Genomic DNA, 56,722 nt, shown 5'->3' with positions numbered 1-56,722 from the left:
CCGGCCGAGCCCGATCACCCGGTGCCGGCCGGAGCGCAGCCCGTCCAGGATCACGCTGGTGCCGTCGACCCAGTCGCGCGGCAACCCCAGCGCGCGGGCGAAGACGTTGGTGGAGCCGCCCGGGACGACGGCGAGGGCCGGCAGCCGGAAGGCCGGTGCGGTGCCCCGGGCCGCGAGCCCGGGGTCGGCGGTCATCAGCCCGTTCACGGCCTCGTTCACCGTGCCGTCCCCGCCGAGCGTCACCACCACATCGACGCCGCTCTCGGCGGCCGCCCGCGCCAGACCCGCGGCGTGACCGCGTTTCATGGTGTATTCGACGGTCAGGTCGACCTCGCTGCGCAGGGCCCGGACCAGGACGTCGCGGCTGCGCTCATTCGTCGTGGTGGCTTTGGGATTAACCACCAGTAACGCTCGCATGGGCGGCACTGTACCTCTCAGGAACGCTCTGAGCTGGCCGGTATCGTACAGCGGTGACCCCCCGAGAACTCGATTCCCCGGCGACGCTGGTCTGGGCGGTACGCCTGCTCTTCGCGGAGGCCGTCGCGCTCGTGGTGCTGACCGCGTACCTGCTGGTGCTGGACTTCACCGCCGAGGCCGGCAGCATCGCGGTCGCCGTCGCACTCACCGGTTTCGCGGCCGTCGCGGCCGTCGCTGTGGTCTTCGTCGCACGCGCGCTGGCGCGGCGCTCGACGCATGCCCGCGGCCCGGCCATCGTCGTGCAGCTCTTCGTGATCGCCTCCGGCGGCTTCCTGCTCCAGACCGGTACGGCGTGGATCGGCGCGCTGCTGATGGTGCTCGGCGCCGGAGTCGGACTGCTCTGTGTGCTGCCGCCGACCACGCGCGCTCTCGGACTCGACTGAAGCCCCCTTCCCACCCGCGTCCGACGGCCTACTCTGAGTGGGCGGATCACAAGGGGGTGAGGGCAGTGGCCGGACCGACGGTGCGCCCGCCGGCGTACCAGCTCCTGGCGGACGAACTGCGCGACGAGATCACGTCGGGCCGGTTGCAGCCCGGGGAGCGGCTGCCACCGGAGCCTGAGCTGTGCGTCCGTTCGGGCGTGAGCCGCAGCACCGTCCGCGAGGCGTTACGTCTGCTGGCCAGCCAGCACCTGATCGTCACCACCCGGGGTGTCACGGGCGGCAGCTTCGTCGCGCACCCCGACGCCGAGCAGCTCTCCGAGGCGCTCTCCACCGGGCTCACTCTGCTGAGCAACTCCGCCGAGGTGGGCATGGCCGATCTGCTGGAGCTGCGCCGCGCCCTGGAGGTGCCCGCCGCCGGGCTCGCCGCGCAACGCCGTACGGATGCGAACCTGATCGAGATGCGCGGCGCGATGTTCGATCCCGACCTGGACGAGCTGCAGACCATGCTGGCCGCGCACGCGGCCTTTCACGCGGCGGTCGCCTCGGCGACCGGCAATCCGCTGTTCGAGCTGGTCACCCGCCCGCTCTACCACGTCACCTACGGCGAGGAGATCGTCGAGAACCTGCCCGGCGACTACTGGGCGCGCATCGACGCCGACCACCGCGAGCTGCTGATGTGTGTGAAGGCCGGCGACGCGGCGGCCGCCATGGAGGTCGGCCGGCGGCACCTGGACTACATCATGGTGGCGACCGCGCGCTGACTCTGGAAAGGAGCGGGTCAGATCTCGGTGCGGCGGGTCAGCAACCGGATCGTGGCGTGCCGGCCGGTCGCCTCGGCGGACGCCGACGTGGTCAGCGCGGTCAGCACCTTCCACGCGAAAGAGGACTCCGACGGGAGCCGGGCGCCGCGCACTGTCGACACCGTCACCTCGACGGTGAGCGCGTCGTCGGTGACCGCGAAGCGGCATTCCAGCTCGGCGCCGCGGGTGGCGATGGCCAGCAGCATGGCGCAGGCCTCGTCGACCGCGATGCGCAGGTCCTCGATCTCGTCGAGCGCGAAGTGCAGGCGGGCAGCGAGGCCGGCCGTGGCTGTACGGAGCACGCCGAGGTACCCGCCGTCGGCGGGCACGGTCAGCAGCACGACGTCGTCACCGAACGCCGGCTCCGGATGCGTTGTCTGCAGCTGAGTCACCGAACCCATCCTCCCAATGGAGGAGAACTCTAGCCCCTGACGGGGGAGGCGCGCTCGGCGAGTTGGTTCAGCGCGGCGCCGGACAGCCGGTACGGCAGCCAGTCGGCCACGACCTCGGCCCCGATCGCGGCGTAGAACTCCGCGGCCGGATTCCAGTCCAGCATCACCCACTCGAGGCGCTGGTAACCCCGTTCCACGCAGATCTGGGCCAGCGTGGCGAGCAGCGCGGCCCCCGCGCCGGTGCCCCGGGCATGCGGGCGGACGTACAGGTCCTCCAGGTGGACGCCGTGCGTTCCCTCCCACGTGGAGAAATTCAGGAACCAGAGCGTGAAACCGTACGGGGTGTCGTCGGCGTCGACCGCGACGTGGCCGAACACCGCCGGGTGCTCACCGAACAGGGCTGTGCGCAACTGCTCTTCGGTGAGGTGGCAGGAGTCCGCGGCGCGCTCGAACTCGGCGAGCTCGTGCACCATCGCGACAACGGCCGGCACGTCGTCGTGACGCACCGGCCGGATCGTTGCGGGACTCACGCCTGCTTGGTCTCCCAGAAGATCTTGGAGATCTCCTCGATCTTGGCCAGCAGCTGCTCGCCGACCGCGGGGTCCATCGAGCCCTTGGCGCCGGACGCGCCGGCGAGCTTGGTGGCCTCGTTGAACAGCTGGTTCAGGTTCGGGTACTTCTCGAAGTGCGGCGCCTTGAAGTAGTCGGTCCAGAGCACCCACAGGTGGTGCTTGACCAGCTCGGCGCGCTGCTCCTTGATGAGGATGGCGCGGGTGCGGAACTCGGGGTCGGTGTTCGCCTGGTACTTCTCAGCGATGGCCTTCACCGACTCCGCCTCGATGCGTGCCTGCGCCGGGTCGTACACCCCGCAGGGCAGGTCGCAGTGCGCGCTGACCACAGTGCGCGGCGTGAAAATACGCGGAAGTCGCATCAGGACCCCTCCATACGTTTGCGATGATCCGAGTCGACACTACCCCTTACCGGAACACCGAACCTCGACCCCGGGATTGATGCCATGACTTGGCAATTGCCGCTCTTCGCCGTACTGGTGCGAGGGCCGTCCATGGCACCCACCCTGCACGGCGGAGATGCCCTGCTCGTGCGCCGTGTCCGGCGGGTCCGGCCGCAGTCGGTCGTGGTGGCGCGCTTCCGGGCCCGGCCGGAACTGCTCGTCGTCAAACGGGCGATCCGCCCGCACGACGGTGGCTGGTGGGTCGAGGGGGACAACGAGTTCGTCACCGACGACTCCCGCGCCCACGGGGTGGCGGATGTCATCGGACAAGTGGTGTTTCGCTACTGGCCGCGTCCGGGTCGGCTAAGTTAACCTGCGTTAACCGCAGCACACCTGAATCTTGCGGTTGCTTGTCCCGGGTGACCCCCGCATCGCACGTCGGACCGCGCAGACTCGCGCGAGTCCGGCTGGCACACCGACGTTCCGATGCGTGTCCTGGAGTCCCTGTGTCCTTTTTCAGTTTTGAACTCGACCCTGCCCTGGCGGCCGACCCCGTCTTCGACCTGCACAAGCAGGGCAAGATGGCGATCACCTGCACCGTCCCGCTGTCCAGCCGCGACGATCTGTCCCGGGCCTACACCCCGGGCGTGGCCCGGGTCTGCGAAGCGATCGCGGCCGACCCCGAGCTCGCCGCCGACTACACCTGGACGGCCAACACGGTGGCCGTCGTCACCGACGGCTCCGCCGTGCTGGGGCTGGGCAACATCGGCCCGAAGGCCGCGATGCCGGTCATGGAGGGCAAGGCCGTGCTGTTCAAGCAGTTCGGCGGCGTCGACGCCATCCCGATCTGCCTCGACACCCAGGACATCGAGGGGATCATCGCCGTGGTCAAGGCGCTCGGCCCCTCGTTCGGCGGGATCAACCTCGAGGACATCAGCGCGCCGCGCTGCTTCGAGATCGAACGCCGCCTCGACGAGGCGCTGGACATCCCGGTCTTCCACGACGACCAGCACGGCACCGCGATCGTCGTGCTCGCCGCGCTGCGCAACGCGGTCGCCCTGCTCGGCCGGCGCTTCGCCGACCTGCGAGTGGTGATCAGCGGCGCGGGCGCGGCCGGGGTGGCCATCACGAACACCCTGATCGCGGCCGGCATCCAGGGCGCGAACGTCATCGTCTGCGACTCCCAGGGCATCATCCACGGGGAGCGGCCGGGCCTGACCGGGACGAAGGCGGCGCTGGCGCAGGGCACGAACTACTCCGGGCGTACCGGTGGCATCAAGGAGGCGCTGATCGGCGCCGACGTGCTGATCGGCGTCTCCGGCGGCCAGATCGAGGAGAACGCGCTGGCCGGCATGGCGCCGGGCGGCATCATCTTCGCCCTGGCCAACCCCACACCGGAGGTCCCGCCGGCGCTGGCCCACAAGTACGCGGCGATCGTCGCGACCGGCCGCAGCGACTTCCCCAACCAGATCAACAACGTGCTCGCCTTCCCCGGCATCTTCCGTGGTGCGCTGGATGCGCGAGCCACCCGGATCACCGAGCGGATGAAGGTGGCGGCGGCCGACGCGATCGCGGAGGTCGTGGCGGACGAGCTGCGGGCGGACGCGATCGTGCCGTCGGCGCTGGATCCGCGGGTTGCTCCGGCGGTGGCCGAGGCGGTCGCCCGGGCGGCTGAGCGGGACGGGGTGGCGCGGTTCGTCGCCCGGCCGGCTGCGCCGGTGGCGCTGGTCTGAGCTTTCGCGGGCCGCGGGGCTGGGCGGTCATCCGCCCTGCTCCGCGGATCGTTGACCGCCGGCCTGGACGGCAGGGTGATCCCGGCCGGGCCCGGATCGGGTGCCCGACGGTCGCCCGGCCGGGTCCGGCCTTGCCGGCGTTCGCTTGGCCGTGCCCGGGCCGGCTCCGGCTTTGTCTGGCGTTCATCTGGCCGGGTTCGGCCTTGCCGGCGTTCGCTTGGCCGTGCCCGGGCCGGCTCCGGCTTTGTCTGGCGTTCCCCTGGCCGTGCCCGGACCGCGCCCGGCGCTCGCTTGGCCGTGCCCGGACCGCCTCCGGGCGTTGTCCGGCCTTCGCTTGGCCGGGCCCGGCATGCGCCTGGCTCTGCCCGGCCGGGTCAGGCCGGCGACAGGATCGGCGGGTCCGGCCTAAGCTGCGAAGTATGCGAGCCGCCTACGCCAGTGCGACGAAGCCCGACGAGCCGCTGGCCGGACTGACCGTCGGTGACCAACCCGAGCCGTCCCTGCCGGACGGCTGGGTGACCGTCGATGTGCGGGCCAGCTCGCTCAACCATCATGAGATCTGGTCGCTGCGGGGCGTCGGCCTGCCCGCCGACCGGCTGCCGATGATCCTCGGGTGTGACGCGTCCGGTGTGGACTCCGACGGCAATGAGGTCGTCGTCTATCCGGTGATCAAAGATCCGGGGGACCCGCGGGGCTTCTCGTTGTTGTCCGAGCGCTTTCCGGGCACGCTGGCCGAGCGGGTCGCCGTACCGGCGGAGAACCTGGTGCCCAAGCCCGCCGGCATCTCGTTCCTGGATGCGGCCTGCCTGCCCACGGCGTGGCTGACCGCGTACCACATGCTCACCGCGCGCGGCCGCGTCGCCGACGCCGGGTCGGTCCTGGTGCAGGGCGCGGGCGGCGGGGTGGCCACTGCCGCGGTCGCGCTCGCGACCGCGCTCGGCAAACGGGTGTACGCGACCAGCCGCGACGCCGCCAAGCGGGAGCGGATCACCGAACTGGGCGCCACCGCGGTCGAGCCGGGCGCCCGCCTGCCCGAACGCGTGGACGTGGTGATCGAGTCGGTGGGCGCCCCGACCTTCGAGCACTCGCTGAAGTGCTCGGCCCCCGGCGCCCGCATCGTGGTCTGCGGCGCGACCGGCGGCCCGTTCCCCAAGGTCGACCTGCGCCGCGTCTTCATGATGCAGCTGGAGATCCTCGGCAGCACGATGGGCACGGCCGAGGAACTGGCCGCCCTGCTGGACCTCTGCGTCGAACGCGACATCCGCCCGGTGATCGACTCGACCTACGGTTTCTCCGCGGTGAGCGACGCCTTCGCCCGGCTCAACTCGGGCGAGATCTTCGGCAAGGTCGCCGTCGACCACCTGCACTAGAGGTCGCTGTCGAGGTTGTCACGCCGTTCGAGCCGCCGTCCGGCGCCGGCATCGCCGTAGAGGCTCCACCGCCAGAAGTCGGTGGTGGCGTCGGACACCAGGTCGAACTGCGCGCCGCTGGTGACGACGTGGCCGGCGTCGGGCAGGGTGAGCAGGGCTTTCGGCCACGGCACGGCTTTGAAGGCGGCGAGCCCGTCGGCGTACCGTACGGTCCGGTCCTGCCGGCCGTGCACGAAGAGCACGGGGATCGGCGGGCCGGTGAAGGCCGCGGGCAGCACCTGCCGCCCGGCCAGGACCACCGCGGCGGCGAGCCGGTCGTCCCGGGCGCCGGTGAGCATCCCCAGCGTGGTGATGCCGCCGCCGGAATGCCCGGCGGCGGCGACGTGGTCCGGGTCGAGGCGCCCGCGCAGCGGATCGCCGGCCTGGCCGCCGAGCGCGAGGACCCGGGTGAGCACGTACGAGGCGTCGGCCGGCTGGTTGAGCAGGTCGATGACGTCGAAGTCGGCCACGCCGGCGGAGGTGTGCGGGTAGGCCGGCGCGGCGACGACAAAACCGGCCCGGGCCCAGCGGGTGAGGATGTCGGCGTAGTCGCCCGGGCGGGCGGTGAGGCCGTGGCTGAAGACGATGACCGGGAACGGGCCGTCGCCGGTGGCCGGGTACCAGACGGTGGTGGGCAGCGGGCGGTCCTGGCCGCGGCTGAGCTTCAGCTTGCGGGTCTCGACCGGGAACGCGCGGCTCGGTGCCCGGCCGAGGGTGGGCGCGGGGCTGCTCTCCAGGCTGGGTCCGACGCTCGCGGCGGGCGACGGCGGCGCTGGGCGGGCCGGCTCGGCGGAGCACGAGGTGAGTGCGCCGGTCGCGCCGACGGCAACGAGCAGAAGCGCGACGGTACGGCGTCCCATCCGCCAAGTGTGCCCGGGTGTCCCGGCGGCGGGCGTCGGCGCGGACACACCCACGAACGGGTGATATCTCGACGGACGGGACGAACGCCCTGCTAGGAGGCCGGGACGCACTGTCGCGGGGGTGCCCGGCTTCGCTATGGTCGTGCGCATGCCTGACAACACCGTCGACCCGAGCGGCAACACCGAGGCGTTCCGCGCCTTCACGCAGAGCACGCCGCAGGAGCCGCCAGCCGCCTCCAAGACCCCGCTGATCATCGGCGCCGTCGCGGTCGCGATCGTTCTGATCGCCGTGATCGCCTGGTTGGCCCTGGGCTGACCAGGACCGCGCCGACCTACCCGGGCTGAGCGCGGGCCGGGCCGCGAGCGGGTCACCGCCCGCCGCACCCGGCCCCGCCCGGCCTCCAACAACCACCGCCCAATGCGCCGGGTCTCCAAGGCGACCGCTCGCCGCGCCGGGCCTGCAATGCGACCGCTTGTCGCGCCGGGTCTGCAATGCGACCGCTCGTCGCGTCCGGTCTCCAAGGCGACCGCTCGCCGCGCCGGGTCTCCAAGGCGACCGCTCTCCGCGCCAAGCTTGCAACGCGACCGCCCGCCGCGCCGGGCCTGCAAGGCGACCGGACCGCGCGCCGGGCCTGCAACGTGACCGCCCGCCGCGCCGGGCCTGCAAGGCGACCGCCCGCCGCGTCCGGCCTGCAATGCGACCGCCGCCGGCAGCATCGGCCCGCGCGGCCTCAGCCGTCCCGGTCAGCGCCCGGCTCAGCTCTGCAGCGCGGCCGTGACCTGCTGAGCTATCTCCAGCTCTTCGTCCGTCGGGACCACGCAGACGCGCACCCGCGCCCCTTCCGGCGAGATGATGCGCTCGCCGCGTTCGTTGCGGGACGGGTCGATCGTGATGCCCAGCTCCGTCAGCCCGGCCAGCGAGGCGGCGCGAACCTGCGGGGAATTCTCGCCGACGCCCGCGGTGAACGTGATCGCGTCCGCGCCGCCCAGGACCGCCAGGTACATCCCCACGTACTCCTTGATCCGCCGGCAGTAGACGTCGAAGGCCAGCGTCGCCGCCGGGTCGCCCGCTGCCCGGCGCTGCTGCACCGCTCGCATGTCGTTCTCGCCCGCGAGGCCCTGGAGGCCGGCGAAGCGGGTCAGGGAGCGTTCGATCTCCTCGATCGGGAGCCCGGCGACCCGGTGCAGATGGAAGATCACCGTCGGGTCGACGTCGCCGCTGCGGGTGCCCATGACCAGCCCGGACTGCGGGGACATGCCCATCGACGTCGCCACGCTGCGGCCGCCGGAGACCGCGCAGGCGCTCGCGCCGTTGCCCAGGTGCAGGGTGATCACCCGGGCCCGGTCCGCGGGCAGGTCGAGCAGCTCAGCGGTCTTGCGGGCCACGTACGCGTGCGAGGTGCCGTGGAAGCCGTAGCGGCGGATCTGCCAGCGCTCCGCCAGGGACGCGTCGATCGCGTAGGCCACGCCGTCCGGGGAGATCGTCTGGTGGAACGCGGTGTCGAAGACGGCGACCTGCGGGACGTCGGGCAACAGCTTCCGGGCCACCGCGATGCCGCTGAGCGCCGCCGGGTTGTGCAGGGGCGCGAGCGGGACCAGCCGCTCGATGACGGCGAAGAGCTCGTCGTCGATGACCGTGGCCCGGCCGAACTCGCTGCCGCCGTGCACGACCCGGTGCCCGACCGCGCCGAGGCCCTCGACGTCGACCGCGGCCATCACCTGCTGGAGGGCGGCCTCGTGGTCGTCGGCGTCGCCGTCGGCCTCGCCGATGCGTTCGATCAGGCCCTTGGCCAGGGTCTCGGTGCCGTCGAAGAGGCGGTACTTGACCGAGGACGAGCCCGAGTTGAGTACGAGGATCTTCATGAGCGGGCCTGGATCGCGGTGATGGCCACGGTGTTGACGATGTCCTTGACCGTCGCACCGCGGGACAGGTCGTTGACCGGGCGGCGCAGGCCCTGCATGACCGGGCCGACCGCCACCGCGTTGGCCGAGCGCTGCACGGCCTTGTAGGTGTTGTTGCCCGAGCTGAGGTCGGGGAAGACGAAGACGGTCGCCTTGCCGGCCACCACGCTCTCCGGCAGCTTGGTCGCCGCCACCTGAGGATCGATCGCCGCGTCGTACTGGATGGGTCCCTCCACGGGCAGGTCGGGGCGGCGCTCACGGACCAGCTTGGTCGCGGCGGCCACCTTTTCCACGTCGGCGCCCGCGCCCGAACTGCCGGTCGAGTACGACAGCATGGCGACCCGCGGCTCGATGCCGAACGCCGCCGCTGTCTGCGCCGACGACAGGGCGATGTCGGCGAGCTGGGCCGCGTCGGGGTCCGGGTTGACCGCACAGTCGCCGTAGACGAGCACGCGGTCGGCGAGCAGCATGAAGAAGACGCTGGAGGCGACGGACACCTCGGGCACCGTCTTGATGATCTCGAAGGCGGGCCGGATGGTGGCGGCGGTGGTGTGGTTGGCCCCGGACACCATGCCGTCGGCCCGCCCGGTGGCCACCATCATCGTGCCGAAGTAGTTGACGTCGCGGACCACGTCGTACGCCAGGTCGAGGGTCACGGCCCGGTGTTTTCGCAGCTCCGCGTACTGCTTGGCGAAGTCGTCGCGCCACTCGCTGGTGGCCGGGTCGATCAGCCGGGCCGCGCCGATCTCGACGCCCAGCTCGCGGGCCCGGCGGCCGATCTCGGCCGGGTCGCCGAGCAGGGTCAGGTCGGCGACGCCGCGGCGCAGCAGCGTCTCAGTGGCCCGCAGGATCCGTTCGTCGGTGCCCTCCGGCAGCACCAGGTGCCGGCGGTCGGCGCGGGCCTGCTCGATCAGGTCGTTCTCGAACATCAGCGGGGTCACCCGGCTGGACCGGGTCACGTCGAGCAGCCGGGTCAGCTCGGCGGTGTCCACGTGCTTCTCGAAGGCGCCCAGGGCCGCCTCGACCTTGCGCGGGGTCGCCGGGCTGAGCTTGGCCTCGATCCGGCCGGCCGCGCTGATCGTGTGGTAGCTGTCGGACTGCACCACGAGCATGGCCAGCCCGGTGTTGAGCCGCTCGATGACCCGCACGGCGCGCGGATCGGGGAACTCACCGATGGTCAGTACCAGGCCGGCGAGCGTCACGTTGCCGGCGGCGTGCGCGGCGCTCGCGGCGACGAGCAGGTCGGCCCGGTCGCCCGGCGTGATGATCAGCGCCCCGTCGGTGAGGTGATCGAGCACGGCCGGCACGTGGGCCGCGCCGACCACGTAGTCGAGCACGTCCCGGTCGAGGGCGGCCTCGCCCCCGGTCACCACGGTGGCGTCGAGGGCAGCGGCGACCTCCGCGACGGTGGGCGCGGCGATCATCGGGATCTCCGGGATGGCCCAGACCGGCACGGGCAGCCCGGTGGGCGGCGTCACCCCCTCGGGCACCCGGTTGGCGATCACGGCCAGCACGGTCGCGCTCAGATCCACAAGCGAGTGGTACGCCGAGCCGACCGCGGCCTGCAGATCGGAACGCCGGCCCTGCCCACCCACGACCGGCAGGACCACGCTGCCGAACTCGTTGGCCAGCCGCGCGTTGAAGGCCAGCTCGCGGGGCAGCTCGTCGTGCCCCTCCTCCTGGCCGTCGGAGAAGTCGCTGCCGATCACCACCACGGAGGCGCACTGCCGCTCGACCTCGCGGTAGCGCTCGACGATCCGGGAGATGAGCTCCTCGCGCCGGCCGCCGGCGACCAGGGCGGCGGCCTCGGCCACCGTGACCCCGAAGGAGTCCGCGTACGGAGCGACGGCCGGGTAGCGGGTGGTGAGCAGGGTCAGCAGCGGATCCTCACCGTGGCCCGGGACGACCGGCCGGAAGACGCCGATCCGGGCGACCCGCCGGGACAGCACCTCGACCAGCCCCAGGGCGACTGTGCCCTTACCGACACCGGGGCCCACCCCGGCCACGTACACGCTGCTCGCCACGCCTTTCAACCTACCGGCCGGGCCGCGATCGCGCCCGGGGTCGACCGACCCTGTGGACAAGGCCGTCCGGCCCGCGGGCGGCCGGTCCGCCGAGAGCGAACGGCGGGAAAACGGGGCGACGCCCGCGGGGACATCTCGGTAGGTTCACCGTGATCAATCGCTGCGGGGGTGGAGTTGATGGCCGGCCAGGACATGGGCGCCGAGGTCGACCGGTCGGTGTGGAGCGAGTTCACCGCGGGCATGAGCGGCCGCTGGGCCCAGCGCCGAGCCATGCTGCGGATCCTGCCCGGCGGCGGCCCGGCCGTCGTCACGAGCGCGATCCTGCTCCAGGTCGTCGCCGGCCTGCTGCCGGTCGGCTTCGTGCTGGCCACCGCCGGGGTCATCGCCGGGGTCCCGGCCGCGGTCGACGGTGGCGTCGACTCGACGGCGTGGCTCGACCTGCGCGATCACCTGATCACGGCCGCCGCGCTCTTCTTCGCCATCCAGCTGTCGCTGCCGGTGCAGGCGTTCCTCGGCGAGCTGATGCGCCGGCGCATCGACGACCGGGTCCGCGACCAGCTGATGGCCGACTCCTTCACCGGGTCCGGCATCGCCGTGCTGGAGGACCCCGAGGTGCTGGACCAGGCCGCCGACGGCATCTCCCTGCTGCGGTTCGCCGACTGGACGCCGGGTGCCGCCTGCGCCGGCTTCATCGCCCTGCTGTCGCGCTATCTGCAGACCGTCGCCGCCGTGATCGTCGTCGGCGTCGTGTGGCAGTGGTGGGCGGCGGTCGCGGTGCTGGCCGCCGGCTTGATCATCCGGTTCGGCTACCGCGTGGGCCTGTCCGTCTTCGGGCGCATCTACATGTCGCACCAGCGCACCCGGCGGCGGCGCTTCTACTTCCGGGACCTGCTGTTCACCGCCGTCGCGGCCAAGGAGATCCGGGTCTTCGGCCTGCTCGACTGGGTCGGCGACCGCTACGCGGACGCCTTCATGGCCAGCTCGGTCCCGGTCTGGCAGCAACGCCGCCGGATCTTCTACGGACCGTACGTGCTCTACACGCTCGTGGCGTTCGTCCTGCTCGGCGGGACGCTGGCGCTGGCGGCCCGGGACGCGGCGGCCGGCGTGCTGGGCATCGGCGCGTTCCTGATCGTGATGCAGGCGGCACTGTCCTCGGTCCGGATCGGCGCCTTCATCGCGGAGTCCGACGTGCAGACCGAGTACGGCCTCAACGCCCAGCAGGCGTTGCGCCGCCTCGGCGAGCTGACCACCGCGGCCGCCGGCCCGGGCGGCGGCGACCTTCCCCCGCCCGACCTGCCGATCCGTGAGATCCGCTTCGAGCAGGTCACCTTCCGCTACTCGCCCGGGTCGCCGGCCGTGCTCGACCGGCTCGACCTGGTCATCCCGGCCGGTGCTTCGCTGGCCATCGTGGGACTCAACGGCGCCGGCAAGACCACGCTGGTCAAGCTGCTCGCCCGCCTCTACGAGCCGGAGTCCGGCCGGATCACCGCCGACGGCGTGGACATCCGCACCTTCGAGGGCGCCGCCTGGCAGCGCCGGGTCGCGGCGATCTTCCAGGACTTCGTGCACTTCGAGCTGCCGGTCCGCGACAACGTCGGCTTCGGCGCCGGCGAGCTGAACGACGACGCGGCGATCGAGGACGCGTTACGCCGGGCCGGTGCCCTGGACTTCGTCCGGCGGCTGCCGATCGGGCTCGACACTCCGCTGTCCCGGCAGTACACGGACGGTGCCGACCTCTCCGGTGGGCAGTGGCAGCGCATCGCGATCGCCCGCGCGTTGATCGCGGTGCAGGGCGGCGCCCGCGTGCTGGTGCTGGACGAGCCGACGGCGAGCCTGGACGCCCGGGCCGAGGTGGCGTTCTTCTCCCACTTCCTGGATCTGACCCGGGGCGCGACCAGCCTGGTGATCTCGCACCGCTTCTCCACGGTGCGCCGGGCCGACCGGATCGCGGTGCTGGAGCACGGCCGGGTGCTGGAGTCGGGCACCCACGACGAGCTGCTCGCGAGCGGCGGTCGCTATGCGGAGTTGTTCACCCTGCAGGCGGCCCGCTTCGCCGAGGACCGAGAGCCGGGGGCAACGGCCGACGGTGACGAGCTGATCGAGGAGCCCGCTGATGCGTGACCTGTGGCTGGGCATCACCGGCGTGCTCGGCTCCTCCTGGCGGGCGAGCCGCGGCCGGCTGCTCATCTCCGCCTTCCTGATGCTGCTGGGCAACGTGAGCGCGCCCCTGATCGCCGTCTTCCTCGCGCTCACCACGGACGCGGCGCTGGGCCGGGACACCTCCGCGGCGGTCTGGGCGGCGGCGGCCGTGGCGGTGGTCGCGCTGCTCAGCCTCACCATGGAGCATTTCGCGCACATCTTCTTCTTCGAGCTCGCCGACCTGCATCACCTGCGCATCGAGCGGGAGATCGGTGACCTCGCGCACGGCACGGCCGGGCTGGACCAGCACGAACGGCAGGACTACGCCGACCGGATGGAGCTGCTGCGCAAGGAGAGCTGGGAGGTGGCCGCGGGCGTGCAGACCGTGCTCACCGCGCTCACCTTGAGCGTGCAGATCGTGCTGACCGGGGTGCTGCTCGCGCGGCTGGAGCCGTGGTTGTTGTTGTTGCCGCTTTTCGCCGTACCGCCGCTTGTCGCCGGCCGGATCGGTGAGGCCCGCCTGGAGCGGGCCGAGCTCGCCACCGCCGAATCCCGCCGGCTCGGGTGGCACCTGCTGGAGCTGGCCGTGAGCCCGGCCGCCGCCAAGGAGATCCGGTTGTTCGGGCTGCAGCGCACGCTGCGGCAGCGCCAGGCCGCGGCCCGCCGCCGGGAGGAGATCCCGCTGCGCCGCGCCGAGCTGGCCGGACTCGGCCTGCGGCTGGCCGGCCAGCTGATCTTCGCCTTCGGGTACGTGGCCGCGGTCGTGCTCGTGGTCCGGTCCGCGATCGCGGGGGAGCGGTCCGTCGGCGACGTCGTCCTCGTCATCACGCTGGCCGTGCAGACCAACGCCCAGGCGGCCGGTGCGGTCGCTGTCGCGGGGTCGCTGCAACGCAACGCCCGCGCGCTGGCCCGGGTGCGCTGGCTGCGCCGGGAGTCGGCCGGCTCGGCGGATCCGATTGTGCCGGACCGCCCGGTGCCGGCGACCCTGCGCGACGGCATCGCGCTCGACGGGGTCGCGTTCCGCTATCCCGGCACCGACACGGACGTGCTGCGGGACGTGACGGTCCGCATCCCGGCCGGCGCCACCGTGGCCGTTGTCGGCGACAACGGCGCCGGCAAGTCCACGCTGGTCAAGCTGCTGTGCCGGTTCTACCGCCCGACCGCGGGCATGATCACCGTCGACGGCGTGGACCTGCGCCGGATCGACCCGGCCGGCTGGCGGGAGCGAATAGCGGCCGGCTTCCAGGATTTCGTGAAGCTCGACGCGCCGGCCCGGGAGAGCATCGGGGTGGGCGATCTGCCCCGCATCGCCGACCCTGAGGCGGTGCCCGCGGCCGTGCACCGGGCGGACGCGCAGGTGGTCGTCGACCGTCTCCCGAACGGGCTGGACTCACACCTCGGCAAGTCCTACGAGGACGGTGCCGAGCTGTCCGGCGGCCAGTGGCAGCGGGTGGCCCTGAGCCGGGCGATGATGCGCGACGAGCCGCTTCTGCTGCTGCTGGACGAGCCGACCGCGGCGCTGGACCCGCTGACCGAGCACGCCCTCTTCGAGCGCTACGCGCGCTCGGCCCGTGAGGTCGGCGGCCGCACCGGGGGCATCACGGTCCTGGTCTCGCACCGTTTCTCCACCGTACGAATGGCCGACCTGATCCTGGTCGTGGCGGACGGCCGGATCGCCGAGGCCGGCAGCCACCAGGAGCTGATGGCCCGCGACGGCCTCTACGCCGAGCTGTTCACCCTTCAAGCGGCGGCGTACCGGTGAACAGGGCGCGCAGATAACCCTCCGGCCGGTCCAGGAAACGCTTCCAGTGCGCCACGATCTCCAGCTCGTCCCAGGTCACCTTGCGGATCCCCTGCCCGCTCAGCTCGAGGATCGTCGCCCCGGGCAGGGCGGTCAGCAGCGGCGAATGGGTCGCCACGACAACCTGGGCGCCGTCGGCGCGCAGCGTGTCCAGCCGGGACAGCAGGCCCAGCGTGGACGTGAACGACAGCGGTGCCTCGGGCTCGTCCATCAGATAGAAGCCGTAGCCGTGGAACTTGCGGTCGAGCAGCTCCAGGAAGCCTTCACCATGGCTGCGCTCGTGCAGGTCGGCGTCCGGCCCACCGGACAGCCCCTCCAGGTACGTGTACAGCCCGTGCATCGTCTCGGCGCGCAGAAAGTACGAGTTCACCATCCGACCCGGCGTACGGATGACCCGAAGCGCCGACCCCAGCGCCGACTCGGTGGCCCGGGTGCTGTGCCGCGCGGACCGCGAACCACCCTCCGGGTTGAGCCCGTGCACGGCGGCCAGCGCCTCGATGAGGGTCGACTTGCCCGAGCCGTTCTCGCCGACCACGAAGGTCACGCCGGCCGGGATGTTGAGGCCATGATCGAGGATGGCTCTGATCGCCGGGATCCGCGCCCACCAGGCGTCACGGTCGACCTCGGCGCCGGGATCGGCCTCGACCCGCCGGATCGGCCGGCCCGCTTCCCTGCCCACCGCGACCACACCTCAACCTAGCCTGCTCCATGCGACGACAGGAGCCCATGGTGGCCAAGCCGCTTCCAGCCTAGGAAGGCGACGGGACCGCCCGGTCCGCCGTTCACGCCAGACCCGCTGAGCGCTACTCGTCGTCGTCCTCGTCGTCTCGGGCCAGCCAGGTGGCGAAGCGCTCGATGGCCGTCTCGAACTCCGGGTGGGCGTCGACGAAGTTCTTCAGCTGGTCGCCGACCCACTCCAGGGTCACGGACTCCTCGCCGCGCCGCTCGACGAGTTCCTCGATGCCACGATCGGTGAAGTACATGTCCGGATAGTAAGCGGGGGCGTTCCGCCGCAGCGAAACGCCCCCGACTGCTCCATGCGTCAGGGCCGGGGCAGGGCCGCCTCGACCAGGGCCGACTGCTCGGCGTCGTGCAGCTTCGCCGAGCCGACCGCCGGGGCGGCCGCGGCGGGCCGCGAGATGCGGCGCAGGCGTACGCCTTCCAGGTGCTCCAGCAGGTTGAGCGCCACGAACGACCAGGCGCCCTGGTTGGCCGGCTCCTCCTGCACCCACGCGAAGTCCTCCGCGTTGGGGTACTGGTTGAGGACCGCCTTGAGCTCCTCGACGGGCAGCGGGTAGATCTGCTCCATCCGGATGATCGCCGTGTCGGTGCTGCCGCGCTCGGCCCGGGCCTGGAACAGGTCGTAGTAGACCTTGCCCGAGCAGAGCAGGACCCGCTTGACCGCACCGGCGTCCAGCGGCGTGCCGTTGATCCCGGCGTCGGCGATGATCGGCTGGAACCGGCCGTTGGTGAAGTCGGCGACCGGCGACACCGCCAGCTTGTGCCGCAGCAGCGACTTCGGCGAGAAGACGATCAGCGGCTTGCGCTTGGGCGACAGGGCCTGGCGGCGCAGCAGGTGGAAGTAGTTCGCCGGGGTGGTCGGATTGGCCACACGCATGTTGTCCTGCGCGCACAGCTGCAGGAAACGCTCCGGGCGGCCGGACGAGTGGTCCGGGCCCTGGCCCTCCTGGCCGTGCGGGAGCAGCAGCACCAGCGACGACTGCTGACCCCACTTGACCTCGCCGGACGAGATGAACTCGTCGACGATCGACTGGGCGCCGTTGACGAAGTCGCCGAACTGGGCCTCCCACAGCACCAGCGCCTCGGGGTTCTCGACCGAGTAGCCGTACTCGAAGCCCATCGCCGCGTACTCGCTGAGCAGCGAGTCGTGGGCGAAGAAACGGGCGTTGCCGGTCGCCAGCGTGGACAGCGGCAGGAAGTCGTTGCCCGTCTTCGAGTCGACGATCGCGGCGTGCCGGGACGTGAACGTGCCGCGGCGCGAGTCCTGGCCGGCCAGGCGCACGGTGACGCCCTGGTTCAGCAGCGAGCCGAAGGCGATCAGCTCACCCATGCCCCAGTCGATGCCGCCGTCGGTGGCCATCGTGGCCCGCCGGTCCAGCAGCTGCTGGACCCGCTTGTGCGGGGTGAAGCCCTCGGGCAGGTCGAGGTGGGCCTGGCCCACCGCCTGCACGCCGGCCGCGTCGATCGCGGTGTCGACCTGAGGCTCCGGCTCGTCGGTGGCCGAGCGCTGCGCCCGCGGCGGAGAGCCGGCGGTGTCCCGGGTGTCCTTGAAGACCTTCTCCAGCTGCGCCTGGTAGTCGCGCAGCTGCTCCTGGGCGTCGTCCACGGTCAGGTCACCGCGGCCGATGAGCTCCTCGGTGTAGAGCTTGCGGACCGAACGCTTGGTGTCGATGATCTGGTACATCCGCGGGTTGGTCATCGACGGGTCGTCGCCCTCGTTGTGCCCGCGGCGGCGGTAGCAGACCAGGTCGATGACGACGTCCTTGTTGAACGCCTGGCGGTACTCGAACGCCAGCCGGGCCACCCGGACGACGGCCTCGGGGTCGTCGCCGTTCACGTGGAAGATCGGTGCCTGGATCATGCGAGCCACGTCGGTCGAGTAGAGCGACGAGCGGCTGTACTCCGGGGCGGTGGTGAAGCCGACCTGGTTGTTGACGACCACGTGCACCGTGCCGCCGGTGCGGTACCCGCGCAGCTGGGAGAGGTTGAGCGTCTCGGCGACCACACCCTGGCCGGCGAACGCGGCGTCGCCGTGGATCAGCACCGGCAGCACCGTGTAGCCGTGCAGGCCCAGGTCGAGGCGGTCCTGCTTGGCCCGGACGATGCCCTCCAGCACCGGGTCCACGGCCTCCAGGTGGGACGGGTTGGCCACCACGCTGACGGTCGTCGCGCTCTCGCCGTCCGGCGTCGTGTACTTGCCCGTCTGGCCCAGGTGGTACTTGACGTCACCGGAGCCGTGGGCCGACTTCGGGTCCATCTGACCCTCGAACTCGTTGAAGATCTTCCCGTACGGCTTGCCGACGATGTTCGCGAGCACGTTGAGCCGGCCGCGGTGCGCCATGCCGATGACCATCTCGTCCAGGCCACCCTCGGCGGACGCCTGCAGCACCTCGTCCAGCAGCGGGATCAGCGACTCGCCGCCCTCGAGCGAGAAGCGCTTCTGCCCGACGTACTTGGTCTGCAGGAACGTCTCGAACGCCTCGGCCGCGTTCAGCCGGTTGAGGACGTGCTTCTGCTCCTCCGGCGACGGCTTGGTGTACTTGATCTCGATCCGGTCCTGGATCCAGCGCCGTTCCTCCGGGCCCTGGATGTGCATGTACTCGATGCCGACCCGGCGGCAGTAGGTGTCGCGCAGGACGCCGAGCACGTCGCGCAGCTTCATCTTCTGCTTGCCGGCGAAGCCGCCGACCGGGAACGTCCGGTCCAGGTCCCACAGGGTCAGCCCGTGCTGGAGCACGTCCAGGTCGGGGTGCCGGCGGATCTCGAACTCGAGCGGGTCGGTGTCGGCCATCAGGTGACCGCGCACCCGGTACGCGTGGATCAGCTCGACCACCCGCGCGGCCTTGTCGATCTGCCCCTCGGAGGTCCGGGCCACGTCGCGCACCCAGCGCACCGGCTCGTACGGGATCCGCAGCGAGGTGAAGATGTCGTCGTAGAAGGCGTGCTCGCCGAGCAGGAACTCGTGGATCGCCTTGAGGAACTCGCCGGACTGCGCACCCTGGATGACCCGGTGGTCGTAGGTGCTGGTCAGCGTGGTGACCTTGCTGACGCCGTGCTCGGTGAGCGTCTCGTCGGACATGCCGGAGTACGGCGCCGGATACTCCATCGCGCCGACGCCGATGATGGCGCTCTGCCCGGCCATCAGCCGGGGGATGGAGTGCACGGTGCCGATGCCGCCGGGGTTGGTCAGCGAGATCGTGGTGCCGGAGTAGTCGTCCATGGTCAGCTCGTTGCGGCGGGCCCGGCGGACCACGTCCTCGTACGCCTGCCAGAACTTGCGGAAGTCCATCGTCTCGCAGTTCTTGATGGACGGCACGACCAGCGTGCGGGTGCCGTCCTTCTTGGCGAGGTCGATGGCGATGCCCAGGTTGATGTGCTCGGGCTGGACCATGGCCGGCTTGCCGTCCACCTCGGCGAAGGAGTTGTTCATCTCCGGGTGCGCCATGACCGAGCGGACCAGCGCCCAGCCGATGAGGTGGGTGAAGCTGACCTTGCCACCGCGGCCCCGGGCCAGGTGGTTGTTGATCACGATGCGGTTGTCGACCAGGAGCTTGGCCGGGACGGCGCGCACCGAGGTCGCGGTGGGCACCTCCAGCGAGGCGTCCATGTTCTGCACGATCCGGGCGGCGACCCCGCGCAGCGTGGTGACCTTGGCGCCGGCCGCGGGGGCCGGCGCCGGTGCCTGCTTGGCGGGGGCGGGCTTGGCCGCCGCGGGCTTCGCCGGGGCCGCCTCGGCCGCCGGGGCCGGCTTGGCCGGGGCCGGCTTGGCGGGCACGGTGGGCTTCTCGGGCGCGATGGTCGACGCGGCGGGAGCGTCGGTGCCGGCCTTGGCGGCGGTGGCCTTCGCGTTGGCGGCGGTGGCCTCGTCGGGCGTCGCGATCGAGCCCGAGGCCATCGCCGGCTTGTAGTCGGCGAAGAAGTCGTGCCAGGCGGGGTCGACGCTGGACGGGTCGGCCAGATAGCGCTGGTACATCTCGTCGACGATCCACTCGTTGGGACCGAAGTCCGCGAGTGGATTTTCATGCGAAGTCTGCTGGGTCGACACTTCCGTGTTCGCCTCTTTCACCAAGTTGTCAGCACGCGACGTTCGTCACACGGGACGGAAAGGAAATCGCCGTCAAGGCTACGCCGTGAGATTTCCGTGACCATCCGGACGTCCGGTCTGTGACCAACTTCCTGAGGGCGAGAAGGACACTCAGGCGATGTCCCGCCGCTTCATGAGCCAGGTGCCGAGTCCGCCGGCGAGCACCGCGTAGCCGATCAGCACCACGGCGCCGACCCAGCGGGGCGGGTTGCCGGGCAGCTCGGTGCCGGAGACCATCAGCTGCGAGGCCAGCGGTGGGACCAGCACCTGGAGCTTGCCGAACCAGTCGCCGATGCGCGGGGTGAGCAGGAAGAAGATCGTGGTGGCGCCGAAGTAGCCGATCACGTACGTGGTGCTCAGCGCGATGGTGGCGCCGATCTGGCTACGGATCAGCACCCCCGCGCCCACGCCGAGGATCGCCCACAGGGCGTACGCCAGCGCGTTGAGCCCGACCGCCCGCCAGATGGCCGGCTCGCCGAGCTGGGAGCCGACGTTGAGCGCGTCCAGGATGAACGGCACGAACACCAGGTTGAGCAGGGTGGTGACGAGCCAGAAGACCAGCCCGAGCAGGGTCGAGGCGATCAGCTTGGCGAGCACCACGGACTCGCGGCGCGGGGTCACCAGGAAGGTGGTGGTGGCCGTCTGGTGGAAGAACTCGTTGGTCACCACGATCGCGGCCAGCAGCATCACCATCAGCACGCCGAAGAACTGGCCGCTGGTGTAGAGGTTCGACGCCACGTTGACGGCCTCGTTGGCCACCCGGACCTGCTCGGCCTGGTCCGCGGTCAGGCCCTCGGTGGACTCCGCGCTCGCGTTGACGGTGCTGCCGGCCCAGTTGATCAGCAGGGTCAGCGCCCACAGCACGAAGGTGACCAGGCCGAGGATCCACCACGTCGAGGTGGACCGGATCTTGAAGAGTTCGGCTTTCACCAGGTTCATCGGATGCCCGCCTTTCCGGCCGTCAGCTGCAGGAAGACCTGTTCCAGATCGGCGCGCTCGCCGGCCAGCTCGTGCAACTCCACCGAGCTGGTGAAGGCGGTGTGCCCCACGGCGGCCGCGTCCAGGCCGGAGACCAGCAGGGCGCCGTCGGGCAGCGGGGTCACGGTGGCGTTGCGCTCGGAGAGTGCGGCGGTCAGCGCCTCGACCTGCGGGGTGCGCACGCGCACCTGGGTCATCCCGGCCATCGAGCCGAGCACCTCGCCGACCGGGCCCTGCCGGACCAGCTTGCCGGCGGCGATGATCACCACGTCGTCGGCGAGCTGCTGCATCTCACCGAGCAGGTGGCTGGAGACCAGCACCGTACGGCCCTCGGCGGCCAGCGCCTTGAGCAGGTCGCGCATCCAGCGGATGCCCTCGGGGTCGAGCCCGTTGGCCGGCTCGTCGAGGATCAGCACCCGCGGGTTGCCCAGCAGCGCCGCGGCGATGCCGAGCCGCTGTTTCATGCCCAGCGAGTAGCCCTTGAACTTGCGCTTGGCCGCCGGGGTCAGCCCGACCTTGGCCAGCGCCTCGTCGGCGGCCTGCCAGGGCAGCCCCGCCGCGGTGCAGATCATCCGCAGGTGGTTGAGCCCGGTGCGGCCCTTGTGCGCGCTGGAGGCCTCGAGCACGGCGCCGACGTGCCGGATCGGCTGATCGAGGTCGTTGTAGCGCACACCGCCGAAGGTCGCCGTGCCGGCGCTCGGCGTGACCAGGCCCAGCAGCATGCGCAGGGTGGTGGTCTTGCCCGCGCCGTTGGGACCCAGGAACCCGGTGACCCGCCCGGAGTGCACGGTGAACGACAGGTCGTCCACGGCTCGCAGCGTCTTGTAGTGCTTGGTGAGGTGGGAGACGACGATCTCCTCGGACCCGGCCGTCACGTTTGCTCCTCACTGATCGACTGAGCGCTCAACCTACCGGTTCACGGCAATCCCGGTGGTCCCTACGGCGACCTCGGACAGAGTCGTTCATGTGAGCGTCATCCGGGGCCACCTGGCGCGACACGCCGTCGGCAGACGCGAGCCCTACACAGATCTCATGACGGTACTCATGACCGCTGCCGCACCCACGGGGACCAGCGGCTACTCACTGCTCATCGCCGACGACGCCAGTCAGGTCGCGGCCGCGCAGCGCCTGCGCCACGACGTCTTCGCCGCCGAGCTCGGTGCCACGCTGCGCGGCGCCACCCCCGACGGCCGCGACGTCGACGAGTTCGACGACTTCTGCGACCACCTGATTGTCCGGGACGACGCGACCGGCCTGGTCGTCGGCACGTACCGGATGATGACCCCGAAGGCCGCCCAGCGCGCCGGGCGCCGCTACGGCGACGGCGAGTTCGACCTCAGCGGGCTGAGCCCGCTGCGGGACCAGCTCGTCGAGACCGGCCGCTCCTGCGTGCACCCGGACCATCGCTCCGGCGCCGTGGTCAACCTGATGTGGGCTGGCCTCGCCCGCTACCTGCACCTGAACAACCTGCGCTGGCTGGGCGGCTGCGCCTCGGTCGGCCTCGAGGACGGCGGCGCTACGGCCGCCGGCGTGTGGGCCCGGGTCTCGGCCAGGCACCTCTCGCCGCCGGCCCTGCGGGTGCGGCCGCGCCACCCGTGGCTGGCCCGCACCGATCAGGTCGGTGACCCCAGGACGCAGGCTCCTCCGCTGCTCAAGGGCTATCTGCGGCTGGGTAGCTGGGTGTGCGGCGAGCCGGCCTACGACCCGGATTTCCACTGCGCCGACTTCTACGTGCTGTTCTCGATGGACCGGATGGACCCGCGCTACCGGCGCCACTTCCTGGGCGCGACGAGATGAGTTCAGCGGTGTGGCAGCCGGCGTCGGCGTGCGGGGCGCAATGTCGTCCGGCCGGTGCGCAGGCTGTGCGAGCCGGGACCGCGGTCGTGCGGTTGATGGCGCTTCTCGGCGTACTGCTCAGTGCTCTGGTCCTGGTGCCGCTGCTGCGGCACGCCGCCGCGCGGATGATCTCCCGCGGCATCCTTGCGGCCCTCGGGGTCGAGCTGGTGTGGCGTGGACCGGCGCCGCGGCCCGGCAGCCTGCTGGTGGCCAACCACGTCTCCTGGCTGGACGTCGTCGCGCTGCTCGCGGTGACGCCGGTCCGGCTGGTCGCCAAGCACGACGTGCGGGCCTGGCCCGCGGTGGGCGCGCTGGCCGCCCGGACCGGGACGATCTTCGTCGACCGGACCCGGCCGAAGCGGCTGCCGGCGACGGTGGCCGAGGTCACGGCGGCGCTGCGGGCCGGCCGGTCGGTCGCGGTCTTCCCGGAGGGTACGACGTTCTGCGGCGCCGAACGCGGGCGCTTCCGGCCGGCGGTCTTCCAGGCGGCGGTGGACGCGGGCGCCCCGGTCGTGCCGATCGCGATCCGGTACGGCTCCCCGCAGGCGTCCTTCGTCGGCGACGACACCCTCTGGTCCTCGGTCCGCCGGGTGGCCGGTCTGCGCGGCCTGACCGTGACACTGGTCGGCTCGCCCGCGCTGCGCCCGGAGCCCGGCGCCGACCGCAGGGCGCTCGCGCGAGCGGCGCAGGCTTCGGCCGGACTGCGGGCCACGACGTTCGATCTTGCCGCTTAGCGGGCTCACAGAAAACTTTCAGGCACTGTGCAGCGCAGGCGCAGCGACCTGGACGAAGATGGTGGGCATGGCCGCTACCCAGACCCAGGGAAAGCAGAGCGAGGCGAAGCTCCTCGTCGTCGAGGACGACGCGAACATCCTCGAGCTGCTCTCCGCCAGCCTGCGTTTCGCGGGGTTCGACGTCAGCACCGCCACCAGCGGCAGCGCCGCCGTCAGCGCGGCCAAGAACGCCACCCCTGACCTCGTCGTCCTCGACGTGATGCTGCCCGACCTCGACGGTTTCGAGGTCATCCGGCTCATGCGCGAGGGCGGCGCCCGTACGCCGGTGGTCTTCCTGACCGCCCGCGACGGCACCGACGACAAGATCCGGGGCCTCACCCTGGGCGGCGACGACTACGTGACCAAGCCGTTCAGCCTCGAGGAGCTCACCGCCCGGATCCGCGCCGTGCTGCGCCGCACCACCGCCGGTGACGAGGAGCCCTCGCGCCTGGTCTTCGCCGACCTCGAGCTCGACGAGGAGACGCACGAGGTCTACCGGGCCGGTCAGCGCGTGCAGCTCTCGCCCACCGAGTTCAAGCTGCTGCGTTACCTGATGCTCAACGCCAACCGGGTGCTCTCCAAGGCGCAGATCCTCGACCACGTGTGGAAGTACGACTTCCGGGGTGACGACAACATCGTGGAGTCGTACATCTCGTACCTGCGCCGCAAGGTGGACAACGTCCAGCCGCGACTGATCCACACGCTCCGCGGCGTCGGCTACGTGCTGCGCAAACCCGCGGCATGAGCCGACCGTGTCCCTGACCATCACCGACCGGGTCCGCAGCCACGTCCCCGAGACCAATCTGCGGCGGGTGCCGCTGCGCACCAAGCTCGTAGCCGCCGTGCTGGCGCTGGTCTTCGCGGCGCTGTCCCTGATCAGCGCCGCGAGCACCTACGCGCTGCACAGCTACATGATCAATCGGCTGGACGTGGGCCTGGTCCGGTTCACCGACACCCTGGAGAACCTCAAGGGCAACGAGACGCTGATCCTGCCGGCCGACTACTACGTCAACGTCACCACGGTGGACGGCATCGGCGACCCGGACTACCCGAAGTACGACCCCGCGCTGAAGCCGAGCCAGCTGCCGCCGGTGCTCAAGGGCGTCAACGAGGTCAACAAGCACATCGGCAAGCAGTACACGGTCAAGTCCGCCGACGGCACGGTGATCTGGCGGATGCTGGTCACCTACGTCAACGGCGGCACCGTGCTGCACGCCGGGCAGCGGCTGCGCGGCATCGACGAGGCCATCGCCCGGCTCATCTGGGTTGACGTCCTGGTCGGCGCCGGGGTGCTGTTCGCCCTGGCCGCGGTGGGTGCGGCCATAGTGCGGCAGAGCCTGATCCCGCTGGGGCAGATCGAGCGGACCGCCGCCGCCATCGCGGCCGGCGACCTCACCCAGCGGGTGCCCGATCCGGAGCCCGACGAGGGCGAACCCAGGACCGAGCTGGGCCGGCTGTCCCGGGCCCTGAACGCGATGCTGGCCCAGATCGAGGCGGCCTTCACCGCCCGGGCGCTGTCCGAGACCGCCGCCCGGGCCGCGGAGTCGCAGGCCCGCGACGCCGCCGAGGCCGCGCAGATCTCCGAGGCCCGCGCGGTGCGCTCGGAGCAGAAGATGCGCCAGTTCGTCGCGGACGCCTCGCACGAGCTGCGCACCCCGCTGACCTCCATTCGCGGTTTCGCCGAGCTGTACCGCCAGGGCGCGGTCGCCAACCCGGAGGACACCGCCAAGCTGGTACGCCGCATCGAGGACGAGGCCGCCCGGATGGGGCTGCTGGTCGAGGACCTGCTGCTGCTGGCCCGGCTGGACCGCGAGCGCCCGGTCGAGCTGGCCCCGGTGGAGCTGCCGGTGCTGGCCATGGACGCGGTGCAGGCCGCCCGGGCCACCGCCCCGGACCGCAAGATCGAGCTGGACGTGCGGGAGTCGCCGGAGCAGCTGGTCGCGTACGGCGACGACGCCCGGCTGCGGCAGGTCATCGGAAACCTGATGACCAACGCCCTGGTGCACACGCCGGCCGACGCCGCGGTGACGCTCTCCCTCTATCCGGAGTCCGGCAACCGTGCGGTCATCGAGATCGCCGACACCGGGCCCGGTCTGTCGCCCGAGCAGCGCGAGCACGTCTTCGAACGCTTCTACCGCGCCGACGAGGCCCGGACCCGGCACACGGACCGCGCGGCCACCGGCACCGGGCTGGGACTGGCCATCGTGGCCGCGATCGTACGGGCCCATCACGGCACTGTGGAGGTGCTGAGCGAGCCGGGCAAGGGTGCGACCTTCCGGGTCACTTTGCCCGCTCTGGAACCGGACGACTCCTGATTTTCCCGGCACTTCCATTCACAGAAAACGTCCAGGGCCAACACAGGTGAGTCGGAGCGGACAGGGGCAATGTAGTCCGCATGAACGAGTACGAGACCAACCCGCAGCGGCACGAAAGCTCACCGTCCGAGGAGCTGTCGCACCGGCCCGCGGACGCCTCTCCCGCGACCGGCCCGGAGCGGGGACAGTCCGACACCACGGCCCAGCAGCCCACGCTGAGCCAGCCGGCCGCCCCCCAGTCCGGCGTTCCGCAGTCCGGCGTTTCCCAGTCGGGTGCGCCCCTGTCCGGAGCGCCCCTGTCCGGAGCTCCGCAGTCCGGCGCTCCGCACTCCGGCATCCCGCAGTCCGGCGCTCCGCAGTCGGGTGCGCCTCAGCAGCAGGGCGCCTGGGTCGCGTCGCCGTGGCAGCGCGGTGGCCAGCACCCGGCCCAGCAGCACCACACTCAGCAGCTGCCTTACGGCCAGCAGCCTTACGGCGCGGGCCAGCAGCAGTACCCCGGCCAGCCGCAGCCGCCCTACGCGGGCGCCTACGCCGGCCAGCCCCACCCGCAGTACGCGGCCCAGGGAGCGCCCGGCCAGCCCGGTCAGTGGACGCCCGGGGGCGGCGTACCCCCGCAGTCGGATGCCCCGGCGTGGGCCCAGGCCGTCGGGACCGAGCAGCGCGACCCCGCGCGGGCCGGCCGGGGCCGCAAGATCTTCGTGGCCGGCGCGGCCGCGGTGCTGATCGCCCTGGGTGCCGGCGGGGTCGGCGCGGCCACCGCGCTCGCCTTCGACGACGACAGCAACCCCAGGACCGTGCAGACCGCCGACGCCTCGGTGAACAGGGTGGTCGACCGTTCGTCGCTCGCCCAGATCGTCGCGGCGGTCAAGGACAGCGTCGTCTCGATCACCACCCAGACCGGTGAGGGCTCGGGCGTGGTGATCAGCGCCGACGGCTACATCGTGACCAACAACCACGTGGTCGCCACCGCCACCGGCGACGCGGTCACCGTCATCTTCGCCAACGGCAAGAAGGCCCAGGCCAAGATCGTCGGCACCGACCCGCGGACCGACCTCGCGGTGATCAAGGCGGACGGCGTCTCCGACCTGGCCGCGGCGAAGTTCGGGGACAGCTCGAAGATGCAGGTCGGCGACACCGTGCTGGCGCTCGGCAGCCCGCTGGGCCTGGAGGGTTCGGTGACCGAGGGCATCATCAGCGCCAAGGACCGCACCATCCGGTCCGGCGGTGAGGACGACCAGACCCCGCAGAACCCGTTCGGCGGCCAGCAGCAGCAACAGCAGCAGAGCGCCGGGGCGACCTCGATGTCCGGCCTGCTGCAGACCGACGCCCCGATCAACCCCGGCAACTCGGGCGGCGCGCTGGTCAACACCAACGGTGAGGTGATCGGCATCAACTCCGCCATCGCCACCTCCGGGCAGGGCTCGGGCAACATCGGCCTGGGCTTCGCGATCCCGAGCAACAAGGTCAAGGACGTCGCCGACGCCCTGATGGCGGGCAAGAAGGTCAGCCACCCGGCGCTGGGCGTCAGCGTCACCGAGGCCGAGGGCGGCGGCGCCCTGGTCAGCACGGTCACCGAGGGCAGCGCGGCGGCCAAGGCCGGCCTGGAGCGCGGCGACGTCATCAACTCGGTGAACGGCAAGGCCGTCAACGACTCCGACGACCTGATCGGGATCATCCAGTCCGCCAAGGTCGGCGACAAGGTGACCGTCGTCTTCACCCGCAACGGCCAGCAGCAGACGGTCAGCGCGGCGCTGACCGAGGCCTCTTAAACCAACCTGGCGCCGCTCGGGCCATCGGGCGGCGTCACCTCCCCACGGCGGTGGGTGGTCGCGATCAAGGGGGTTGATCGCGACCACCCACCGCACCTTTATGTCCGCTGTGTGGAGTTTCGGCGGGCGATCGGCTTATCGGGGGCTCGCCTTTCGCCGCGCTGACCGCCTACTCTCCATCCGTCCGACCACCCCACCACCACCCCTGAACGGACTGAAGGCGTGACTTACGTCGAGACCCGGATGAGTGTCTGGGAAGCCCTGGCCGGACGTGCGCCGGGTGAGCCGCTCGGACCCGCCGACCCCGGTCTCTGGGGTGCGGTGGTCGACCGGCTCAACCCCGCGCGGGCCCGGCCGGTGCTGCGCGCCGGGATCGAGGCCGTCGAGCTGACCAGCGTGCGCGGCTCGGCGTACGTGATGCTCCGCTCGCCCGACGACGGTGGCCGGGCCTGCTATCTGCGGCTGACCCCGGACGAGTGGCAGCTCGCGCAGATGATGGACGGCACCCACACGGTGGCCCGCCTCGTCGCCGAGTTCGCCCGCCTGGCCGGCCGGCTCGCCCCCGACCAGGTCCGCCGGGTGGTGGCCGACCTCGCCGGCAACCGGATGCTCGACGAGCTGCCGGTGGACGCGTTCCGCCCGTTGCAGGAGCTCGAGCGCCAGCCGCTGCCCCGGCGCGTCGGCAGCGGGGTGCTGGCGGCGGCGCGGGGCCGCCGGATGCTGGTCTTCGACATCGACCGGGTGATCACCGCGCTCTACCGCGCCGGCGGCCGGTTCCTGTTCACCAAGGTCGCGGCGATCGTCATGGCCGTCTTCGCGGTGGCCGGGCTCGGCCTGTTCGTCACCACCTGGTGGCGGGGCAGCCAGGCGGTCTTCCTGTCCGGCGGCTCCTACCTGCTCGGCGCGGTCGTCCTGCTGCTGCTCAACCTGGTGGCGCTGGCCAGCCACGAGCTGGGGCACGCGCTGGCCACCAAACACGCCGGGCGGGAAGTGCCCGCGGCCGGCGTGCTCGTGTACTTCGGCATCCCCTCGGTCTTCGTCGACACCACCGATGTGTGGATGGCCGGGCGCCGGGCCCGGATGCTGGTCACCGCGGCCGGTCCGGCCACCGGCCTGGTGCTCGCCGGGTCCATGCAGCTCGTCGGGCTGGCCGTGCCCGCGCTCGGGCCGCTGGCCTTCAAGCTGGCCTTCGCCTGGTATCTGAACGTGTTGTTCAACCTGAACCCGCTGCTCGCCCTCGACGGCTACTACCTGCTGATGGACTGGCTGGAGATCCCCAACCTGCGCGGTCGTGGCCTCTCCTGGGTGTCCGGCCGGCTGCGCGGGCGTCCGCCGGCGTGGGCGGGGCTGGACCGCGAGGGCCGCATCGTCGCCCTGTACGGGGTGCTGGCGCTGCTGTGGGTGGCGATCGCGGCGAACCTGGCGTACCGGATCTGGGCCGACCGGGTCTCCGGTCTGGTCACCGGTCTGTGGCACAGCGGCCTGGCCGCGAAGTTGTTGCTGATCCTGGTCGTGGCCGGGCTCTGCGCCCCGCTGATCTACCTCGCCGTGGGCCGGCTGGCCCGCTCCTGGCGGTTGCTGCGGGAGCGGTCCGCCGAGAAGCGCCGCGAGGCCGACGCTCCCCGCCGCCTGGCCGCCCTGCGCGCCTCTGACCTGGGCGGCCTGCCCGAGCACGCGCTGGCCGGCCTGGCCGCGCGGGCCCGCTGGATCCGTCCGCACTCCGGCACCCAGCTCGTCGTCGCGGGCACCACCCAGCAGGCCGTGTACGTCGTGGTCGACGGCGCGGTGCAGGCCCGCAAGCCCGGCGACCCCGGCGGCACGATCCGGCACCACGTCGGCGCCGGTGGTGTGGTCGGGCTGGCCAACGCGCTCACCGGCCGGGCGACGTCGCTGGACTGGCACACGGCCGGCACCACGCTGCTCGCCGTGCCCACCGCCACCGTCGCCACGGTCGTCGGGCCGCTGCCCGGGCCGCCGCCGGCCGACCGGGCCGAGGCCGAGGCGCTGTTCGCCGACACTCCGGCGCTGGCCGGGCTGGCCGGGGACGAGCGGCTCGCGCTGATCGCCTCCGCGCACCCGGTGGATCTCGAGCCTGGCGCGCCGGTGGCCCTGCCGGGGCCGACCCATGCGGTCGTCGTGGAGTCCGGCGTCATCGCCATGCCCGACGGTGTCGAGCTGCGCCGCGGCACGCTGGTCGGCCCGGTCGGCGACGGCATCCCGGGGATGGTCGCGCAGGCCCGCACCCCCGTACGCCTCTGGGTCATCCCGGACGCCTCCGACCTGCCGCCGCTGGTCGGCACGCCCGGCTCCACCGCGGGCGGTCCGGCCGGCAGCGGTCCGGCCGCCGAGGGCGTGCACTCCGCCGGCGTCTACCCGCCGCTGGCCGTGCCGCCCGGTCCGCCGGACGGCACCGAGGACCCCGAGGTGGACCGTCGTTTCGAGCGCCGGATGTGGTGGCTCGTCCTGCTGCTGCTCCTGCTGTCGCTGCTGCTCACCGTGATCAACTTCGCGCCCGGGCCGGCCTGGGCCGAGATGCCCACCGACCGCGCGCTGCTCACCTCGGACCGGGGCACGATCGTCGCGACCGTGGACGGCCGCAATGAGCGGCTCGAGGAGGGCGACCGGCGCTACCTGGACGAGGGCGACCGGATCATCGTCCCGGCCGGGACCACCGGCCGGCTGACCTTCCAGGGCGGCTCGGCCACCCTGTTCTGCGCCGGTTCGCAGGCCCAGGTCGGCAAGCTCTACACCGATGCCGGACGTCAGCGGGTGCCGCACGGGGCGCTCGCTCTGGAGGCCGGCCGCCTGCTCGCCGACACGGCCAGCACCAGCGGTGCCTACCAGGCCCTCTCCCTGAACGTCTCCCGGCCCGGCGGGCTGGTCACCAACAACGGCGCCTCCTGGTACGCGGTCGAGCCCGACGGCCTGATCGCCGCCACCGGCCGGGTCTTCGTGGGCGGCACCCCGGCCCCGGCCACCGGTACGGACCTGAGCTGCGGTGACGGCGTCAAGGTGGAGCCGCCGGCCGGTTCGCCCAGCCCGTCGCCCAGTGACCAGCCGCTGCCCTCGGACCTGCCCAGCGAGGTCCCCTCCGTGCCCGCGCCGACCTCGGTGCCGCCGACCGAGGCGACGACCGAGCCGGAGCCGACCGCCGACCCGGTGGACCCGACCACGCCCGACGACCCGGACCCGACCACCACCCGGCCGACGACCCGGCCCACGACGCGACCGACGACCACGCCGCCGCGCACGCCCCGGCCGACCACCCCGGTGCCGACGACCACCACGCCGCGGCCGAGTCAGACAACGACGACGCCGCCCACGACGCCGCCCTCGTCGGTCCCGACGACCACCACACCACCGATCATCATCGGCTGACGAGGGGAACACACGTGCTCTGCTGGTTCTGTGCCAAGGCGGCCCGGGGGACCTGCCGGTTCTGCGGCCGGGGCGTCTGTGAGGACCACGCCCGCTTCGGGCCGTACCTCCTTCAGGTGAGCCGGTCGGCGCAGCGGGATCGGGCCGAGGCCCTGGTGGTCGAGGACGCCGTCCAGTGCGGCACCTGCCGGCCCAGGCCACAGCCGGTGCCGATGCCGGAACTCGACTGAGCGGTGCGGCCGGCCGGCCGGGATTGGCCACCTCGCCGATGGCGGTCGCTGGACGTGGGCTCCTACCGTGGGCGCCATGAGTGACTTCGACGAGGTGCTGGAGCGGCTGCTGACCGACCCGTCGTTCCAGGCCCAGCTCGCCGCTGACCCGGCGGGCGCCCTGGTCGGCTACGTCCTGGACGCCGAGGAGGCCGACCTGCTGCGCCAGCAGGTCAGCACCGATGCGGGCGCGCACACGGCGGTCGTGGAGGACCGGGTCACCAAGTCGAGCACGTTCGGGCTGTTCTCGTCGTTCGGCCTCGGTGACGTGGCCGGCTCGGTCGGGCACGGCCTGGTCGACCAGGGGACCGCCGCCCCGGGAACGGTCAGCCAGGGGCTCGGTGCGGCCGCCACGGACAGCTCGGCCGGCCTCGGCGAGTGGTCGGAGTTCGGCAGCGCCACCGGGACCGCCACCGAGGGGTTCGGCTCGGCGCCGGAGGCCTGGGGGACCGGCGGCATGTCCGCCCAGTCCGGGCTGGGCACGGCGCCCGAGTTTCCCGCGCGGGCCGGCTTCGGCTCGGCGCCGGGTCCCGACCTGGACGGCCTCCCGGCGGTCTCGGCCCTCGGTGACGCCCCGCGCAGCGGTCTCGGTGAGTCCGGCTCGGCGCACAGCGGCCTGGGGGAGCCGGAGCAGCTGGCGCCGCCGAAGGGCTACCACAACCGGGTCGACGCGGACGGCGACGGCCACCTCGACAAGGCGACCTACCGGGGCCGCGAGGACGGCGGCGCGGAGATCCGGGTGGATCTCGACCGCGACGGGCAGGCCGACTTCGTCGGCGTCGACAAGGACCTGGACAACCGGGTCGACTTCGCCGACTACGACAAGGACCACGACGGCGTCTTCGAGAAGCGGATGTTCGACGACGACGGTGACGGTTTCCTCGATCGCACGGTCCTGCACTAGTCCGCATGCGACAGCCGGGCCGGCAAAGGTCTGGCATTGATGGTCACCGAAGCCGCACCATGGGTGCATGGTGGCGATCGCCGCACGCGGCCTCACGAAGAACTTCGACGATGTCGTCGCGGTGGACAGCGTCGACCTGGAGATAAACCCCGGCGAGTTCCTGGTGGTGCTCGGGCCGACCGGCTGCGGTAAGTCGACGCTGCTGCGGCTGCTGGCCGGGTTCGAGGAGCCGACCCGCGGCACGGTCACGTTCGACGGCGTACCGGTGGCCGAGATCGGCCCCCGCGAGCGGGACATCGCGGTGGTGTTCCAGAACTACGCCCTCTACCCGCACCTGACCGTCGCCCAGAACATCGGCTTTCCGCTGCGCGCGACGGCCCACCCGGCCGAGGAGATCGGGGCCCGGGTCGCCGACGTGGCCCGCAGCGTGGGGGTCGCGGACCTGCTCAGCCGCTATCCCGAGCACCTGTCCGGCGGTCAGCGCCAGCGCGTCGCGATGGCTCGCGCGCTGGTCCGCAAGCCCGCGGTCTTCCTGCTCGACGAACCGTTGTCCAACGTGGATGCCGGGGCCCGGGCGGCGCTGCGTGGCGAGATCGTGGCCCTGGCCCGGCGGCTGGCGGTGACCACGATCTACGTGACGCACGACCAGACCGAGGCGATGAGCATGGCCGACCGGATCGCGGTGCTGCGCCTGGGCGTGCTCCAGCAGGTCGGCCCGCCCGTCGACGTGTACGCGGACCCGGACACCTTGTTCGTGGCGGCGTTCCTCGGCATGCCCCGCACCAGTCTGCTGGAGGCAGCCGTGTACGCCGAGGGCGGCAAGGTCGTGCTCGATCTGGGCTCGCAGGTGCTGGAGCTGCCGCCGGGGGATCCGCGTACGGCGCGGCTGGCCGAGCACCACACCGAGCGGGTCACCCTGGCGTTGCGGGCGCTGCCGTTGCGCGAGCACGACATGTCGGTGCGAGGCACGGTGTGCGCGGTGGAGAACCTGGGCCACGAGCTGCTGGCCCACGTTGACGTCGGCGGGGTGCCGAGCGTCCGGCTGGACGCGCCGGCGGCCCCGTCGCGGTCGGTCGCCGCGAGCACGCCGTACGGCTTCTACCCCGCGTACGACCTGGTGGACGCGCCGCCGACGGGTGAGGTGATGGTCCGGGTCCCGGTTCCCCGGCAGGTGCGGGTGGGTGCGGAGCTGGAGGTCGGCATCGGTCTGACGGACCTGTTGCTCTTCGATCGGACCGGGTTGCGGATCCGGTTCGACCCGGCGTGAAAAAAACGTTCACTGGACAGGAACAGTTAACAGTCCTAATAATTGGCCAACTGTCGATACACCGACGTGGAGGCCACCCCCCATGCGCCGTTCACTCATCCTCGCCGTCACCGCCGCCCTGGCGGCCACCGGCTCCGCCGTCTACATAGCCTCGTCCGCGAGCGCTGCCGCCGCCTGTGCCCCGGCCTGGAATTCCTCGGCGGTGTACGTCAAGGACAACTCCGTCTCGTACCAGGCCAAGAACTACACCGCCAAATGGTGGACGCAGGGCGAGGTGCCCACGGCCAGCGGCCAGTGGGGTGTCTGGGCCGACAAGGGCGCCTGCGGCGGTACCACGCCCCCGCCGACGACCCCACCGCCCACCACGCCACCCCCGACGACGCCACCCCCGACCACCCCGCCGCCGACCACGCCGCCGCCCACAACGCCGCCGCCGGTCTCCGGGCTGCCCAAGCACGCGCTGATCGGCTACCTGCACTCGAGCTTCGCCAACGGCTCCGGCTACCTGCGGATGGCCGACGTCCCGGCCGACTGGGACATCATCAACCTGGCCTTCGGCGAGCCGACCAGCGCGACCTCCGGCGACATCCGCTTCACCCTCTGCCCGGCGGCCGAGTGCCCCGGCGTGGAGAGCGAGGCGGACTTCATCAACGCGATCCGGGCCAAGCGCACGGCCGGCAAGAAGGTGCTGCTGTCCATCGGCGGCGCGAACGGCCAGGTCCAGCTCACCACGACCGCGGCCCGGGACAAGTTCGTCAGCTCGGTCAGCGCGATCATCGACAAGTACGGCCTGGACGGCGTGGACATCGACTTCGAGGGCCACTCGCTGTCGCTGAACACCGGTGACACCGACTTCAAGAACCCCACGACGCCGGTCATCGTCAACCTGATCGCCGCGCTGAAGTCCCTGAAGGCCCGCTACGGCGCGAACTTCGTGCTGACCATGGCCCCGGAGACGTTCTTCGTGCAGCTCGGCTACCAGTACTACGGCTCCGGGCCGTGGGGCGGGCAGGACCCGCGCGCGGGCTCGTACCTGCCGGTGATCTACGCGATGCGCAACGACCTGACGGTGCTGCACGTGCAGGACTACAACAGCGGCTCGATCATGGGCCTGGACAACCAGTACCACAGCATGGGCGGGGCCGACTTCCACATCGCGATGACCGACATGATGCTGGCCGGCTTCCCGGTGGCCGGCAACACGGCCAACATGTTCCCGGCCCTGCGCGAGGACCAGGTCGCCTTCGGCGCACCGTCATCGGTGAGCGCGGGCAACGGCTACGTCGCCCCGGCGGGGGTCCAGCAGGCGGTGACCTGCCTGGTCAAGGGCAGCAACTGCGGAGGGTACGCGGTCCGCAGCGGCACCAACCCCAACTTCCGGGGCCTGATGACCTGGTCGATCAACTGGGACAAGTTCTACAACTGGGAGTTCCGGACCAACCACGAGGGCTTCCTCAACGGACTGGGCTGATCCCGCTGCTTGCCGGGGCGGTGGTCAGAAACTGATCGCCGCCCCGCTTCACGCGATGGCGTTGTGGACGGCGACGCGGTGGGTGTCCGGGTTGGACCAGGACCAGTTCGGGTGGGCGCGGTTGGTCAGCAGCACGACGACCATCTTGCGGGCCGGGCTGACCAGCAGGGATGTGCCGGTGAAGCCGGTGTGGCCGTACGTGGTCGGTGCGGCGAGTTTGCCCATGAACCACGGCTGGTTCATCTCGAAGCCCAGGCCGTGGTCCGCCGTGCGGTTGGGTCGGTCGGCGTCGACGGCTTTCTTGCCCTTGTTGACGTTGGTCAGGGCGGTCTTGAGGATGGCGGCGGAGAGCAGGCGTTCGCCGTTGTGGGTGCCGCCGTTCAGCAGCAGCTGGCCGATGACGGCGACGTCTTTCGCGGTGCCGAAGATGCCGGCGTGCCCGGCGACGCCGCCGAGGTGGTTGCAGACGTCATCGTGGACGGTGCCGCGCAGCAGGCCCCGGGAGGAGCGGGCGTCGGTGGCGACGAGCCGGTTCTTGTCGGAGACCCACTTCAGGGGCTGGAAGCCGGTGTCCTTGAGGCCGAGCGGGGTGAGCAGGTTGTCACGCAGGGCCTTGTCGAGGCTCTTGCCGGTGAGCTTCTCGACCAGCCGGCCGAGCAGCATCAGCCCGACGCTGGAGTAGCGGAACGTGGTGCCGGGCACGCCGCCCTTGACCAGCGGCGTGGTGAAGACGGCCTTCCAGCGGGCGGCGTTGTCGGGCAGGCCGGTGACCTTCGCGCCGACCGGTAGGGCGCTGGTGTGGGCCAGCAGCATCGCGATGGTGATCGTGCCCTTGCCGGTGCCGGTGAACTCGGGCAGATACTTCCGCAGCGGCGCGTTGAGGTCGATCTTGCCCTGGTCGGCCAGCCGCAGCACGAGCAGCGCGGTGTAGACCTTGGTCAGCGAGGCCAGGTCGAAGATCGCGTCGGGCTTCATGGCGACGCGCTTGCTCGCGGGCAGCTCGACCGGGCCGGCCTTGTAGCGCAGCGCGTGCCCGACGGCGGTGTGCAAGGTGGTCCTGCCGTCGACCATGACCAGCGCGACGGCGCCCGCGTAGCCGGGGTGTTTCGGATTGTCCGAGGTCGGCTTCAGATACTTCGTCAGCGCGTTCTGCACGCGGGCCGCGTACGGCGGGGGCGCGGCAGCGCGGGTCTGCGCCGGCGCCGGCCTGATCGCGGCCGAGGTCTTCGACGGGGCGACGGAAACCTGATCGGCCACCGGCACCGCGCCCGGTCCCGGCTCGTTCCAGCTCGGCCCCCCGGGCTTCCCGCAGCCGGCGAGCGTGGCCGCGGCAGCGGCGAACCCACCCCCGAGCAGGGACCGACGACGAATATCCACGCCGCCGATGATGGCACGCCCCGGCCGCCCGCATGCACCCGCTCGGTCTTGCCCGCACGCAGACGTCATCGGCGGGAGCGACGGTCAGCACCATGCAACCAGGCACGACATCGCCTTGATCTTGCCCTTGATCTTGTCCTTCGGTTTGCTCACCTCCCCGCTACCCTGGGCCGATGAACACCCCGGTCGCTTTTGTCCTCGGGGGCGGTGGCGTGCTCGGCGCCGTGCAGGTGGGCATGCTGCGCGCCCTCTTCCGGGCGGGCTACCGGCCCGACGTCGTGGTCGGCACCTCCATCGGCGCGGTCAACGGGGCGCTGGTCGCCGCCGACCCCACCGAGGCGGTCACCGAGCGCCTGGTCCGGCTCTGGTCGTCGCCCGAGGCCGCCGAGGTTTACGGCGACTCCCTCGCCCGTCAGCTCCGCCGCTTCGCCGCCCGCACCCACCTGCACTCGCCGCTGCCGTTGCGCCGCCTGCTCACCGGTGAGCTGGGCGAGCAGTCGAGCTTCGCCGACCTCAAGGTGCCGTTCCGGTGCTGCGCGGCCAGCATCGAACGCGCGGCCGAGCACTGGTTCGACAGCGGCCCGCTGGTCGACGCCGTGCTGGCCTCGTCGTCGGTGCCCGGGCTGCTGCCGCCGATGGAGATCGACGGGGAGCACTTCGTCGACGGTGGCATCGTCAACTCGATCCCGATCGGGGAAGCCGTGCGGGTCGGCGCCAAGCGGATCTTCGTGCTGCAGGTCGGAAGAATCGAGCGGCCGCTGGTGGTGCCGAAACGGCCGTGGGAGGTGGCCCAGGTGGCGTTCGAGATCGCCCGGCGGCACCGCTTCGCCCGCGATGTTGCATCGCTGCCCGACGATGTACGGGTGCATGTCCTGCCGACCGGCGGTGGCGACAGCCGCGACGACTCGCCGTGGGCGTACCGCGACATGGCGGCCGCGGGTCGCCGGATCAGCCGCGCCTACACCGCCTCGCGCCGCTACCTCGCCGCCAACGTGACTCCCGCCCCGGCCGACGGTTCGTGATGCTGCCACCTGTCTGGGTCCGCCGGCTGGTCATCGCTCCGGCCGTGGTCGTGCTGTCCGTCGCGCTGCTGGCCACGCTGCCGGTGTGGCTGATCCTGGCCCTGGCCGCCTCGCCGCTGGTGCCCGGGCATCTGCGGGTGCCGCGGCTGGTGTTCCTGGCCATCGCCTACCTGATCTGGGACGCGGCCGCGCTGGTGTGCCTGGCCGCGCTGTGGCTGGCGTCGGGTTTCGGGTGGAAGATCCGCAATCCCACCTTCCAGCGTGCCCACTACGTGCTGACCGGCTGGTTCCTTGACGCGCTGTTCTGGCTGGCCCGCTGGTCGCTGCACCTGAGCATCGACGTGGTGGGCACCGATCCGGACACCGGGATGCCGGGGCGCCCGGAGGTCGTGGTGAGCCGGCACGCCGGGCCGGGCGACTCGTTCGTGCTCATCCACGGTCTGGTCAACTGGTTCGACCGCGAGCCGCGGATCGTGCTCAAGGCGACCCTGCAGTGGGATCCGGCGGTCGACATCCTGCTCAACCGTCTGCCGAACAGGTTCATCTCGCCCGGCCACACCCGTACGGTGTCGCTGGAGCAGGAGATCAGCGACCTGGCGACCGGGCTGGACGACAACGACGCGTTCGTGATCTTCCCGGAGGGCGGCAACTTCACCCCGCGCCGGCGCACCAGGGCGATCGCGTTCCTGCGGGCCAAGGGCATGGAGGACATGGCGGTCAAGGCCGAGGGGCTGCGCCACGTGCTGCCGCCCAAGCCGGGCGGGCTGTTCACCGCGATCGACGCGGCACCGGACGCGGGGGTGATCTTCGTGGCGCACACCGGGCTGGACCGGATGATCACCGTCCGGGACGTGTGGCGTGAGCTGCCGATGGACAAGCAGCTGGTGATGCGGTTCTGGAGCGTGCCGCCGGAGGAGGTGCCGGCCGGCGAGGAGGAACGGGTGGCCTGGCTCTACGAGTGGTGGGCGCGCATCGACGCCTGGATCGAGGAGAACCGCCCGCAGTCGCGCCCGCTGGGCACCGACTGGGCCGCCCGGCGTACTCCCGCCGCCTGAGCTCGGCCTGCGGCCCGGGCCGGCTTGAGGGCCGGGGCGTCTCGCGGCCGGAGAAGCGGAAGACCCGGACGCGCGGCAGCGTCCGGGCCTCCTCGTCGACCCGTGCCGGTTCAGCTACCCAGGCTGGTGTACAGGCTGTCCGGCGCCTCGGTGGTCTCCCCGGCGGCCGGCTTCTGCGCCTCGACCTTGATGCCGTAGTCGGTGTAGAGCACCTCGAGCGGCTGGGCCTGCTGGCCGTTGACCGCCGGGAGCTGGATCGTCAGCGCCGACAGCCGGCCCTGCTCGTCCAGGCCCGCGGTGAACGGCACCTTCTGCGCCTGGGCACCCCAGGTCTTGACCAGCGTCTGGTCCACGCCCGCCACGCCGGCCGCCTTGGTCAGATCAAGCGTGCCCCGGTAGCTGCGGGCGTCGACCTGCTGCACGTCCGTGGTCGAGGTGAGCAGCTGCGCGGTGTTGGCCGGGTCGATCTGGCCCGGGCGCAGGCCCACGTTGGCGCCCTCGGGCAGCCGGGAGACGTCCACGTGGGTCCAGGTGGTGCCCTTGGTGACACCCGGGACCTTCACGTAGAGGTCCTGGCCGACCAGCAGGGTCTGCACCTTGACCTCGGTGTTGGGCCCGGTGACGGTGAGGTCGGCGGTGCCGGTGCCGTTCGGGGCGTCCATCAGGCCGGTCAGCTTGAGGCCGGGCCCGGAGGTCATGGTGACCTTGAAACTGGAGGTGCCCAGCGTGGCGGTGGCCGTGGCCAGCGCAGCCGCTGCGGTCGCGTCGGGGCTGGCCGCGACGGCGGACGCGCTGGGGGTGTCCGTCACCGGGGCGCTGGCGCCCGGGGTGCCGTCGCTGTCAGCCGTGCAGCCGGTCATCGCGAAAGCGACCGCGGCCATCGATGCGAGGCCGAGTCCGGCGAGTCGTGGCGTCCGCATGTCGGTCCTTCCTTGCCCTGCCGCGCGTCCGGGGGTGACGAACGGTCGGGGGGTGGATTGCCCGATGGGACCGAAGCGCAAACGGACCCCGGGCCGGGCCGGGGTGACCGGCCCGGCCCGGGGACGCGTCAGTTGTTGAGCATGCCGGCGAGCTGCGACGGGAGCTCCTGGACCTGGGCGGCCGGCGGCGCCGCGACCGAGACCTTGGTCCCGAAGTCCGAGTACGTCGTCTTGACCTTGCCGCCGCCCGGCATGGCCCCGGCGCCGGACGAGGCACCCAGGCCGCTCATGTCCAGCGTCAGCTCGACCAGGCGGCCCTGGTCGTCGGTCTTGGCCGTGAACGGCACCAGCGTGTTGCCGCCGAGCGCCTTCAGGGCGTCCTTCTTGTTGTACGTCGGCGACTTGGCCAGGTCGAGCGAACCCTGGTAGCCGTTCGCCCCGACCCGCTCGACCTTGGTCATCGCGGCGACCATGGCCTTGGTGCCGGCCGGGTCGTCCGGGGACATCACGTTGAAACTGCTGCCCGCGGGCAGCTTGGCCGCGTCGACGTGCATCCACTCCTTGCCGCTGCCGCTCTTGCCGCCGAGCATCTGGCCGACCGCGCCGCCGAACTTCATGAAGACGTCGGTGCCGACCTTGCGCAGCTCGATCTTGTTGCCGTCGCCCAGCGCGCCCATGTCCATGGTCATCCGGGCGTTGCCGGCCTTCGGGTCCGCCTCGCCGGAGGCGGTGATCGCGCCGACCATCTCCATCTCGAAGCGCAGGCTCTGCTCGCCGAGCTTCTGCGCCGCGGCGGCCAGCTCGGCGGCCGGCTTCGCCTGCTCGGCGACCGCGGCTCCGCTGCTGCCGGGCTGGGCCACGCTGTCCGCGGGACCGCAGCCGGTGAGCCCGAGAGCGGCGACCAGGGCGAGACCAGCGATCGCCGGTCGTCGATTCCTCATGGGTTTCCTCCCCGTTGTGCCCGCCCCGGTCTCCCGGGCTGCGGGCGTCAAGTCGGCGCTCACGGTAGCGAACGGGTGCGACATCCTCGTCCGAGGCGTCATGGCCGGGGGGCGCGCGGGCATTAAGGTTGTCTCATGGCTGACCTGCTCGACGCCGATTCCGTACGCAGTGCCGTGGCCGTCCTCGACGGCTGGGAAGGCGGGACGGACGCGATCGTACGCACCGTGGGCCTGCGCAGCTTCCCGGCCGCGATCGCCGTCGTCGACCGGGTCGCGAAGGTCGCCGAGGAGATGGACCACCACCCGGACATCGACATCCGATGGCGCACGCTGACCTTCCGCTGTGTCACGCATGCGGCCGGTGGGGTCACCACGCGTGACATCGCCCTGGCCAACCGCATCGACCGGATCCTCGCCGACGCCTCCTGAGCGCCCTGATTCGCCGCCTGCGGACCCCAGACGGCATGATGGCCGGAGGTAGCCGCACGCGCACGTACAGGGAGGCCCCGTGAGATTCGAGGTCAGCAAGGTCCTCGACGCGATCGAGGCCCGGCTCACCACCGACCCGGCCCTGGCCCGCGCCGTGGTCGACCTGTCGGAGATCGTGCGCTACGCCGATCTCGACGGCGGTCGCCCGGCCAGCATGCTGCGCCTCGGCCTGGTCATCGACGCACTCGGCCGGCACGTCTCGGAGGAGAACGTCCCGGTCTACGCGGTGGTGCCCCGGGGCCTGCTCTCCGACGCGGACCTGACCTCCAACGAGCGCATGGTGGTCCGCCGCTGGGCGGACGACGGTGTGGTCGAGGTCGTCCCGCAGCTCGACGACCGGGTGCTCGAGGTGGCCGAGCTGCTGGGCCTGCCCGTGCTGACCCGCACCCGCGCCGAGCAGTTCCGCGACCGCCGGCCGTGGGTCGAGGAGCCGGGCCGGCTGCTCGCCGCGGTGCCGGGTGCCGGTGGGCCGGTGCTGGTGGCGAGGATCGGCCGCGGGGAGGTTCCGGCGGTCGCCGAGCCTTCCCCGATGGGCGCGAAGCTGCTGGCCCGGGTGTGGAGCTGCCCGGAGGCCAACTGCAACGCGTACGGCTCCGGTGGCGACCCGGACAGCCCGTTCGCCGACATGCGCAAGACGACCGCCCCGGTCGCCCAGCCGCCGCCGTCGCTGCGGTCCGGCGCTCCGACCTGCCCGCGGCACGGCACCCGGTTGCGGGACGCGGGCCCGCGCCCGGCGGTCGAGGTGCTGTCGGTGCGCATCGACGGCGTGGTGCGCCAGCGTTTTGTGGTCTCGACCGAGAAGCCCGTCGTGGTCGGGCGCGCGCCCGAGGGCGGTGGCGTGATGCTGGGCCAGTGGCTCACCGACGACGCCCGGAAGTGGATCAGCCGCGGTCACGTCCGGCTGGCGCTGAACGGCGGCGAGCTGACCGCCCAGGACGTCAGCACGAACGGCACGGGCATCCGCCCGGGCGGCTCACTGGACGACGACGACCGGATCACTCTGGCTCGCGACGAGACCCGCACCCTGGCGGCCAACGACGTGGTGGAGCTGTACGCGGGCGTGAACGTGGGCCGGGCCAAGCTGTGGGCGACCGGTGGCGTGACGCAGCCTTCGTCGGTCATGGCGGAGGCCCCGACGATGGCGATCCGCAAGTTCGAGCGCTGAGGGGAGGCGGACTCCCGCCTCCCCGTCACGCTCAGGCCAGGATCGCGGCCAGCTGGGCCACCGCGTGCTCCAGGTCCTCCTCGGTGACCACCAGGGGCGGGGCCAGCCGGATCGTCGAACCGTGGGTGTCCTTGGCCAGGATGCCGCGCGCGGCGAGCCGCTCCACGGCCTGCCGGCCGGTCATCAGCGCCGGGTCGATGTCCACCCCGGCCCACAGCCCGCGGCCGCGGACCGCCAGCACGCCGTGGCCGACCAGGGCCGCGAGTCGTTCGTGCAGCAGGGCGCCCAGCCGCTCGGAGCGTTCCTGGAACTCGCCGGTGGCCAGCAGCCGGACCACCTCGGCGCCGACCGCGCAGGCCAGCGGGTTGCCGCCGAACGTCGAGCCGTGCTCGCCCGGCTTGAGCACGCCGAGCACGTCCCGGTTCGCCGCCACGGCCGACACCGGCACGATGCCGCCGCCGAGCGCCTTGCCGAGCAGGTACATGTCGGGCACGACCTCTTCGTGCTCGATCGCGAAGGTCTTACCGGTGCGGCCCAGGCCGGACTGGATCTCGTCGGCGATGAAGAGCACGTTGTGGTCGTCGCACAGCGACCGGACGCCGGCGAAGTAGCCCTCGCCCGGGATCAGCACGCCGGCCTCGCCCTGGATCGGCTCGAGCAGCACGGCGACGGTGTTCGGGGTGATCGCGTCGGCCAGCGCCGCCAGGTCGCCGTACGGCACGATCTTGAAACCGGGGGTGTACGGCCCGAAGTCGTCCCGCGCGTCCGGATCGGTGGAGAAGCTGATGATCGTCGTGGTGCGCCCGTGGAAGTTGCCGTCCGCGACGATGATCTCGGCCTGCCCGTCCGGCACGCCCTTGACCTGGTAGCCCCACTTGCGGGCGACCTTGATGCCGGTCTCCACGGCCTCGGCGCCGGTGTTCATCGGCAGCACCAGGTCCTTGCCGCAGAGCTCGGCCAGCCCGTGGCAGAAGTCGGCGAACTGGTCGTGCACGAACGCCCGGCTGGTCAGCGTGAGACGGTCGAGCTGGGCGTGCGCGGCGGCGATCAGGCCGGGGTGCCGGTGGCCGAAGTTCAGCGCCGAGTAGCCGGCCAGGAAGTCCAGGTAGCGGCGGCCGTCGACGTCGGTGACCCAGGCGCCCTCGGCGTCGGCGATCACCACGGGCAGCGGGTGGTAGTTGTGGGCGGTCCAGCGCTCGGCGTCGGCCAGGGCGGCGGGTGTCCGCAGGTCCAGATCAGTCACGGGTACGAACCTCCAGGGTGCAGCACTTCGGGCCGCCGCCGGCCTTGCGCAGCTCGGAGACGTCGACCCCGACGGTGGCGTAGCCCCGCTCCCGCAGCGCGGTGGCGAGCGCGGTGGCCTGCACCGGCAACACCACGGTACGGCCGTCGCTGACCGCGTTGAGACCGAGCACCTCGGCGTCGGCCGGGGTGGCGATGACCGCGTCCGGGAACAGCCGGCGCAGCACGGCCTGCGATCCGGGGGAGAACGCCGACGGCAGGTAGGCGATGTTGCGCTCGTCCAGCACGCAGAGCGCGGTGTCGAGGTGGTAGTAGGCCGGGTCGACCAGCTGCAGCGTGATCACCGGGCGGCCGAAGACCTCCTGGGTCTGCGCGTGCGCGGCGTGCGAGGTCCGGAAGCCGGTGCCGGCCAGCAGCACCTCACCGGCGAGCAGGATGTCGCCCTCGCCCTCGTTGGTGTGCTTGGAGTCGAAGACCTCGAAGCCGTTGCCGGCGAACCAGGCGGCGTACGCCGGGGCCTCGTCGGCCCGCTCGGCGTCACGGAACTGCACGGCGAGCACCTTGCCGTCGACCACGGTGGCGCCGTTCGCGGCGAAGACCATGTCGGGCAGGCCGGGCAGCGGCTCGATCAGCTCGACGGTGTGGCCGAGGTCGAGGAACGTCTGCCGCAGGTGCTCCCACTGGCTGACGGCCAGAGCGTTGTCGTACGGCGCCGTCGGGTCCATCCATGGATTGATCCGGTATGTGACCGCGAAGTGGGTCGGCCGGCACATGAGATAGCGGCGCGGGGTGGCGGTGGGCGTCATGACGGCAACGCTATGCGCGAAGTGCCTGCGTACGCCCCGGAACAACCATGCGCGCGGCGGCGGATCGTTGCGTGATCGGGGGCCGGCGCGAAGATTCGTTGCACGTGCGTCGGGGGCGGCGAACCGCCGCCCCCGCACAACGATGCGGTCCCGTCCCGAAGCGGCCGAGGTGATCAACCGTTCGCGAGTGTTTCCGCGCTGTCCGGCGCACCGCCGGATGATTTCGGGGCGGGACGGCTGGTGACCGTCCCGGTTCCGAGGTGCACCGGCGGCGCATCGCCGCCGGTGAATGTCTGATACCCGTCAGAAGCGGTCGATAAACTGTGCGTCAAGCCACTCTCGGACGCTGGTGACCGGCTGCATGTCGGTGCCGAGCCAGGAGAGCGAACCGGTGAGGGCCAGCACGCCGACCACGATCGCGCCCAGCGACAGGATCATCCCGATCAGGGCGTCGGTCTTGCCGGCGATGTGCCGCTTGCCGGTGGCGTGGATGCCGCTCAGCGACAGGATCAGGCCCAGCACGGCCAGGCCGATGCCGTAGCCGAGCAGCGGGCCGGAGAGCACGAGCAGGGCGGCCACGACGCTGATGATCAGGCCCATGGTGGCGAGCAGGCTGGCCCGCGGCTTCGGCCCGGCGACGACCGGCGGCTGCTCGACGGTCTTCTCGTCGGCCCGGTCGAAGCGGTCGGTGCGGGCGGCGACCGGGCGAGGAGCCTGCAGGTCGCGGCTCTTCAGGTCGTCGCGGGTCTTCGGCTCGTGGCCGACGGCCTGCTGGTTGACCAGCGTGTCCTCGTCGGCGGGCCGGCGGCGTTCGACCACGGGCGGCGCGGCGGGCGGCGGGGTGACACTGGCGTCGGTGCGCGGACGCACCGGAGTCGTGGCGCTGGTCGCGCCGGCCGGACGCGCTTCGGTCTCGGCGGTGGTGTCGGACTGGCGCGAGAACGTCGGGAGTCTCATCGTCAGCACCTCCTTCAACCTTCGGGGATGCCCTCGCTATACCCCGATGGCCGGACCGCGACACAAACACGGCGGCGGCGGGCGCCGGCAGAGCCGGGCACCCGCCGCCGGAAACGCGTCAGACCAGGGCAGACGTCGCGTTGACGTCGGTCGCCTTGGAGATCACGTGGTCGACGATCCCGTAGTCCTTGGCCTCCTGGGCGGTGAACCAACGGTCCCGGTCGGAGTCGCGGCCGATCTCCTCCGGGGTGTGCCCGGTGTGGAAGGCGATCCGCTCGTTCATGACCGACTTGATGTGCAGCATGCTCTCGGCCTGGATGGCGATGTCGGCCGCGGTGCCGCCGATGCCGCCGGACAGCTGGTGCATCATCACCCGGGCGTGCGGCAGGGCGTACCGCTTGCCGGCGGTGCCGGCGCAGAGCAGGAACTGACCCATCGAGGCCGCCATGCCCATGGCGATCGTGGCCACGTCGTTCTTGATGTACTGCATCGTGTCGTAGACGGCCATACCCGCGCTGATGGAACCACCCGGCGAGTTGATGTACAGCGCGATGTCCTTCTCGCTGTCGGCCGAGGCGAGCAGCAGCATCTGCGCGCAGATCCGGTTGGTCACCTCGTCGTTGACCTCGCTGCCGAGGAAGATGATGCGCTCCCGGAGCAGCCGCTCGAAGACCTGGTCGTCAAAGGATGCGCCACCCGCCCGCATCGCGATCTCGTCAACTCTCATGGACCCACCCTCTCGCACGAGCCGGGAGTCTGTCGCACCCACCCGGCATTCGACCTCTACCACCTTCCCCGGTAAAGGGCGCCGATCCCAGCGATTCTCCTCAGGGCGAAAGCCGTGAGCGGATATTCCCCGGCTAGGGTTCTCAGGTGCCAGAGGGACACACCATTCATCGGCTTGCGGCGCGGCATCGGGCGCTCTTCGCCGGGCAGGTCGTCCGGGTCTCCAGCCCGCAGGGACGGTTCGCCGCCGGGGCGGCGCTGCTGGACGGGCGCGCGCTGGTCGACGCCGAGGCGTACGGCAAGCATCTGCTGCACCATTTCGACGACGAGTCGACGATGCACATTCATCTCGGGCTCTACGGCAAGTTCGCCGATGGTGACCTGCCCGCGCCCGCGCCCGTCGGGCAGGTTCGGCTGGCCATGTCCGGTGCCCGCCACTGGTTGGAGCTGCGGGGTCCGACCGCCTGCGAGGTCCTCGATCCGGTGCAGGTCGCGGCGCTGCGGGCCCGGCTCGGGCAGGATCCGTTGCGCGACGATGCCGAGCCGCGACTGGCGTACGCCCGGGTCGTGGCCAGCGGCAAGCCGGTGTTCGCGCTGCTGCTCGACCAGACGGTGGTGGCCGGGTGCGGGCTCATCTACGCCAACGAGGTGTTGTTCCGGGCCGGGCTGGCGCCGACCACGCCGGGGCGGGACGTCAGCGTGCAGTGCTGGGCCGAGCTCTGGGACGACCTGCGGGCCCTGATGAAGGAAGGCGTCGTGCGGGGGCGGATCGACACCGTCCACACCGCTCACACACCGGAGGCGATGCGGCGGGCGCCGCGGGTGGACCGGCACGGCGGTGAGGTTTATGTCTACCGCCGTACGGGTCAGCCGTGCCTGGTCTGCGGCACCGCGGTCACCCGGGGCCCGATGGCCGGCCGGAACCTCTACTGGTGCCCGGTCTGCCAGCCGTCAGAGTGAGGACGCCGGGCCGGGAGCCGCCGCGGTGGGGGCCGGCGGCTGGTCCGGGATGCCGAGCTGGAAGTTCTCGGTCAGCCAGGGCAGCAGCTGCTCGTACGCCAGGATGGTGTCCGGCTGGTTGAAGTCGTGCGACAGCACGATCGCGCCCGGCCGGGTGTCCTTCTGCACGCCCTTGACGATCTTGTCGACGTGGGCGGCGTCGTCCTCTTTCTCGGTGTGCTCCCAGTCGCGGGGGTCGACCTCCCAGTAGAGCGAGGTCATGCCGTCCGTGTACGCCGTCTGCACCAGGGCGTCGGTGAAGTTGCCGCCCGGGGCGCGGAAGAACGGGATCTCCGCACCCGGCACCGCGGCCCGGATGGCCTCGTTGGTGCGGCGCAGGTCCTCCTGGATCTTGCCCGGCCGCTTCTTGCCGATGGTCAGGCTGTGGTCCCAGGTGTGGTTGCACAGCGTGTGACCGGCCGCGGCGATCTGCCGGACGATCTCCGGGTGCCGCTGCACCTGGCTGCCGACCAGGCAGAAGGTGGCCTTGACCTGGTATTTCGCCAGCAGCTCGAGAATCTTCGGGGTCTGCGCCGGGTCGGGGCCGTCGTCGAAGGTGAGGGCGACGGTGGCCGAGCCGGTCGTGCGCAGCGACTTGGCCGGGCCGGCGCCCTCGGGCACGAGGATCGCCGGTGCCGGGCTGGTGGCGGCCGCCGATGGCGTCGCGGGGGCGGAGGGCTTGGCCGCGGGCTTGCCCGGTGTGGTCGCGGTGGGCTCGGCGGCCGCGGTGGGTTCGCCCGGCTTCTGCTGCGGGGCCTTGTCCTTCTTCTTCGCCGGCGCCCTGGTCGAGGTGGCGACGGCGTGGTCGGCGGCGTTCACCGGGTTGACCTCGGGGTCGCCGCTCTGCTGGATCGGCACGATCAGCAGCAGGCCGACCGCCACCAGGGCGGCGAGCAGGGCCTGCTGCCGGCGTCGGCCGATGAGCAGCCAGGACTCGATCGGCAGGGTGCCGGGCGCGCGGTGGCTGCCGGTGACAGGCGGGCGGCCGCTGTCGGCGAGCGCCCAGCCGCGGACCGCCTCGGCCGCGTCGCGGACGACGGGCAGCGGCCGGACGGTGATGGCCAGCGGATCGGCCGCCTTCGCGTGCTTGCCGCGGGACGAGCCGCCGGCAGCGGTCACCCGCCGGGCCCGCGTGGCCTTGCGCCGGTCGTCCCGGTTGCGGCGGGGGGCCAGGTCGAGAGAGGTACGGCGACCGCCGGCCACCCGGGTCGTCGTCGGGGGACGCAGCACCGTGGCGTCGGCCAGTGACTCGGGCCGCCGGTGCCGTCCGTTGGCGGTCTCGCCCTCGAGGACCTGGACGTGCGGGAAGCCGCCGGTCGTCGCGGTCAGCGCGCCGTTACTGCGGGCGCGCGCCGCCGGCTGGGCCGCGTGCCGGGGCCCGTTCTCCGGCGCCGTACGAGGTGAGGGGAGCGACGGCATTCGTCATGCCTACCGGTTTACAAGATCAAAGACGATACCGCTTTCGTGATCAATGCGTGACCGGAAGTGATCGCTCCTGCTCACAGCTTTGCCCGCAGAGCGGATTGATGACGACACATCGGACGATAAGCATCACCCCGCCGCGTGCACGGCGTCCGTCGCCTTGCGCGCGGCGATCAGCACCGGATCCCACACCGGGGAGAACGGCGGCGCGTAACTGAGATCGAGGGCCGTCATCTCCTCCACGGTCATGCTGTTCCAGACCGCGATCGCCAGCGAGTCGATCCGCTTGGCCGCCTCCTCGCGGCCCACGATCTGAGCGCCGAGCAGCATGCCGGTCCGCTTCTCGGCGATCAGCTTCACCGTCATCGTGCTGGCTCCGGGGTAGTACCCGGCCCGGCTGGTCGACTCGACCGTCGCCGTGACGAACGCGAAGCCGGCCGCGTCGGCCTCCTTCTCGGTCAGCCCGGTCCGGGCCACTTCCAGCTCGCACACCTTGGTCACCCCGGTGCCGATCACGCCCGGGAACGTCGCGTAGCCGCCGCCGATGTTGATGCCCGCGACCCGGCCTTGCTTGTTGGCGTGGGTGCCCAGCGGCACGTGCACCGGCTGGCCGCTGACCCGGTGCACGGTCTGCACGCAGTCACCGGCCGCCCAGATCCCGTCGAGGTGCCCCTCGGGCCCGATGACCCGCATCCGCAGGTCGGTGCGCAGCCCGCCGGTCACCCCGACCGGGATGCCCGAACGCACGGCGAGCGCCGTGTTCGGGCGTACCCCCAGGCCCAGCACCACGATGTCGGCCGGCAGCGTCCCCTCCGGGGTGACCACCGCGGAGATCCGGCCGTCGGCGGTCTCCAGGCCCTGTACGTGGGTCCGGGTGCGCACGTCGATGCCCAGCCCGCGGATGGCCGCGCCGACCCGCTCGCCCATGTCCGGGTCGACCGTGGCCATCGGCTGCGGCGACTTCTCCAGCAGGGTGACGGCCAGGCCGCGCCGGACCATCGCCTCGGCCATCTCGACGCCCACGTAACCGCCGCCGATCACGACGGCGGTGCGCGGCTGCGGCTCGCGGTCGAGCCAGGCATGGATGGCCGTGCCGTCGTCCAGCGTCTGCACGCCGAAGACACCCTCGCCGTCGATCCGGGCCCAGTCCGGCGTCACCGGCACCGCGCCGGTCGCGTACACCAGGTGGTCGTAGCTCTCCCGCCGTTCGCCGCCGCTGTCCAGGTCGCGGGCCACGACCTCGCGGGCGGTCAGGTCGATGCCGACGACCTCGTGGCGGGTGTGCACGCGGATGCCGGCGTCGCGGAACTCCTGCGGCGTACGCGCGATCAGCGCGTCCCGGTCCTTGACCGCACCGCCGATCCAGTACGGGATCCCGCAGGCCGAGTACGACGTGAAGTGCCCCCGCTCGAACGCCACGATCTCCAGCTCGCCGGGCCCCAGCCGCTTGCGGGCCTGCGACGCCGCGGACATCCCGGCCGCGTCCCCGCCGACGACGACGAGCTTCACCGCTCGCCCCGGGTGGTGGCCGCGAGCCAGTCCACGACGTCCTCGATCGAGCCCCGCTGGGCCAGCAACGCCCGCTGCCGGGCCGCGCCGGTGCCGTGCGCGCGCAGCCGTCCCATCAGGACGGTGGTCATCTCCAGATCGCCGTGGCGTTCGAGCTCCGGGCGTACGTAGTCGAAGAGCTGGCGCATCAGTTTCCAGGCCGGCCGCGGCTCCCGGGTGGCCATGTCGATGTTGAGGCCTTCCAGCCCGTCGTGCGCGGCGCGCCAGTGCGCGGCCATCAGCAGCGGGTGCGGCACGTTCGGCGCCGGCCGGCCGTACTCGACCTCCCGCAACAGAGTCGCGACCAGTGCGCGGGCGAGCGCCGCCAGCAGCATCGCGTCGTCCGGGGTGGGGCAGACGTCGCCCATCCGGATCTCCACGGTCGGGTAGTTCGCCGACAGCCGGGCGTACCAGTAGAGCATCCCCTCGTCGAGCATCGCGCCGCTCGCGACCAGGTCCGAGATCATCGTCTCGTACTGCTCGTGGGACTCCAGGTACGGCGTCGGGCCGACCGTGGGCCAGCGCTCCCAGAGCATCGAGCGCCAGCTGGCGTACCCGGTGTCGCGGCCGTCGAAGAACGGCGAGTTCGCCGTCGCGGCCTGGAAGATCGGCAGCCAGGGCCGCAGGTGGTTGAGCACCTGCACGCCGGTCTCCGGGTCGGGGACGCTGACGTGCACGTGCATGCCGTTGAGGCCGCCGCCGGGGGAGAGGTCACCGAAGCGCTCGCGCATCCGGTGGTAGCGGGGCTTGTCGACGATCCGGGAGTGCTCCCCGGCCGCAGGGCTCGCGCCGACCGCCACCAGCCGGGCGCCGGCGCGCTCGGTCGCGGCGGCCAGCCCGGCCCGCAGCCGGGTCATCGACTCGAAGAGATCGCGCAGTTCCAGCTGGGGCGGACTGGCCGTCTCGATCTGGCTGCGCACGAACTCGTGCTGCACCGAGTCGCGGATGTCGTCGCCGAGGTGGTCGAACACCTCCTCGACGCGGTCGACCGCGCGGGGCTCGGTGGCGTCGACAAGCAGATACTCCTCCTCCACGCCGAGCGTGAGGAGTCCTTGTGCGTCCGCCTCGTCGGCCATCTCCTCGGAGATCGTTGTTGCCGTCGCCGCGCTCTCCGAAGTTGCCATGACCGCAAATTACCCGGCCGCGGTCTCCGGAAAACGAAGGTTGCGCCGCGCGCGTAGCGTTTCAGGCATGCTGCTGCTGGGGTTCTGGGTCTTCGCCGCCCTGCAGAGCCCCGCGCCCGGGTCGTCCACCCAGCTGGTGCTGGGTCTCGCGGCTGTCGCGGCCGCGCTGTTCGTGGTGCTGGCGGCCGCCGCCGTCATCTCGGTGCCGTCCCTGCGTCCCGCTTCGGCCGGCGTCGGCCTGGCCGTGCGGGCCCTGCGCCGGCGGTTGCCCCGCCTGTTGGATCCCGACGCGGCCGGGCGGCCGCGTCCGCGAGCCCCGTCGGCGTGCCCGGCGGTCGTGCTCCCCGCGCACTGACCCGCGCCCGGGCCGGCCGCCTCCGCGTCCTTATTTCCTTTCGGACCGCAGGGGTACGCCCATGTCCTTTTCCGCTGCGCTCGACGCCGTCGTCGGTGTCGCGCATTCCGCCCTCGAGGGTCTCGCCACCCTCCTGACCCCGGCCGTCGGCGGGCTCTCCGCCGCGCTGGCCATCGTCCTGTTCACCGTCGCCGTCCGGCTGCTGATCAGCCCGCTCACCTGGTTGCAGGCCCGATCCGCCCGGCGCGGCGCCACGCTGGCGCCTGAGCTGGCAGCGCTGCGGGAACGGCACCGCGACGATCCGGTGCGGCTGGCCACCGAGACGCTCGCTCTTCAACGCGCGAACGGCGCCGGCCCGTTCGCCGCGATGCTGCCCGCGCTGGCCCAGGCGCCGTTCTTCATGCTGATGTTCCACCTGGTGCAGCCCGGTGCCGGTACGCCCACCGGAGTGCTCGGCGGCCATTTGCTCGGCGTGCCGCTGACTGCGCACCTCGCGGCCGGCCTGCCGGTCTTCGCCGTGCTGCTGGCGCTGGCGACCGCGTTGGCGTGGTGGTCCTCGCGGCGTACCCGGCGCTTGCAGCCGGCCCCGGCCGATCCGGCTCAGCCCGGTGCGCTGCTGCTGCCGCGGATCCTGTCCTGGTTGCCGTACCTGACGGTGGTGATGGTGGCCTGGCTGCCGCTCGCCGGTGGCCTCTACCTGGTCACCTCGGCCGCCTGGACCGCGCTTGAGCAGGCACTATGGCGCCGTCCCGCACCGGCAGTCAATCGGTAGCCATGCATATTGACAAGCTTCCGTAACAGCATGGAAACTTCCAGAGAGCGCTCTCAGCAGGGCATCCCCATCCCCCCGAAAGGCCGTTGTCATGAGAAGCACCCCGAACAAGTGGCGCCGGCGGTTGCTCGCTGCCGCCGCTGTCGTGATCGCCGGCGGCGCCTCGGCCGTCTTCGTGGCGCAGGCCGACGCGGCCGTACCGCCCGCCCCCTCGGGCATGAGCCTGATCTTCAGTGACGACTTCACCGGCGCCGCGGGCACCGGGCTGAACCGCAGCAACTGGATCTACGACATCGGCACCGGCTACCCCGGCGGCGCGGCGAACTGGGGCACCGGCGAGGTCGAGCGGATGACCGACTCGACGCAGAACGTCTACCACGACGGCAACGGCAACCTGGCGATCAAGCCGATCCGGGATTCGGCCGGCAACTGGACCTCCGGCCGGGTGGAGACCCAGCGCACCGACTTCGCCGCGCCGGCCGGCGGCAAGCTGCGCATCGAGGGCCGGCTGCAGCAGCCGAACGTCACGGGTGCGGCGGCCGCCGGCTACTGGCCGGCGTTCTGGACCCTGGGTGACGCGGCCCGGCCGGTCGGCGCGACCAACTGGCCGAGCATCGGCGAGTGGGACATCATGGAGTCGATCAACGGCCGGCCCTCGGTCTTCTCGGCCCTGCACTGCGGGGTCAACCCGGGCGGTCCCTGCAACGAGACCACCGGCCTGGGCAGCGGCGAGAAGTCCTGCCCGACCTGCGGCACCGCCTTCCACACGTACGCCGTCGAGTACGACCGCAGCGTCTCCCCGGAGCAGCTGCGCTTCTACCTCGACGGTGCGCAGTACCACCAGGTCAGCGCGAACCAGATGGACGCCACGACGTGGAACAACGCCACTCACCGCGGCGTGTTCATCATCCTGAACGTGGCCATGGGCGGCGGCTTCCCGGCCGCGTTCGGTGGCGGACCCACCGGGGCGACCCGGTCAGGCGTGCCGATGCTGGTGGACTACGTGGCCGTGTACCGCTCGGGTTCGGGTGGCACCACGCCGCCGACCACGCCGCCCACGACGCCGCCGGCCGGTGGCGTACGCAACGCGTACGGGCAGATCGAGGCCGAGTCGTACAACGCCGCGTCGTCGGTGATCAAGGAGACGTCGTCCGAGGGTGGTCAGAACGTCGGCGCCATCAGCAACGGTGACTGGCTGCAGTTCGACAACGTCGACTTCGGCACCGGTGGGGTACGCGACTTCGTGGGCCGGGTCTCCTCCGGGGCGGCGGGTGGCGTCAGTGGCCTCGTCGAGGTCCGGGTCGACAGCCGCAGCAACGCGCCGATCGGCAGTTTCGCGCTCGCCAACACCGGCGGGTGGCAGTCCTGGCGGTCGGTGCCGGCCAACGTGGCCAACGTGTCCGGGCGGCACACGGTTTTCCTGACCTTCACCAGTGGGCAGCCGGCCGACTTCGTCAACGTGAACTGGATCCAGTTCCGCAGGTAGCGACTTCGTTCAATACGTACGCGTAAGGGCCGGGGGCGTGACCAGCGCCGCCGGCCCGCGCACCTTAAAGAACTTTAAGGTGCCGGGGGTCTGGACTAGTTCTGTTAACAGTCCTAATAATCAATGAACCTAACTGTTCGACGTGGAAGGCCCACCCCCATGCGCCGATCCCTGGTCCTCGCCGTGTCCGCCGCCCTCGCGGCCGCCGGCTCCGCTGTCTACATAGGATCTTCCGCGAGCGCGGCCACCGCCTGTGCCCCGGCGTGGAGCTCCTCGGCGATCTACGTCAAGGACAACTCCGTCTCGTACCAGTCGAAGAACTACACCGCGAAGTGGTGGACCACCAACGAGGTCCCCACGGCCAGCGGGCAGTGGGGCGTCTGGGCCGACAAGGGAGCCTGCGGTGGCGGGACGACGCCGACCACCCCGCCGGCCACGACCCCGCCGACCACCCCACCCACGACCCCGCCCACCACGCCGCCGACGACGCCGCCCACCACGGTGCCGCCGAGCAACGGCACGCTGCCGGCGCACTTCATCACCGGTTACTGGCAGAACTTCGACAACCCGGCCAACGAGCTCAAGCTCGCCGCCGTGCCGAGCACCTACGACCTGGTCGCGGTGGCCTTCGCGGACGCCACGAGCACCCCGGGCGCGGTCTCCTTCACCATCGACGCCGGGCTCTCCGCCTCGGTCGGCGGCTACACCAACGAGCAGTTCAAGGCCGACATCGCGACGCTGCACTCACGCGGCAAGAAGGTCATCATCTCGGTCGGCGGTGAGAAGGGCTCGGTCAGCGTCAACGACGCGGGCGCGGCGACCAACTTCGCCAACTCGGTCTTCTCGCTGATGCAGACGTACGGCTTCGACGGCGTCGACATCGACCTGGAGAACGGCCTCAACCCGACCTACATGGGCCAGGCGCTGCGCAGCCTGCGGGCCAAGGCCGGCGCCAAACTGATCATCACGATGGCGCCGCAGACCATCGACATGCAGAACCCGGCCGGGTCCTACTTCAAGCTCGCGCTCGACATCAAGGACATCCTCACGGTCGTCCACACCCAGTACTACAACTCCGGCGCCATGCTCGGCTGCGACCAGAACGCCGCGTACGGCCAGGGCACAGTCAACTTCCTGGTCGCGCTGGCCTGCATCCAGCTCGAGGCCGGGCTGCGTCCCGACCAGGTGGCGCTCGGCCTGCCGGCGACCACCAGCGCGGCCGGCGGCGGCTACGTCTCGCCGTCCGTGGTCAACCAGGCCCTCGACTGCCTGGCCCGCGGCACCAACTGCGGCTCGTTCCGCCCGCCGCGCACCTATCCCGGCATCCGCGGCGCGATGACCTGGTCGATCAACTGGGACGTCACCGCCGGCAACGGCTGGGCCAACACCATCAAGCCGCACCTTTCCACCCTGCCCTGATCACCAGATTCCCCCACTGGAGAGATCCCCCATGAAGCTGAAGAAGAAGTACGCCGTCGCGCTCGCGATGGTGCTGGCCGCGGCCGGAGCCGGCACCACGGTCGTGCTCGCGCCCGGCGCGTCGGCGGCCGTCGCCTGTGCCCCGGCGTGGAGCTCCTCGGCGGTCTACGTCAAGGACAACACCGTCTCGTACCAGTCGAAGAACTACACCGCCAAGTGGTGGACCCAGAACGAGGTCCCGACGGCCAGCGGGCAGTGGGGCGTCTGGGCCGACAAGGGCGCCTGCGGTGGCGTGGTCGACCCCACGACCCCGCCGACCACGCCCCCGACCGGGCCCACCACCCCGCCGGCGACCGGCACCAAGATGGCGTCCGCGCCCTACATCTACCCCGGCTGGGGCAACCCGCCGGCGCCGTCGACGGTCATGAACGCCACCGGTATCAAGGCCTTCACCATCGCCTTCGTGCTGGCCAACGGCTGCAACCCGGTCTGGGACGGCGAGGGTGGCCTGACCGGCGGCTCGCACGAGAGCACCATCAACGCGATCAAGGCGGCCGGCGGCAGCGTCGTCCCGTCGATCGGTGGCTGGAGCGGCAACAAGCTCGGCCCGAACTGCGGCACTCCGGAAGCGCTCGCCGGTGCGTACCAGAAGGTGATCGACACCTTCGGCCTCAAGGCGATCGACATCGACATCGAGAACAGCGACGAGTTCGAGAACACCGTGGTCCAGGACCGCATCCTCGGCGCGCTGAAGATCGTCAAGCAGAAGAACCCCTCGGTGAAGACGATCCTCACCTTCGGCACCTCGCCGACCGGTCCGAACTACTTCGGCACCCGGCTGGTGCAGCAGGCCAAGGCGCTGGGCGCGAACATCGACATCTTCACCCAGATGCCGTTCGACTTCGGCGGCGGCGCTGACATGTACGGCGCCACGGTCGGCGCCTCCGAGGGCCTGAAGAACCTGCTCAAGACCACCTTCGGCTGGAGCGACGCGCAGGCGTACTCGCACATGGGCATCTCCGGCATGAACGGCCTGTCCGACCAGCAGGAGCTGACCAGCACCGACACCTGGACCCGGATCCGCGACTACGCGAGGAACAACAACCTCGCCCGGTTCACCTTCTGGGCGGTCAACCGGGACCGCGGCTGCGCCGGTGGCGGCGTGGTCTCCAACTGCAGTGGCATCGCGCAGTCCGACTGGGCCTTCACCAAGATCAGCGCAGGCTTCTAGGCACCGTTTCTCCCCTGGCGCGCGGCCGTGGATCTCACCGATCCGCGGTCGCGCGTCGCCGTTTGCGCACCTTTTTGATCACCCAGCTGCCGATGGCCACCGCGAAGAAAGCCATGATCGCGTAGTCGAACCAACTGCTGTACTTCTCCACCTGTTGCCACCGGGAACCCAGGGCGTAGCCACCGCCGATGAACAGACAGTTCCACAGTCCGCTGCCGATGGTGGTGAGCAGGGTGAACATGCCCAGCTTCATGTGGTTGGCGCCGGCCGGGATGGACACCAGGCTGCGGACCACCGGAGCCATCCGGCCGAAGAAGACCGCACCCTTCTCGTGCCGCTCGAACCAGCGGTCGGCCAGGTTGAGGTCGTCGGCGTCGACCAGCGGGATGCGGTCCAGCCAGCGGCGCAGCCGCTCCTCGCCGAGCGCGTAGCCGAGCCAGTAGAGCGCCAGGGCCCCCAGCACCGAGCCCGCGGTGGCGGCGATGGCCACCAGCACCAGGTTGACCCGGCCCGAGCCGGCCAGATAGCCGGCCATGGACAGCACGATCTCGCTGGGGATGGGCGGGATCAGGTTCTCCAGAGCCACGAGCAGGCCCACGCCCAGCTCGCCGAGCGACTCGATGACCGATGCCACCCAGCCGGTCAGGCCACCCAGCTGACTGGGCTCGGTCTCCGCGGCCAGGTAGTACGGCACGCTCATCCGGCGCTCCTTCGTCTCGATCCCCATGCTTACCCGGCTTCCAAGGTACAAACCGCTTGCCGTATATACCTGTCATCGGTATATGCTGCCGACCATGACCGATACACCCATGCGCGAGCCGACCTTCCTGGTGCTCACCGCGCTGGCCTCGGGCCCCCAGCACGGTTACGCCGTGATCGAGGACGTGGCCCGGATGACCGATGGCCGGGTCCGGCTGCGGGCGGGCACTCTCTACGCCGCGCTCGACCGGCTGCGCACCGACGGCCTCATCGAGGTCGACCGGGAGGAGGTCGTGCAGTCCCGGCTGCG

51 protein-coding genes (2 of these 51 cut by a window edge) are annotated in these 56,722 nt (G+C 71.6%); 28 read left to right on the top strand and 23 right to left on the bottom strand.

Features of this window, described 5'->3' with window-relative positions; all coding sequences use genetic code 11:
* Positions 1–417, bottom strand: partial view of a diacylglycerol kinase family protein gene (locus tag AB0C12_RS21645; protein WP_360550489.1) — the 5' end (the start) only. 534 nt of this gene lie to the left of the window's left edge; 417 of the gene's 951 nt are visible here — the first part of the coding sequence; the start codon lies at positions 415–417; its stop codon lies off the left edge, out of view.
* A gap of 53 nt (positions 418–470) precedes the next feature.
* Between AB0C12_RS21645 and AB0C12_RS21640 the strand changes: the two genes are divergently transcribed.
* On the top strand, positions 471–860 hold the full coding sequence (locus AB0C12_RS21640; protein WP_360550487.1) for a hypothetical protein: 390 nt from the start codon (positions 471–473) through the stop codon (positions 858–860).
* Positions 861–925: 65 nt separating this feature from the next.
* Positions 926–1,621 carry an FCD domain-containing protein gene (locus AB0C12_RS21635; RefSeq protein WP_360550485.1) on the top strand — a complete coding sequence of 232 codons (696 nt, stop codon included), beginning with the start codon at positions 926–928 and terminating at the stop codon, positions 1,619–1,621.
* Positions 1,622–1,638: 17 nt separating this feature from the next.
* Here the strand turns inward: AB0C12_RS21635 and AB0C12_RS21630 are convergent, their stop codons facing one another.
* Genes AB0C12_RS21630 through sodN form a run of 3 tightly spaced genes read right to left on the bottom strand, consistent with a single transcriptional unit; the run spans position 1,639 to position 2,983 of the window.
* Positions 1,639–2,043: an ATP-binding protein gene (locus AB0C12_RS21630; RefSeq protein ID WP_233624529.1), complete on the bottom strand. Its 405-nt coding sequence runs from the start codon at positions 2,041–2,043 to the stop codon at positions 1,639–1,641.
* 38 nt (positions 2,044–2,081) lie between these two features.
* Entirely contained in the window at positions 2,082–2,525 is a 444-nt protein-coding gene (locus AB0C12_RS21625; protein WP_360550593.1) for a GNAT family N-acetyltransferase, read from the bottom strand.
* A 53-nt stretch (positions 2,526–2,578) separates the two neighbouring features.
* Positions 2,579–2,983 carry a superoxide dismutase, Ni gene (gene sodN, locus AB0C12_RS21620; RefSeq protein WP_203769414.1) on the bottom strand — a complete coding sequence of 135 codons (405 nt, stop codon included), beginning with the start codon at positions 2,981–2,983 and terminating at the stop codon, positions 2,579–2,581.
* Between the two features lie 84 nt (positions 2,984–3,067).
* On the opposite strand from sodN, the gene AB0C12_RS21615 reads away from it, so the two are divergent.
* The 3 genes from AB0C12_RS21615 to AB0C12_RS21605 all read left to right on the top strand — a co-directional run bounded on the left by AB0C12_RS21615 (position 3,068) and on the right by AB0C12_RS21605 (position 6,107).
* Complete coding sequence (locus tag AB0C12_RS21615) at positions 3,068–3,376, top strand: S26 family signal peptidase (protein ID WP_360550483.1); 309 nt, start codon at positions 3,068–3,070, stop codon at positions 3,374–3,376.
* A 209-nt stretch (positions 3,377–3,585) separates the two neighbouring features.
* Entirely contained in the window at positions 3,586–4,737 is a 1,152-nt protein-coding gene (locus tag AB0C12_RS21610; RefSeq protein ID WP_360550591.1) for an NADP-dependent malic enzyme, read from the top strand.
* Positions 4,738–5,147: 410 nt separating this feature from the next.
* Positions 5,148–6,107 carry a zinc-binding dehydrogenase gene (locus AB0C12_RS21605; protein ID WP_360550589.1) on the top strand — a complete coding sequence of 320 codons (960 nt, stop codon included), beginning with the start codon at positions 5,148–5,150 and terminating at the stop codon, positions 6,105–6,107.
* On the opposite strand, the gene AB0C12_RS21600 is transcribed toward AB0C12_RS21605, so the two are convergent.
* Positions 6,104–7,006, bottom strand: coding sequence for a chlorophyllase (locus tag AB0C12_RS21600; RefSeq protein ID WP_360550481.1), 903 nt, complete (start codon positions 7,004–7,006; stop codon positions 6,104–6,106). The two genes, AB0C12_RS21605 and AB0C12_RS21600, sit on opposite strands and share 4 nt — an antisense overlap.
* Positions 7,007–7,154: 148 nt before the next feature.
* On the opposite strand from AB0C12_RS21600, the gene AB0C12_RS21595 reads away from it, so the two are divergent.
* Entirely contained in the window at positions 7,155–7,322 is a 168-nt protein-coding gene (locus AB0C12_RS21595) for a hypothetical protein (protein WP_360550479.1), read from the top strand.
* A gap of 440 nt (positions 7,323–7,762) precedes the next feature.
* On the opposite strand, the gene AB0C12_RS21590 is transcribed toward AB0C12_RS21595, so the two are convergent.
* Both AB0C12_RS21590 and pta read right to left on the bottom strand, forming a co-directional pair.
* Positions 7,763–8,869 carry an acetate kinase gene (locus AB0C12_RS21590; protein WP_360550477.1) on the bottom strand — a complete coding sequence of 369 codons (1,107 nt, stop codon included), beginning with the start codon at positions 8,867–8,869 and terminating at the stop codon, positions 7,763–7,765.
* Positions 8,866–10,941, bottom strand: a complete 2,076-nt coding sequence (pta, locus tag AB0C12_RS21585; RefSeq protein ID WP_360550475.1) for a phosphate acetyltransferase — start codon at positions 10,939–10,941, stop codon at positions 8,866–8,868. The genes AB0C12_RS21590 and pta overlap by 4 nt, the downstream gene beginning before the upstream one ends.
* Before the next feature lie 168 nt (positions 10,942–11,109).
* Here pta and AB0C12_RS21580 point away from each other — a divergent pair, with 168 nt between their 5' ends.
* Both AB0C12_RS21580 and AB0C12_RS21575 read left to right on the top strand, forming a co-directional pair.
* Entirely contained in the window at positions 11,110–13,053 is a 1,944-nt protein-coding gene (locus tag AB0C12_RS21580; protein WP_360550473.1) for an ATP-binding cassette domain-containing protein, read from the top strand.
* Positions 13,046–14,833: an ABC transporter ATP-binding protein gene (locus AB0C12_RS21575; RefSeq protein ID WP_360550471.1), complete on the top strand. Its 1,788-nt coding sequence runs from the start codon at positions 13,046–13,048 to the stop codon at positions 14,831–14,833. Before AB0C12_RS21580 ends, AB0C12_RS21575 begins: the two co-directional genes overlap by 8 nt.
* Here AB0C12_RS21575 and AB0C12_RS21570 read toward each other — a convergent pair.
* From AB0C12_RS21570 to AB0C12_RS21550, 5 genes are all read right to left on the bottom strand, one after another.
* A complete protein-coding gene (locus AB0C12_RS21570; RefSeq protein ID WP_360550469.1) occupies positions 14,805–15,551 on the bottom strand; it encodes an AAA family ATPase in 747 nt (248 codons plus the stop codon). The two genes, AB0C12_RS21575 and AB0C12_RS21570, sit on opposite strands and share 29 nt — an antisense overlap.
* 124 nt (positions 15,552–15,675) lie before the next feature.
* Positions 15,676–15,855, bottom strand: a complete 180-nt coding sequence (locus AB0C12_RS21565) for a DUF6104 family protein (protein ID WP_212991121.1) — start codon at positions 15,853–15,855, stop codon at positions 15,676–15,678.
* Positions 15,856–15,914: 59 nt separating this feature from the next.
* Entirely contained in the window at positions 15,915–19,658 is a 3,744-nt protein-coding gene (locus AB0C12_RS21560; RefSeq protein ID WP_360550467.1) for a multifunctional oxoglutarate decarboxylase/oxoglutarate dehydrogenase thiamine pyrophosphate-binding subunit/dihydrolipoyllysine-residue succinyltransferase subunit, read from the bottom strand.
* Positions 19,659–19,808: 150 nt separating this feature from the next.
* Positions 19,809–20,636 carry an ABC transporter permease subunit gene (locus AB0C12_RS21555; protein WP_360550465.1) on the bottom strand — a complete coding sequence of 276 codons (828 nt, stop codon included), beginning with the start codon at positions 20,634–20,636 and terminating at the stop codon, positions 19,809–19,811.
* On the bottom strand, positions 20,633–21,550 hold the full coding sequence (locus AB0C12_RS21550; RefSeq protein ID WP_360550463.1) for an ABC transporter ATP-binding protein: 918 nt from the start codon (positions 21,548–21,550) through the stop codon (positions 20,633–20,635). The genes AB0C12_RS21555 and AB0C12_RS21550 overlap by 4 nt, the downstream gene beginning before the upstream one ends.
* Positions 21,551–21,707: 157 nt before the next feature.
* Here AB0C12_RS21550 and AB0C12_RS21545 point away from each other — a divergent pair, with 157 nt between their 5' ends.
* From AB0C12_RS21545 to AB0C12_RS21505, 9 genes are all read left to right on the top strand, one after another.
* Positions 21,708–22,472, top strand: coding sequence for a GNAT family N-acyltransferase (locus AB0C12_RS21545; RefSeq protein ID WP_360550461.1), 765 nt, complete (start codon positions 21,708–21,710; stop codon positions 22,470–22,472).
* 95 nt (positions 22,473–22,567) lie between these two features.
* Positions 22,568–23,245: a lysophospholipid acyltransferase family protein gene (locus tag AB0C12_RS21540; protein WP_360550457.1), complete on the top strand. Its 678-nt coding sequence runs from the start codon at positions 22,568–22,570 to the stop codon at positions 23,243–23,245.
* A gap of 67 nt (positions 23,246–23,312) precedes the next feature.
* Entirely contained in the window at positions 23,313–24,029 is a 717-nt protein-coding gene (locus AB0C12_RS21535; protein WP_023562178.1) for a response regulator transcription factor, read from the top strand.
* 13 nt (positions 24,030–24,042) lie between these two features.
* Positions 24,043–25,599, top strand: a complete 1,557-nt coding sequence (locus AB0C12_RS21530; protein ID WP_360550587.1) for a HAMP domain-containing sensor histidine kinase — start codon at positions 24,043–24,045, stop codon at positions 25,597–25,599.
* 80 nt (positions 25,600–25,679) lie between these two features.
* Positions 25,680–27,368 carry a trypsin-like peptidase domain-containing protein gene (locus AB0C12_RS21525; RefSeq protein ID WP_360550455.1) on the top strand — a complete coding sequence of 563 codons (1,689 nt, stop codon included), beginning with the start codon at positions 25,680–25,682 and terminating at the stop codon, positions 27,366–27,368.
* 222 nt (positions 27,369–27,590) lie between these two features.
* Entirely contained in the window at positions 27,591–30,746 is a 3,156-nt protein-coding gene (locus tag AB0C12_RS21520; RefSeq protein ID WP_360550453.1) for a M50 family metallopeptidase, read from the top strand.
* A 306-nt stretch (positions 30,747–31,052) separates the two neighbouring features.
* Entirely contained in the window at positions 31,053–31,919 is an 867-nt protein-coding gene (locus AB0C12_RS21515) for a hypothetical protein (protein ID WP_360550451.1), read from the top strand.
* Positions 31,920–31,986: 67 nt separating this feature from the next.
* Complete coding sequence (locus AB0C12_RS21510; RefSeq protein WP_360550449.1) at positions 31,987–33,186, top strand: ABC transporter ATP-binding protein; 1,200 nt, start codon at positions 31,987–31,989, stop codon at positions 33,184–33,186.
* A gap of 82 nt (positions 33,187–33,268) precedes the next feature.
* The gene (locus tag AB0C12_RS21505; protein WP_360550447.1) at positions 33,269–34,657 is read left to right on the top strand and encodes a glycosyl hydrolase family 18 protein; all 1,389 of its coding nucleotides are present in this window, start codon (positions 33,269–33,271) and stop codon (positions 34,655–34,657) included.
* 48 nt (positions 34,658–34,705) lie between these two features.
* Here AB0C12_RS21505 and AB0C12_RS21500 read toward each other — a convergent pair whose 3' ends face one another.
* Entirely contained in the window at positions 34,706–36,034 is a 1,329-nt protein-coding gene (locus tag AB0C12_RS21500; RefSeq protein ID WP_360550445.1) for a serine hydrolase domain-containing protein, read from the bottom strand.
* A gap of 173 nt (positions 36,035–36,207) precedes the next feature.
* Here AB0C12_RS21500 and AB0C12_RS21495 point away from each other — a divergent pair, with 173 nt between their 5' ends.
* Complete coding sequence (locus AB0C12_RS21495; protein ID WP_360550443.1) at positions 36,208–37,056, top strand: patatin-like phospholipase family protein; 849 nt, start codon at positions 36,208–36,210, stop codon at positions 37,054–37,056.
* Positions 37,053–38,111 (top strand): 1-acyl-sn-glycerol-3-phosphate acyltransferase, encoded by a 1,059-nt coding sequence (locus AB0C12_RS21490; RefSeq protein ID WP_360550441.1) that lies wholly within the window; start codon positions 37,053–37,055, stop codon positions 38,109–38,111. Before AB0C12_RS21495 ends, AB0C12_RS21490 begins: the two co-directional genes overlap by 4 nt.
* 110 nt (positions 38,112–38,221) lie before the next feature.
* Here the strand turns inward: AB0C12_RS21490 and AB0C12_RS21485 are convergent, their stop codons facing one another.
* Together AB0C12_RS21485 and AB0C12_RS21480 are read right to left on the bottom strand one after the other, a co-directional pair.
* Positions 38,222–39,031: a hypothetical protein gene (locus tag AB0C12_RS21485; protein ID WP_360550439.1), complete on the bottom strand. Its 810-nt coding sequence runs from the start codon at positions 39,029–39,031 to the stop codon at positions 38,222–38,224.
* Positions 39,032–39,159: 128 nt separating this feature from the next.
* A complete protein-coding gene (locus AB0C12_RS21480; protein WP_360550437.1) occupies positions 39,160–39,972 on the bottom strand; it encodes a hypothetical protein in 813 nt (270 codons plus the stop codon).
* Positions 39,973–40,107: 135 nt separating this feature from the next.
* Between AB0C12_RS21480 and AB0C12_RS21475 the strand changes: the two genes are divergently transcribed.
* The gene (locus tag AB0C12_RS21475) at positions 40,108–40,401 is read left to right on the top strand and encodes a 4a-hydroxytetrahydrobiopterin dehydratase (protein WP_023562166.1); all 294 of its coding nucleotides are present in this window, start codon (positions 40,108–40,110) and stop codon (positions 40,399–40,401) included.
* A 79-nt stretch (positions 40,402–40,480) separates the two neighbouring features.
* A complete protein-coding gene (locus tag AB0C12_RS21470; RefSeq protein WP_360550435.1) occupies positions 40,481–41,626 on the top strand; it encodes an FHA domain-containing protein in 1,146 nt (381 codons plus the stop codon).
* 31 nt (positions 41,627–41,657) lie between these two features.
* On the opposite strand, the gene rocD is transcribed toward AB0C12_RS21470, so the two are convergent.
* The 4 genes from rocD to AB0C12_RS21450 all read right to left on the bottom strand — a co-directional run bounded on the left by rocD (position 41,658) and on the right by AB0C12_RS21450 (position 45,358).
* A complete protein-coding gene (gene rocD, locus AB0C12_RS21465) occupies positions 41,658–42,869 on the bottom strand; it encodes an ornithine--oxo-acid transaminase (protein ID WP_360550433.1) in 1,212 nt (403 codons plus the stop codon).
* Entirely contained in the window at positions 42,862–43,674 is an 813-nt protein-coding gene (ddaH, locus tag AB0C12_RS21460; protein ID WP_360550431.1) for a dimethylargininase, read from the bottom strand. The genes rocD and ddaH overlap by 8 nt, the downstream gene beginning before the upstream one ends.
* Before the next feature lie 303 nt (positions 43,675–43,977).
* Positions 43,978–44,631 carry a hypothetical protein gene (locus tag AB0C12_RS21455; RefSeq protein ID WP_360550429.1) on the bottom strand — a complete coding sequence of 218 codons (654 nt, stop codon included), beginning with the start codon at positions 44,629–44,631 and terminating at the stop codon, positions 43,978–43,980.
* Positions 44,632–44,749: 118 nt separating this feature from the next.
* Positions 44,750–45,358, bottom strand: coding sequence for an ATP-dependent Clp protease proteolytic subunit (locus tag AB0C12_RS21450; protein WP_212991103.1), 609 nt, complete (start codon positions 45,356–45,358; stop codon positions 44,750–44,752).
* A 146-nt stretch (positions 45,359–45,504) separates the two neighbouring features.
* On the opposite strand from AB0C12_RS21450, the gene AB0C12_RS21445 reads away from it, so the two are divergent.
* On the top strand, positions 45,505–46,317 hold the full coding sequence (locus AB0C12_RS21445) for a DNA-formamidopyrimidine glycosylase family protein (RefSeq protein WP_360550427.1): 813 nt from the start codon (positions 45,505–45,507) through the stop codon (positions 46,315–46,317).
* Here AB0C12_RS21445 and AB0C12_RS21440 read toward each other — a convergent pair.
* The 3 genes from AB0C12_RS21440 to AB0C12_RS21430 all read right to left on the bottom strand — a co-directional run bounded on the left by AB0C12_RS21440 (position 46,309) and on the right by AB0C12_RS21430 (position 50,402).
* Positions 46,309–47,775 (bottom strand): polysaccharide deacetylase family protein, encoded by a 1,467-nt coding sequence (locus tag AB0C12_RS21440; RefSeq protein WP_360550425.1) that lies wholly within the window; start codon positions 47,773–47,775, stop codon positions 46,309–46,311. The two genes, AB0C12_RS21445 and AB0C12_RS21440, sit on opposite strands and share 9 nt — an antisense overlap.
* A gap of 132 nt (positions 47,776–47,907) precedes the next feature.
* The gene (locus tag AB0C12_RS21435) at positions 47,908–49,287 is read right to left on the bottom strand and encodes an FAD-dependent oxidoreductase (RefSeq protein WP_360550423.1); all 1,380 of its coding nucleotides are present in this window, start codon (positions 49,285–49,287) and stop codon (positions 47,908–47,910) included.
* A complete protein-coding gene (locus AB0C12_RS21430) occupies positions 49,284–50,402 on the bottom strand; it encodes a glutamate--cysteine ligase (protein ID WP_360550586.1) in 1,119 nt (372 codons plus the stop codon). The genes AB0C12_RS21435 and AB0C12_RS21430 overlap by 4 nt, the downstream gene beginning before the upstream one ends.
* A gap of 115 nt (positions 50,403–50,517) precedes the next feature.
* Here AB0C12_RS21430 and AB0C12_RS21425 point away from each other — a divergent pair, with 115 nt between their 5' ends.
* The 5 genes from AB0C12_RS21425 to AB0C12_RS21405 all read left to right on the top strand — a co-directional run bounded on the left by AB0C12_RS21425 (position 50,518) and on the right by AB0C12_RS21405 (position 55,713).
* Entirely contained in the window at positions 50,518–50,805 is a 288-nt protein-coding gene (locus AB0C12_RS21425) for a DUF6412 domain-containing protein (RefSeq protein ID WP_360550421.1), read from the top strand.
* Between the two features lie 61 nt (positions 50,806–50,866).
* Positions 50,867–51,577: a membrane protein insertase YidC gene (locus tag AB0C12_RS21420; RefSeq protein WP_360550419.1), complete on the top strand. Its 711-nt coding sequence runs from the start codon at positions 50,867–50,869 to the stop codon at positions 51,575–51,577.
* Between the two features lie 91 nt (positions 51,578–51,668).
* Entirely contained in the window at positions 51,669–53,063 is a 1,395-nt protein-coding gene (locus AB0C12_RS21415) for a carbohydrate-binding protein (protein WP_360550417.1), read from the top strand.
* 159 nt (positions 53,064–53,222) lie between these two features.
* Positions 53,223–54,482, top strand: coding sequence for a glycosyl hydrolase family 18 protein (locus AB0C12_RS21410; protein WP_360550415.1), 1,260 nt, complete (start codon positions 53,223–53,225; stop codon positions 54,480–54,482).
* A 31-nt stretch (positions 54,483–54,513) separates the two neighbouring features.
* Complete coding sequence (locus AB0C12_RS21405; RefSeq protein WP_360550413.1) at positions 54,514–55,713, top strand: carbohydrate-binding protein; 1,200 nt, start codon at positions 54,514–54,516, stop codon at positions 55,711–55,713.
* Positions 55,714–55,747: 34 nt separating this feature from the next.
* On the opposite strand, the gene AB0C12_RS21400 is transcribed toward AB0C12_RS21405, so the two are convergent.
* Positions 55,748–56,413: a DedA family protein gene (locus AB0C12_RS21400; protein ID WP_360550411.1), complete on the bottom strand. Its 666-nt coding sequence runs from the start codon at positions 56,411–56,413 to the stop codon at positions 55,748–55,750.
* Positions 56,414–56,507: 94 nt separating this feature from the next.
* On the opposite strand from AB0C12_RS21400, the gene AB0C12_RS21395 reads away from it, so the two are divergent.
* Positions 56,508–56,722: the 5' portion of a PadR family transcriptional regulator gene (locus AB0C12_RS21395; RefSeq protein ID WP_360550409.1), read on the top strand. 130 nt of this gene lie beyond the right edge of the window; 215 of the gene's 345 nt are visible here — the first part of the coding sequence; its start codon is at positions 56,508–56,510; its stop codon lies off the right edge, out of view.

Origin of the sequence: Actinoplanes sp. NPDC048967, from assembly GCF_040649415.1 — a bacterium.
GTDB lineage: Bacteria > Actinomycetota > Actinomycetes > Mycobacteriales > Micromonosporaceae > Actinoplanes.
The sequence above is the reverse complement of the archived record's forward strand: the minus strand, read 5'-3'. Positions and strand labels throughout refer to the sequence as shown.

What these genes read in the sequence shown, in the direction of transcription:
- AB0C12_RS21625 (WP_360550593.1), bottom strand. Translation starts at nt 2,525, where the DNA reads ATGGTGCACGAGCTCGCCGAGTTCGAGCGCGCCGCGGACTCCTGCCAC.
- sodN (WP_203769414.1), bottom strand. Translation starts at nt 2,983, where the DNA reads ATGCGACTTCCGCGTATTTTCACGCCGCGCACTGTGGTCAGCGCGCAC.
- AB0C12_RS21615 (WP_360550483.1), top strand. Translation starts at nt 3,068, where the DNA reads ATGACTTGGCAATTGCCGCTCTTCGCCGTACTGGTGCGAGGGCCGTCC.
- AB0C12_RS21610 (WP_360550591.1), top strand. Translation starts at nt 3,586, where the DNA reads ATGGCGATCACCTGCACCGTCCCGCTGTCCAGCCGCGACGATCTGTCC.
- AB0C12_RS21600 (WP_360550481.1), bottom strand. Translation starts at nt 7,006, where the DNA reads ATGGGACGCCGTACCGTCGCGCTTCTGCTCGTTGCCGTCGGCGCGACC.
- AB0C12_RS21595 (WP_360550479.1), top strand. Translation starts at nt 7,155, where the DNA reads ATGCCTGACAACACCGTCGACCCGAGCGGCAACACCGAGGCGTTCCGC.
- AB0C12_RS21590 (WP_360550477.1), bottom strand. Translation starts at nt 8,869, where the DNA reads ATGAAGATCCTCGTACTCAACTCGGGCTCGTCCTCGGTCAAGTACCGC.
- AB0C12_RS21580 (WP_360550473.1), top strand. Translation starts at nt 11,110, where the DNA reads ATGGCCGGCCAGGACATGGGCGCCGAGGTCGACCGGTCGGTGTGGAGC.
- AB0C12_RS21575 (WP_360550471.1), top strand. Translation starts at nt 13,046, where the DNA reads ATGCGTGACCTGTGGCTGGGCATCACCGGCGTGCTCGGCTCCTCCTGG.
- AB0C12_RS21565 (WP_212991121.1), bottom strand. Translation starts at nt 15,855, where the DNA reads ATGTACTTCACCGATCGTGGCATCGAGGAACTCGTCGAGCGGCGCGGC.
- AB0C12_RS21555 (WP_360550465.1), bottom strand. Translation starts at nt 20,636, where the DNA reads ATGAACCTGGTGAAAGCCGAACTCTTCAAGATCCGGTCCACCTCGACG.
- AB0C12_RS21545 (WP_360550461.1), top strand. Translation starts at nt 21,708, where the DNA reads ATGACGGTACTCATGACCGCTGCCGCACCCACGGGGACCAGCGGCTAC.
- AB0C12_RS21540 (WP_360550457.1), top strand. Translation starts at nt 22,568, where the DNA reads ATGGCGCTTCTCGGCGTACTGCTCAGTGCTCTGGTCCTGGTGCCGCTG.
- AB0C12_RS21535 (WP_023562178.1), top strand. Translation starts at nt 23,313, where the DNA reads ATGGCCGCTACCCAGACCCAGGGAAAGCAGAGCGAGGCGAAGCTCCTC.
- AB0C12_RS21525 (WP_360550455.1), top strand. Translation starts at nt 25,680, where the DNA reads ATGAACGAGTACGAGACCAACCCGCAGCGGCACGAAAGCTCACCGTCC.
- AB0C12_RS21515 (WP_360550451.1), top strand. Translation starts at nt 31,053, where the DNA reads ATGAGTGACTTCGACGAGGTGCTGGAGCGGCTGCTGACCGACCCGTCG.
- AB0C12_RS21510 (WP_360550449.1), top strand. Translation starts at nt 31,987, where the DNA reads ATGGTGGCGATCGCCGCACGCGGCCTCACGAAGAACTTCGACGATGTC.
- AB0C12_RS21505 (WP_360550447.1), top strand. Translation starts at nt 33,269, where the DNA reads ATGCGCCGTTCACTCATCCTCGCCGTCACCGCCGCCCTGGCGGCCACC.
- AB0C12_RS21495 (WP_360550443.1), top strand. Translation starts at nt 36,208, where the DNA reads ATGAACACCCCGGTCGCTTTTGTCCTCGGGGGCGGTGGCGTGCTCGGC.
- AB0C12_RS21485 (WP_360550439.1), bottom strand. Translation starts at nt 39,031, where the DNA reads ATGCGGACGCCACGACTCGCCGGACTCGGCCTCGCATCGATGGCCGCG.
- AB0C12_RS21480 (WP_360550437.1), bottom strand. Translation starts at nt 39,972, where the DNA reads ATGAGGAATCGACGACCGGCGATCGCTGGTCTCGCCCTGGTCGCCGCT.
- AB0C12_RS21475 (WP_023562166.1), top strand. Translation starts at nt 40,108, where the DNA reads ATGGCTGACCTGCTCGACGCCGATTCCGTACGCAGTGCCGTGGCCGTC.
- ddaH (WP_360550431.1), bottom strand. Translation starts at nt 43,674, where the DNA reads ATGACGCCCACCGCCACCCCGCGCCGCTATCTCATGTGCCGGCCGACC.
- AB0C12_RS21455 (WP_360550429.1), bottom strand. Translation starts at nt 44,631, where the DNA reads ATGAGACTCCCGACGTTCTCGCGCCAGTCCGACACCACCGCCGAGACC.
- AB0C12_RS21450 (WP_212991103.1), bottom strand. Translation starts at nt 45,358, where the DNA reads ATGAGAGTTGACGAGATCGCGATGCGGGCGGGTGGCGCATCCTTTGAC.
- AB0C12_RS21440 (WP_360550425.1), bottom strand. Translation starts at nt 47,775, where the DNA reads ATGCCGTCGCTCCCCTCACCTCGTACGGCGCCGGAGAACGGGCCCCGG.
- AB0C12_RS21430 (WP_360550586.1), bottom strand. Translation starts at nt 50,402, where the DNA reads ATGGCCGACGAGGCGGACGCACAAGGACTCCTCACGCTCGGCGTGGAG.
- AB0C12_RS21425 (WP_360550421.1), top strand. Translation starts at nt 50,518, where the DNA reads ATGCTGCTGCTGGGGTTCTGGGTCTTCGCCGCCCTGCAGAGCCCCGCG.
- AB0C12_RS21420 (WP_360550419.1), top strand. Translation starts at nt 50,867, where the DNA reads ATGTCCTTTTCCGCTGCGCTCGACGCCGTCGTCGGTGTCGCGCATTCC.
- AB0C12_RS21415 (WP_360550417.1), top strand. Translation starts at nt 51,669, where the DNA reads ATGAGAAGCACCCCGAACAAGTGGCGCCGGCGGTTGCTCGCTGCCGCC.
- AB0C12_RS21410 (WP_360550415.1), top strand. Translation starts at nt 53,223, where the DNA reads ATGCGCCGATCCCTGGTCCTCGCCGTGTCCGCCGCCCTCGCGGCCGCC.
- AB0C12_RS21405 (WP_360550413.1), top strand. Translation starts at nt 54,514, where the DNA reads ATGAAGCTGAAGAAGAAGTACGCCGTCGCGCTCGCGATGGTGCTGGCC.
- AB0C12_RS21400 (WP_360550411.1), bottom strand. Translation starts at nt 56,413, where the DNA reads ATGAGCGTGCCGTACTACCTGGCCGCGGAGACCGAGCCCAGTCAGCTG.